This is a genomic window from Murinocardiopsis flavida (assembly GCF_003014485.1).
Lineage (GTDB): Bacteria > Actinomycetota > Actinomycetes > Streptosporangiales > Streptosporangiaceae > Murinocardiopsis > Murinocardiopsis flavida.
Window position 1 is genome coordinate 1 of the sequence record NZ_PYGA01000027.1, and the last position, 57,671, is coordinate 57,671.

Annotated in this window: 40 protein-coding genes (1 of these 40 running past the window's edge); 15 read left to right on the forward strand and 25 right to left on the reverse strand. The window is 72.7% G+C overall.

Features of this window, described 5'->3' with window-relative positions:
* Nucleotides 1-108 precede the first annotated feature (108 nt).
* From CLV63_RS27925 to secA2, 8 genes are all read right to left on the reverse strand, one after another.
* Nucleotides 109-423, reverse strand: coding sequence for a Dabb family protein (locus CLV63_RS27925; RefSeq protein WP_106586229.1), 315 nt, complete (start codon nucleotides 421-423; stop codon nucleotides 109-111).
* A gap of 70 nt (nucleotides 424-493) precedes the next feature.
* Nucleotides 494-763 (reverse strand): DUF6406 domain-containing protein, encoded by a 270-nt coding sequence (locus CLV63_RS27930; protein ID WP_106586230.1) that lies wholly within the window; start codon nucleotides 761-763, stop codon nucleotides 494-496.
* Nucleotides 764-997: 234 nt separating this feature from the next.
* Complete coding sequence (locus tag CLV63_RS27935; RefSeq protein ID WP_245929119.1) at nucleotides 998-2,110, reverse strand: barbiturase; 1,113 nt, start codon at nucleotides 2,108-2,110, stop codon at nucleotides 998-1,000.
* 48 nt (nucleotides 2,111-2,158) lie between these two features.
* Nucleotides 2,159-4,024 carry a hydantoinase B/oxoprolinase family protein gene (locus CLV63_RS27940; RefSeq protein WP_106586293.1) on the reverse strand — a complete coding sequence of 622 codons (1,866 nt, stop codon included), beginning with the start codon at nucleotides 4,022-4,024 and terminating at the stop codon, nucleotides 2,159-2,161.
* A 5-nt stretch (nucleotides 4,025-4,029) separates the two neighbouring features.
* Nucleotides 4,030-6,132 (reverse strand): hydantoinase/oxoprolinase family protein, encoded by a 2,103-nt coding sequence (locus tag CLV63_RS27945; RefSeq protein ID WP_106586231.1) that lies wholly within the window; start codon nucleotides 6,130-6,132, stop codon nucleotides 4,030-4,032.
* A gap of 319 nt (nucleotides 6,133-6,451) precedes the next feature.
* On the reverse strand, nucleotides 6,452-7,126 hold the full coding sequence (locus CLV63_RS27950) for a response regulator transcription factor (protein WP_106586232.1): 675 nt from the start codon (nucleotides 7,124-7,126) through the stop codon (nucleotides 6,452-6,454).
* Complete coding sequence (locus CLV63_RS27955) at nucleotides 7,096-8,454, reverse strand: sensor histidine kinase (RefSeq protein ID WP_106586233.1); 1,359 nt, start codon at nucleotides 8,452-8,454, stop codon at nucleotides 7,096-7,098. Before CLV63_RS27955 ends, CLV63_RS27950 begins: the two co-directional genes overlap by 31 nt.
* 81 nt (nucleotides 8,455-8,535) lie before the next feature.
* The gene (gene secA2 / locus CLV63_RS27960) at nucleotides 8,536-10,839 is read right to left on the reverse strand and encodes an accessory Sec system translocase SecA2 (protein WP_106586234.1); all 2,304 of its coding nucleotides are present in this window, start codon (nucleotides 10,837-10,839) and stop codon (nucleotides 8,536-8,538) included.
* A 192-nt stretch (nucleotides 10,840-11,031) separates the two neighbouring features.
* Here secA2 and CLV63_RS27965 point away from each other — a divergent pair, with 192 nt between their 5' ends.
* Nucleotides 11,032-11,853, forward strand: a complete 822-nt coding sequence (locus CLV63_RS27965) for an ABC transporter ATP-binding protein (protein ID WP_106586235.1) — start codon at nucleotides 11,032-11,034, stop codon at nucleotides 11,851-11,853.
* Nucleotides 11,850-14,384, forward strand: a complete 2,535-nt coding sequence (locus tag CLV63_RS27970; protein WP_106586236.1) for an ABC transporter permease — start codon at nucleotides 11,850-11,852, stop codon at nucleotides 14,382-14,384. Before CLV63_RS27965 ends, CLV63_RS27970 begins: the two co-directional genes overlap by 4 nt.
* A 16-nt stretch (nucleotides 14,385-14,400) precedes the next feature.
* Here the strand turns inward: CLV63_RS27970 and CLV63_RS27975 are convergent, their stop codons facing one another.
* The 7 genes from CLV63_RS27975 to CLV63_RS28005 form a co-directional block, all read right to left on the reverse strand.
* On the reverse strand, nucleotides 14,401-15,009 hold the full coding sequence (locus tag CLV63_RS27975; RefSeq protein WP_106586237.1) for a GTP-binding protein: 609 nt from the start codon (nucleotides 15,007-15,009) through the stop codon (nucleotides 14,401-14,403).
* A 217-nt stretch (nucleotides 15,010-15,226) separates the two neighbouring features.
* Complete coding sequence (locus CLV63_RS27980) at nucleotides 15,227-15,919, reverse strand: SRPBCC family protein (protein ID WP_106586238.1); 693 nt, start codon at nucleotides 15,917-15,919, stop codon at nucleotides 15,227-15,229.
* A complete protein-coding gene (gene cutA, locus CLV63_RS27985; RefSeq protein WP_106586239.1) occupies nucleotides 15,916-18,363 on the reverse strand; it encodes an aerobic carbon-monoxide dehydrogenase large subunit in 2,448 nt (815 codons plus the stop codon). Before cutA ends, CLV63_RS27980 begins: the two co-directional genes overlap by 4 nt.
* Nucleotides 18,360-18,890 (reverse strand): (2Fe-2S)-binding protein, encoded by a 531-nt coding sequence (locus tag CLV63_RS27990; RefSeq protein WP_106586240.1) that lies wholly within the window; start codon nucleotides 18,888-18,890, stop codon nucleotides 18,360-18,362. Before CLV63_RS27990 ends, cutA begins: the two co-directional genes overlap by 4 nt.
* 1 nt (nucleotide 18,891) lies before the next feature.
* A complete protein-coding gene (locus CLV63_RS27995; protein ID WP_106586241.1) occupies nucleotides 18,892-19,827 on the reverse strand; it encodes an FAD binding domain-containing protein in 936 nt (311 codons plus the stop codon).
* Complete coding sequence (locus CLV63_RS28000) at nucleotides 19,824-21,305, reverse strand: uracil-xanthine permease family protein (protein WP_106586242.1); 1,482 nt, start codon at nucleotides 21,303-21,305, stop codon at nucleotides 19,824-19,826. Before CLV63_RS28000 ends, CLV63_RS27995 begins: the two co-directional genes overlap by 4 nt.
* 184 nt (nucleotides 21,306-21,489) lie before the next feature.
* Nucleotides 21,490-23,274, reverse strand: a complete 1,785-nt coding sequence (locus CLV63_RS28005; protein ID WP_106586243.1) for a PucR family transcriptional regulator — start codon at nucleotides 23,272-23,274, stop codon at nucleotides 21,490-21,492.
* A 517-nt stretch (nucleotides 23,275-23,791) separates the two neighbouring features.
* On the opposite strand from CLV63_RS28005, the gene CLV63_RS33815 reads away from it, so the two are divergent.
* Together CLV63_RS33815 and CLV63_RS28015 are read left to right on the forward strand one after the other, a co-directional pair.
* Entirely contained in the window at nucleotides 23,792-24,361 is a 570-nt protein-coding gene (locus CLV63_RS33815) for a DUF2877 domain-containing protein (RefSeq protein WP_170134352.1), read from the forward strand.
* Complete coding sequence (locus CLV63_RS28015) at nucleotides 24,358-26,019, forward strand: FdrA family protein (protein WP_106586245.1); 1,662 nt, start codon at nucleotides 24,358-24,360, stop codon at nucleotides 26,017-26,019. The genes CLV63_RS33815 and CLV63_RS28015 overlap by 4 nt, the downstream gene beginning before the upstream one ends.
* Nucleotides 26,020-26,031: 12 nt before the next feature.
* Here the strand turns inward: CLV63_RS28015 and CLV63_RS28020 are convergent, their stop codons facing one another.
* Nucleotides 26,032-26,967 carry a class D beta-lactamase gene (locus CLV63_RS28020; RefSeq protein WP_170134353.1) on the reverse strand — a complete coding sequence of 312 codons (936 nt, stop codon included), beginning with the start codon at nucleotides 26,965-26,967 and terminating at the stop codon, nucleotides 26,032-26,034.
* Between the two features lie 165 nt (nucleotides 26,968-27,132).
* Between CLV63_RS28020 and CLV63_RS28025 the strand changes: the two genes are divergently transcribed.
* The 5 genes from CLV63_RS28025 to CLV63_RS28045 all read left to right on the forward strand — a co-directional run bounded on the left by CLV63_RS28025 (nucleotide 27,133) and on the right by CLV63_RS28045 (nucleotide 36,616).
* Nucleotides 27,133-28,539 (forward strand): YlbE family protein, encoded by a 1,407-nt coding sequence (locus CLV63_RS28025; RefSeq protein WP_106586247.1) that lies wholly within the window; start codon nucleotides 27,133-27,135, stop codon nucleotides 28,537-28,539.
* A gap of 180 nt (nucleotides 28,540-28,719) precedes the next feature.
* Entirely contained in the window at nucleotides 28,720-30,036 is a 1,317-nt protein-coding gene (hisS, locus tag CLV63_RS28030) for a histidine--tRNA ligase (RefSeq protein ID WP_106586248.1), read from the forward strand.
* A gap of 214 nt (nucleotides 30,037-30,250) precedes the next feature.
* Complete coding sequence (locus CLV63_RS28035; RefSeq protein ID WP_106586294.1) at nucleotides 30,251-32,692, forward strand: ATP-binding protein; 2,442 nt, start codon at nucleotides 30,251-30,253, stop codon at nucleotides 32,690-32,692.
* A 183-nt stretch (nucleotides 32,693-32,875) separates the two neighbouring features.
* A complete protein-coding gene (locus CLV63_RS28040; RefSeq protein WP_106586249.1) occupies nucleotides 32,876-35,281 on the forward strand; it encodes a helix-turn-helix transcriptional regulator in 2,406 nt (801 codons plus the stop codon).
* 555 nt (nucleotides 35,282-35,836) lie between these two features.
* Nucleotides 35,837-36,616 carry an AMP-binding protein gene (locus CLV63_RS28045; RefSeq protein ID WP_245929121.1) on the forward strand — a complete coding sequence of 260 codons (780 nt, stop codon included), beginning with the start codon at nucleotides 35,837-35,839 and terminating at the stop codon, nucleotides 36,614-36,616.
* 98 nt (nucleotides 36,617-36,714) lie between these two features.
* On the opposite strand, the gene CLV63_RS28050 is transcribed toward CLV63_RS28045, so the two are convergent.
* Nucleotides 36,715-37,218 carry an ATP-binding protein gene (locus tag CLV63_RS28050; RefSeq protein ID WP_106586251.1) on the reverse strand — a complete coding sequence of 168 codons (504 nt, stop codon included), beginning with the start codon at nucleotides 37,216-37,218 and terminating at the stop codon, nucleotides 36,715-36,717.
* Between the two features lie 402 nt (nucleotides 37,219-37,620).
* Here CLV63_RS28050 and CLV63_RS28055 point away from each other — a divergent pair, with 402 nt between their 5' ends.
* From CLV63_RS28055 to CLV63_RS28075, 5 genes are all read left to right on the forward strand, one after another.
* On the forward strand, nucleotides 37,621-38,595 hold the full coding sequence (locus CLV63_RS28055) for an ATP-binding protein (protein WP_106586252.1): 975 nt from the start codon (nucleotides 37,621-37,623) through the stop codon (nucleotides 38,593-38,595).
* Between the two features lie 490 nt (nucleotides 38,596-39,085).
* Nucleotides 39,086-40,702 carry an ABC transporter substrate-binding protein gene (locus CLV63_RS28060; RefSeq protein ID WP_245929123.1) on the forward strand — a complete coding sequence of 539 codons (1,617 nt, stop codon included), beginning with the start codon at nucleotides 39,086-39,088 and terminating at the stop codon, nucleotides 40,700-40,702.
* 43 nt (nucleotides 40,703-40,745) lie between these two features.
* Entirely contained in the window at nucleotides 40,746-41,696 is a 951-nt protein-coding gene (locus CLV63_RS28065) for an ABC transporter permease (RefSeq protein ID WP_106586253.1), read from the forward strand.
* Nucleotides 41,693-42,598: an ABC transporter permease gene (locus CLV63_RS28070; protein WP_106586254.1), complete on the forward strand. Its 906-nt coding sequence runs from the start codon at nucleotides 41,693-41,695 to the stop codon at nucleotides 42,596-42,598. Before CLV63_RS28065 ends, CLV63_RS28070 begins: the two co-directional genes overlap by 4 nt.
* On the forward strand, nucleotides 42,599-44,275 hold the full coding sequence (locus CLV63_RS28075) for an ABC transporter ATP-binding protein (protein WP_106586255.1): 1,677 nt from the start codon (nucleotides 42,599-42,601) through the stop codon (nucleotides 44,273-44,275). It begins immediately after the preceding gene.
* 13 nt (nucleotides 44,276-44,288) lie between these two features.
* Here CLV63_RS28075 and CLV63_RS28080 read toward each other — a convergent pair whose 3' ends face one another.
* Together CLV63_RS28080 and CLV63_RS28085 are read right to left on the reverse strand one after the other, a co-directional pair.
* Nucleotides 44,289-45,872 carry an extracellular solute-binding protein gene (locus CLV63_RS28080; protein WP_106586256.1) on the reverse strand — a complete coding sequence of 528 codons (1,584 nt, stop codon included), beginning with the start codon at nucleotides 45,870-45,872 and terminating at the stop codon, nucleotides 44,289-44,291.
* Nucleotides 45,869-47,989 (reverse strand): vWA domain-containing protein, encoded by a 2,121-nt coding sequence (locus CLV63_RS28085; RefSeq protein WP_106586257.1) that lies wholly within the window; start codon nucleotides 47,987-47,989, stop codon nucleotides 45,869-45,871. Before CLV63_RS28085 ends, CLV63_RS28080 begins: the two co-directional genes overlap by 4 nt.
* A gap of 735 nt (nucleotides 47,990-48,724) precedes the next feature.
* Here CLV63_RS28085 and CLV63_RS28090 point away from each other — a divergent pair.
* Nucleotides 48,725-50,461 carry a RelA/SpoT family protein gene (locus CLV63_RS28090; RefSeq protein ID WP_170134354.1) on the forward strand — a complete coding sequence of 579 codons (1,737 nt, stop codon included), beginning with the start codon at nucleotides 48,725-48,727 and terminating at the stop codon, nucleotides 50,459-50,461.
* Nucleotides 50,462-50,468: 7 nt separating this feature from the next.
* Here CLV63_RS28090 and CLV63_RS28095 read toward each other — a convergent pair whose 3' ends face one another.
* From CLV63_RS28095 to dxr, 6 genes are all read right to left on the reverse strand, one after another.
* Nucleotides 50,469-51,308: a GNAT family N-acetyltransferase gene (locus CLV63_RS28095; RefSeq protein ID WP_106586296.1), complete on the reverse strand. Its 840-nt coding sequence runs from the start codon at nucleotides 51,306-51,308 to the stop codon at nucleotides 50,469-50,471.
* Between the two features lie 170 nt (nucleotides 51,309-51,478).
* Entirely contained in the window at nucleotides 51,479-53,050 is a 1,572-nt protein-coding gene (locus tag CLV63_RS28100) for an alpha/beta hydrolase (protein WP_245929124.1), read from the reverse strand.
* A 172-nt stretch (nucleotides 53,051-53,222) separates the two neighbouring features.
* Nucleotides 53,223-53,777: a M23 family metallopeptidase gene (locus CLV63_RS28105; RefSeq protein WP_106586260.1), complete on the reverse strand. Its 555-nt coding sequence runs from the start codon at nucleotides 53,775-53,777 to the stop codon at nucleotides 53,223-53,225.
* 215 nt (nucleotides 53,778-53,992) lie between these two features.
* Entirely contained in the window at nucleotides 53,993-55,150 is a 1,158-nt protein-coding gene (gene ispG, locus CLV63_RS28110) for a flavodoxin-dependent (E)-4-hydroxy-3-methylbut-2-enyl-diphosphate synthase (RefSeq protein WP_106586261.1), read from the reverse strand.
* Between the two features lie 208 nt (nucleotides 55,151-55,358).
* Complete coding sequence (locus tag CLV63_RS28115) at nucleotides 55,359-56,717, reverse strand: M50 family metallopeptidase (RefSeq protein ID WP_106586262.1); 1,359 nt, start codon at nucleotides 56,715-56,717, stop codon at nucleotides 55,359-55,361.
* Nucleotides 56,718-56,738: 21 nt separating this feature from the next.
* Nucleotides 56,739-57,671, reverse strand: partial view of a 1-deoxy-D-xylulose-5-phosphate reductoisomerase gene (gene dxr, locus CLV63_RS28120; protein ID WP_106586263.1) — the 3' portion only. It continues 318 nt past the right edge of the window; only the last 933 of its 1,251 coding nucleotides appear in the window; its start codon lies beyond the right edge, outside the window — the gene reads right to left on this strand; its stop codon occupies nucleotides 56,739-56,741.

Genomic DNA, 57,671 nt, shown 5'->3' on the forward strand with positions numbered 1-57,671 from the left:
TCTGGCACAACTGGCACATCGGCGCACCGGTCAAGCGTTCTCTGATCGCTTACGACCACTGACCAGCCAACAATTACCCATCAACGATCTAGGGCGTGTTCCGCAGGGCTACGGCTCCCCGGGGGTGTCGGGGAGGCGGAACTGGATGGCGGCGCGGTCGGCCAGCAGCGGCAGGATGACGCCGAGCGCCTTCTGGTGCTCGGGGTGGTCGCGGTACCCGGCGAACCCCTCGGGGTCGGCGACGTCGGCGACCACCCCGAAGTCGTACGCGCCCTCGCTGATGCCGACATCGGGCCCGAACGCGTACGCCTGGAGCTGCGGAACCGCCGCGGGGAGGACCGACAGCGCCGCGGCGACCCCGGCGACCTGATCCTCGGTGACGCCGTCGGCCCACCGGAACAACGCGATATGCCTGATACCCATGGTGCGAACCTAGCCCAACCGCGATCCCGCGGCGGCGGCCGGGTGGGCCCGCCCGTGCCGTCCGCCCTCGTCAGGCGGTCCGTCTCGCGCGGAGGTACGCCGACGTGGACTCCGCGTCGACGATCTCCACGACCTCCCAGGTCTGCCCGCCGACCGTGAAGGAATCGCCGGCCCGGAATTCGCGGGGCGAATCGAACCGCCATTCCCGCGGCCCGCCGAGCTGCGCCGCCGGCCTGCCGTCGTCGTCGATCCAGAACCGGCCACCGCCCACCGGACCGCCCTCGAAGCGGTCGTTGCGACCGTACGTGATCTTCTCTTCCGCGCCCACTTCGTGCGACACCGTTGACTCTTCTCCGAATGGTCGAATGGACCCGGCTGGAATTCCCCCCGCGATAGGCGGCCGCACCCGGCCGGAAATCGCCGGCGGGTCGTGCGACCTTACTCCTGGACCGCGGATTTTCCCACCATGGAGACGACGAAGTACTCCCCCGCGGCGTCGCCTTATTCTCGCGCCGCCCCGCAGGGGAATGGCAGGGTCGAAAGTCCCTGGAAAACGGTGCTGCGGGCGCGCCGCTCAGCCGCCGAGGTCGACGACCGCCGCGACCGGCCCGCCGCCCGAGGGTCCCTGGTGGACGGCCGCGACCGACACGAACACGGCGGGGTCACCGGTCACCGCGGCAGTCACCCCGCCGACCGTGGCCTTGATCTGGCGGTGCCAGTGCACGTCGGAGTCGTCCAGCATGATGTTGCGGCGCCCCCTGACGCTGCCCGTCGGGTCGGCCTCGCACTTGAGGAACACGTTGACGAGCCGGCCGTCGAGGTCGGTGTGGTGCGGCCGCTCCGGCAGCCGCAGCCCGGCCGACCTGATCGCCGACCACACCCCGTCGGCGTCGAGCGCGTCGCGCATGACCCCGTGCCCGACCCGGAACCGGCCGCCGGCACCGCGCGCGTTGCCGACCACCACGATCTGCGCCCGGTCCAACTCGACACCGGAGGAGCACGACGCCACCGAGGAGTACAGCGACAGGTCGCGGTGGATCCGCTCGGCGGCCGGCTCCTCGATCTCGTCGAGCGCCACGGCGATGCCGAGCGCCGTGGTGGAGTTGGAGATGTCCATGGACTTCAGGGTGTCCTCGGTGCAGACGTCGTGCCCGCGCTCCTTGGCGTCGTTGATCGTCTCCAGCACCAGTAGCGGGGTCTTGGTCTGCACGTAGTGCACGTCGCCGGGGTCGTCGATGCCTGCGGCGGCCATGGCGTCGCGCACCCCCGCCGCGACGGTGCGGACCATCGCGGGGCGGCCGATGTCCTCGGGGGCGATGACCTCGCTCATCGCGACGCCGACGGCGACCCGCGGCTCGTCCGACGGCGCGTAGCGCCCCTCGGGCGCGTGCGCGAACACCGTGGCGTGCGGGGAGAGGACCCCGTCGGTGCCGCCCGACCACACCAGGGGGACCTGGGCGACCGCGGCCTCCGGGCGGGTGCCCTTGGCGCGGAGCACGTCGCGGAACGCCCGGTCGGCGAGGATCCGGGTGTAGTCGTTGACGCCCCCGTTGCCCTCCGTCTTGCCGATCACGGCCAGGACGTCGTCGGCGGCGAACACGCCGTCGTCGATCAGCCGCGCCATCCCCGACGCGTCCGTCACACTGCTGATCGCGGCCTTGTGCACTTCAACGGGCCTGGGCATCATGGCTCACCTTTCGAACGCTGACAGGATCCACGCGGGTGCCGCGGCCGGTCACCAGTGGTCGACCTCGGCCGACGCCGCACCCCCGGACAGTGATGCGTACCCCGGCCCCCGGTCGAAGAACGGGATGTCGGGGCCGCGTTGCGCGCGCAGCTCGGCGCGCAGCCCTTCGACGGCGGCCGGGTCGGCCGCCGGGTCGCCGTCGGGGCCGGTGACCGGCACCCCGTAGTCGGCGCGCGCGGCGGCGCGCGACACCTTCCCCCACCGGACGTCGCGCAGCACCTCGGCGGCGGGGCGCTCCAGCGGGTCGCCCCAGCCGCCCCCGCCCGTCGTGCGGATGCGGATGACCTCGCCCGCGCGCACGGGCTCCGCGTCGACCAGCCCGTCGAGCACACGCTCGTTCGGACCGCCGGGGTCGATCACCACCTGGAACGGGTGCCCGGCCCGGCCGCCTTTGACGCCCCAGCAGGACAGGATGGTGCGGTCGGCGATGGACATGAACGACGCGTCGCGCAGCATGCGGATGTGCTTCTCGTAGCCCAGCCCGCCCCGGTGGCGCCCCGCTCCCCCGGAGTCCACCGCCAGGCCCAGCCGCTCCACCCGGAACGGGAAGCGCGCCTCGGTGAACTCGGTCGGGAGGTTGCGGGAGTCGGGGACGACGTGCACGGTGTCCTCGCCGTCGGCGTAGTGCCGGCCGCCGGAGCCGCCGCCCAGCACCTCGCGCATCAGGTAGGGCGCGCCGTGCTCGTCGGTGCCGTGCACCCCGGTGTAGCGGATGGTCTCCTGGTCGGCCGGCATCCGGCCGTCCACCGCCTTGGCGAGCACCCCAGCCAGGACGCCGAGCAGCCGCAGAATGACGAAGGTGCGGGCGTTGGTCGGGGCGGGGAAGACGGGGGTGAGCAGGGTGCCCTTCGGCGGGAAGCGCATCTCGATGAGCGGCACGACGCCCTCGTTGACGTCCAGCTCCGCCATGCGCTCGGGGGTGTCGGCGAGGTTGCGCAGGATCGGCGCGAGCCACTTCTTCAGGAAGTTGCCGTCGGCGTAGTCGCCGCAGTGGTTGATGGGCCCCTTGGCCTGCGGTGAGGTACCGGTGAAGTCGATGATCAGCCGGTCGGGCAGCCGGGTCAGGGTGATGCGCTGGCGGTGCAGCCGCGGCGGGTCGACGCCGTCGTGCTCGGCGTAGTCCTCCCAGACGTGGGTGCCCTCGGGGATCTTGGCGAGGATCTCGCGGCGGTACGTCTCGGTGGTGGCGGTGAGGATCGCGTCGAAGCACCCTTCGACGGCGGCCCTGCCGTAGCGGCCGAACAGCTCGGCCAGGCGGCGGGCGCCCATGAGGCAGGCCGCGCATTCGGCGTCGAGGTCGGCGGCGAGCGAGTCGGGCATGCGGGAGTTGCGGGTCATGATGCGCAGCGCCGCCCGGTTGGGCACGCCCTGGTCCCACAGCTTGATCGGCGGCACCATGAGGCCCTCCTCGAACACCGAGCGGGCGCCGGAGGGCATGGACCCCGGGCAGCCGCCGCCGATGTCGTCGTGATGCCCGAACGCCTGCACGAACGCGACCACCTGCGGACCGGCGCCCTGCCCGTCATCGTGGAAGACGGGGACGGTCACGCAGAGGTCGGGCAGGTGCCCGATGCCGCCCTCCGACTCGTAGACGTCGTTGTGGAAGTAGACGTCGCCGGGGCGCATGGTGTCGAGGGGGAAGTCACGCGCCACCGGGTGGACCAGCGCCGAGTAGGAGCGCCCGGTGAGCTTGCGCAGCGCGCGGTCGTGGATGCCGGCGCGGAAGTCGTGGGCGTCGCGGATCATCGGCGACCGGGACGTGCGCGCGATCGCGGTCTCGACCTCCTTCTCCACCGAGGCGAGGGTGCCTTCGACGATCTCGACCAGGACCGGGTCCGGCGCGTTCGCCGCCATGGCGGTCACGCCCCTTTCCGCGCGCGCAGGAGCAGGTTGCCGTACCGGTCGACCGTCGCGGTGAACCCCGGGTGCACGGGGACGGTGGAGCCGAACTCCTCGATGACGGCCGGCCCTTCGACCACGTCGCGGGGCGCGAGCAGGCCGCGGTCGAAGATCGGGGTGTCGCCGTCGGGCGGCGCGTCGAAGCGGACCCGGCGGGCGCCGGTGCGGGCCCGCTCCACACCGCCGGGCCGGTCCGGCAGGTCGGGGACGCAGGGCCGGCGCAGCGGCCCGACACCCGCGACGCGCAGGTTCACCCACTCGATGCCCTGGCCGGGCGAGTCGCGCAGGTCGTAGCCGTAGAGGCCGCGGTGTGCGTCGTGGAAGGCCGCCGCTGCGGCGTCGAGGCGGGCCCCGTCGATGGGGCCGTCCGCGACGGGCACCCCGACCTCGTACGCCTGCCCGGCGTAGCGCAGGTCAGCGGTGCGGCCGTAGCGGTGCTCGGACCGGGCGAAGCCCTCGGTGTCGAGCGCCGCCGCCGCGCGGGCGGTGAGGGCGTCGTAGGCGGCGGCGACCTCGGCGGGGTCGAGGTCGGCGTGGCGGCGCACGGCGGTCTGCACGTAGTCGTTGCGGACGTCGACGGTGAGGAGGCCGAACGCCGACACGTTCGCGGGCTCCCGCGGCACGACCGCGCCCGCGAGGCCGAGGATGTCGATGAGGCGGCAGGCGAGCAGCGCGCCGGACCCGCCGAACGCCGCGACGTGGAAGTCGCGGACGTCCAGGCCCCGCTGCACGGTGATGCGGCGCAGCGCGTTCGCCTGATTCCACGCCGAGATCTCCAGCATGCCCGTCGCGGCGTCCTCGGTGCCGAGCCCCAGCCCGGCGGCGAGGGCGCTGATGCCCGCGCGCGCCGCCTCGGGGTCCAGCGGGATCTCGCCGCCCAGCAGATGGCGGGGGATGCGGCCGAGGACCAGGTGGGCGTCTGTGACGGTGGGTTCGGTGCCGCCCTTGCCGTAGCAGAGAGGGCCGGGGTCGGCACCGGCCGACCTCGGGCCGACCTTGAGGGTGCCCTCGGGCGAGACCCTGCCGATGGAGCCGCCGCCCGCGCCGACGGTCACGATGTCGATCATCGGGATCTTGGACGGGAAGGGGCCGACCCCGCCCTCCGTCGTCAGCCCCGGCTCGCCCCCGATGACGACGCAGACGTCGGTGGAGGTGCCGCCGCCGTCGAGCGTGAGGATCCGGTCGAACCCGGCCCGGCCCGCCAACAGCGCGGCGCCGAGGGCCCCCGCAGCGGGCCCGGACAGCACGGTGCTGATGGGCTGGTGCACGACCTCCTCGGCCGACAGCACCCCGCCGTTGGACTTCATGATCGAGAACGGCAGCCGCCGGGCAGGGTCCGGGTACTCGGTGTCGAGCCGCCGCCGGACGCCGGAGACATAGCGGGCCACCCGCGGCTTCACGGCGGCGTCGACCAGCGTGGTGGTCGAGCGCTCGTACTCCCGGTACTCGCGCAGCACGTCGGAGCTGATGGACACGACCGCGTCGGGGTGCTCGGCGCGCAGCACGTCGCGCACGCGGCGCTCGTGGTCCGGGTCGGCGTAGGCGTGCAGCAGGCACACCCCGATGGTGTCGACCCCGCGGCCGCGGAACCAGCGGGCGGCCGCGGCGGCGCCGGCCTCGTCCAGCGGGCGGACCTCGGCGCCGGTGTGGTCGAGCCGCCCGTCGACGGTGCGGACGAGGTCGGCCGGCACGATGCGGTCGGGCTTCACCCAGAAGTAGGAGTTGCCGTAGCCGTCGGGCACGGCCTGGCGGGCGATCTCCAGGATGAACTCGTAGCCCTCGGTGGTGATGAACCCGAGCCGCCCGACGTCGCCTTCGAGCAGCTGGTTGGTCGCGATGGTGGTGCCGTGCACGACGGCGGAGAGGCGGGCCGCCGGACCGGTGCGGCCGAGTTCGGCCAGGACCTTGCGCAGCCCGGCCATGAAGCCGTCGGCGGGGTCGGCGGGCGTGGTCGGGGTCTTGGTGCCGACCAGCCGCCCGGTCTCCTCGTCGAGCGCCACGACGTCGGTGAACGTCCCCCCGGTGTCGATGCCCACCCGGACCCGTCGGACCCCGTCCGTCACACCCGCCCCCTCGCCGTTCGCCGCATCCCCCGATTCAACTGCCCCCGCCACCGCAGCGTGTTGGGCAACACCTGCCAAGAACGCCCGCCAAGATTGGGAGACCCACCCCAAGGGGTCTCCCACCCGAGAAACCCACACCCAAGGGGGTTGGCTGCCGTCGCGGCTGCGAAGCACCCGGCGGTGCGAAACACCACGGTCCAGTTCGGAAACCAGACCCCAGGCCCAGGTCCGCCACCGTGCCGGTCCGGTCGGCCGCCTGCGGCCCCGCGATCGCGCCGTGCGGGGACCGCCGGGTGCGCACCCCTGTGCTCAGGCGGGGCTACTGCTCCCGGCCGGTGCGCAGGTAGGCGAGTACGGCCAGGACCCTGCGGTTGGTGTCGTCGGCGGGCGGCAGGTCGAGCTTCGCGAGGATGCTGCCGACGTGCTTGCCCACCGCCGCCTCGGAGACGTACAGCAGCTTGGCGATGGCGGCGTTGGAATGGCCCTCGGCGATGCGCGCCAGGACCTCGCGCTCGCGCTCGGACAGCCGCAGCAGCGGGTCGCGGCGCCGCCGCAGGAGCTGGCGGACGACCTGCGGGTCGACCACCGTCCCCCCGTCGAGCACATGGCGGACGTTGGCGACGAACTCCTCGACGTCGACCACCCGGTCCTTGAGGAGGTAGCCGACCCGCTTGCCGTCGCTGGAGTCGAGCAGGTCCGAGGCGTAGCTCTGCTCCACGTACTGGCTGAGCGCGATGACGGCGAGACCGGGGTGGGCGCGCCGCAGCTCCACAGCGGCGCGCAGCCCCTCGTCGGTGAATCCGGGCGGCATCCGGATGTCGGTCACCACGAGGTCGGGCGCGAGCTCGGCGACCGCGCCCTTCAGCGCCTCGGCGTCGCCGACCGCGCCCACCACCTCGAAGCCGAACCGGCCCAGCAGCCCCGCCAGCCCTTCGCGCAGCAGCACGCCGTCCTCGGCGAGGACTACGCGGACGGGGGCGGGTTCTGGGGGCACGGAAGCTCCACTCGCAGCAGCGTGGGCCCGCCGGGCGGGCTGGACATGACCATTGTGCCGTCCATGACCGAGACCCGGTCCGAGAGCCCGGTCAGCCCGGTCCCGCCGTCGGGGTCGGCGCCGCCGGACCCGTCATCGCGGACCTCGACCACCAGCACGTCGGCGACGAGGTGCGCGGCGACCTCGGCCGCCGCGGCACCGCTGTGCTTGGCGACGTTGGTGAGCGCCTCCGACACCACGAAGTACGCGGTGCCCTCGATGTGCCCGGGCAGCCGGCGGGGGATGTGCGTGCGGACCTCCACCGGGATCGCGGCCCGGTCGGCGAGCTGCCCCAGCGCGGCGGGCAGCCCGCGGTCGGTGAGGATCTGCGGGTGGATGCCGCGGATCAGCTCGCGCAACTCGGCCATGAGCTGCTTGGCCTGGTCGTGCGCGTCGGCGACGCTGTCCGCCGCCGGCGACCCCGCCGGGATGTCCAACCGGGCCAGCCCCAGTTGCAGGGTGAGGGTGACGAGCCGCTGCTGGGCGCCGTCGTGCAGGTCGCGTTCGATCCGGCGGCGCTCCGCCTCGAAGGCGTCGACCAGCCGGGCCCGGGAGCGGGACACCGCACCGAGTTCGGCGCTCAGCTCCCCGCGCCCGCGCCCTTGCAGCAGTGCCCGCGCGAGCGCGCCGTGCGCCCCGGCGAGCAGCGCCACGGGGTAGGGCAGCAGGACGAGCAGCGCCGCGCCGAGCACACCGATCGTCACCGCCTGCCCCATGGTGTCGATGGTGCTCCAGATGAAGTCCACCTGGCCGGGGCCCTCCTGCCACACGATGACGGGGATCAGCATCAGTGTCACCGCGGCGAAGCCGAGCACCAGCAGGCCGACGAACAGCACGGGGGCCACGGTCGCCAGCAGGACCGCGTACGCCAGCTCGCGCCACGTCGCGGACTCGGTGTAGCGGGTGCGCACCCACGCCCACAGGCCGGGCCCCGGGGTGCGGTGGCCGGACGCCATCGGCCGGAAGTCCACCAGCCGCAGCCGGAGGCGTTCCAGTGCGGCCAGCGGCAGCGCCACGAGGGGGCCGAGCGCGCCCACCAGGACCGTTCCCAGCACGATGAGGAACATCAGCAGGCCCAGTTGGGGCGGATTGGGCTCGGCGCCGGCGTCGATGACGTAGGTCAGCGCGATCAGCCACGGCATGGAGATCAGCGCCAGCACGCCCGCGGTGACCGCGCTCACCGGCGGGCTCGTCAGCACGAACCCCAGTGAGCGCCACGGCCACCGGGACAGCAGGAAGCGGCGCCGGGTGAGGGCGCCGAACGGGGTTTGCGGCTGCGGTGTGGACACGTGCCCAACGTTAAGCGGCCGGGGCCGTCGGCCCCAGCCGCTTGGACGTACACCGGGGGTAGGCCCAGCCCTACCCCGCCCTCAGGGCTGGCGGGGCGACCCCAGGTTCTTGACCTTGCCGACGATGCTCTCGAAGTCGGTGCTGAACGGGTGGTCGTGCACCATGTAGGTCCAGGTGATGGACGGGCGCTTGACCCCCGCCGCCGCGATGTCGATCGTGCCGTCGACCACCTTCGCCTCGGCGAAGCTCTCGGCCGCGCGGGCGCGGGCGCCGTCGAGGAAGCCCTTGAACTCGGGCACCGCGTCGCGGTGGAACTCGTCGAGCGGGTCGCGGCGGCCGAGGAAGCGCAGGTGGATGCCCTCGCGGAGGTCGGACAGGAACGCGTTGTGGTCGGTCCAACCGCGGTCGAGGTGGTACAGGGTGATGAGGCGCGCCGCCCGTTTGACCTCCTCCTCGCCGACCTCCTCGACGAGTTCGGCGTGGCGTTCGGCGCGGTCGACCGCGATCTGGCGGTCGCCGAGGTCGTCGCTGAGCACGGCCTTGCGGTGCTCCAGCACCACGCCCCGCTGCACGTCGATGAGCTGGTTGTAGCGCCAGGTGTTGCGGTGCACCTCCAGCAGCTGGCCCTCGGCGACGCGCTGGGCATGGTCGACGGTCCGCAGCCAGGACGGGTCGGTGATCTCGCCTTCGGCGGTGACGTCGAACCCGCGGGTCTCGGGGGCGTTGTTGACGACGAGGTCGTCCTCGACGCTGACGATGAAGACGGAGCTGCCGGGGTCGCCCTGGCGCCCCGCCCGGCCGCGCAGCTGGCCGTCGAGGCGGCTGCTGGGGTAGCGCCCGAAGCCCATGACGTAGAGCCCGCCGGCCTCGACCACGCGCTCGCGGTCGGCCATGTCGCTGCCGCCGAGGCGGATGTCGGTGCCGCGCCCCGCCATCTGGGTGGACACCGTGATGGCGCCGTACTGGCCGGCCTCGGCGACGATGGCGGCCTCGTCGGCGTCGTTCTTGGCGTTCAGGACGACGCACTCGAGGCCGGCGGCCGAGAGCCGCTCGGCGACCTTCTCGGACTCGGCGACGTCCTGGGTGCCGATGAGGACGGGCCGGCCCTCCTTGTGGACCTCGGCGACCTCCTCGACCAGGGCGTCCTCCTTCTCCTCGCGGGTGGCGTAGAGGCGGTTGGGTTCGTCGGCCCGGATGTTGGGCTTGTTCGGCTCGATGACCGCCACTTCGAGTTCGTAGAACTCGCGGAGCTGGTCGGCGACCGCCATGGCGGTGCCGGTCATGCCGCAGCGGGTGGGGTAGCGCAGCACGAGCGCCTGCACGGTGATGGAGTCGAGGATCTCGCCGGTCTCGGAGACCGCGACCTTCTCCTTCGCCTCGACCGCGGCCTGGAGGCCGTCGGGCCAGCGCTGGAGGAGCTCGATGCGGCCGCGCGACTCGTTGATGAGCTTGACCTTGCCGTCGCGCACGACGTAGTGGACGTCGCGGCGCAGCAGGGCGTGCGCGTGCAGGGCCAGGTTGACCCTGGGCAGCATCGACAGGTCGTCCTCGGAGTACAGGTCGACGCCGTCGAGCGCCTTCTCCACGACGTCGATGCCGGTGTCGGTGAGCTGGACGTTGCGGCCGTCGTCGTCGATCTCGAAGTCGGTCCTGGGCCGCAGGGTGCGCACTAGCTCCGCCATCTCCAGGTCGGCGTCGCCGCTTTCGGCGGCACCGGCGAGCACCAGCGGCACGCGGGCCTCGTCGACCAGGACGGAGTCGGCTTCGTCGATGAGGGCGATCTTGGGGGTCGGCACCACGAGGTCGGCGTCGTCGGTCGCCAGCCGGTCGCGCAGGACGTCGAAGCCGAGCTCGCTGACCGAGGCGTAGGTGATGTCGGCGGTGTAGGCGACGCGGCGCCGCTCCGAGGTGTCCTCCTGGCCGATCCAGGACACGGCGACGCCCAGCAGGTCGTACAGCGGCCGCATCCACTCGGCGTCGCGCCGGGCGAGGTAGTCGTTGACGCTCAGCACGTGCACCTGCTGGCCGCGCAGCGCGAACCCGGCGGCGGCGAGCGCCCCGGCGAGGGTCTTGCCCTCGCCGGTGTTCATCTCGGCGACGTGCCCGTCGAGCAGGGCCATGAGCCCGACGAGCTGGACGTCGAACGGCCGCTCGCCGAGAGCGCGCCGGGCCGCCTCGCGCCCGACGGCGCACAGCGTGACCAGATCGCCGCGGTCGTAGGGCAGGTCGGCGTTGCCGAGGTCGGAGGCGCGGGCGGTGAGCTCGGCGTCGCCCAGCTCGCGCAACTCATCCTCCTGCGCCTCGATGGAGTCGAGCAGCCGCTGGTAGGGGCGCACATCGACCGAGCCGGGCTTGCCGAGAACCCGGCGGACACTTTCAGCCATTCGTCCGAACACCATTGCAGGGTAACTCCGCTGACCCACCGAAGGTTCCGCCGCGTGCCGACGCCGCGCCGGCCGCCCCCGGGACCCTCCCCCTGGACTCCCTTCCCACCTGGGCGGGTATGGCCAGCCCCACCGCACGTCTCGGTCCAGTGTCAATGTGCCGGCCGGGTGCGGACTGGTCGGATCGGAGGTATGCACAACGAACCGTTCTCCGCCGCCGACGAGGCGGTCCTCCTCTGGCGGCTGACCCGCTCCTACGGATCCGGGGACAGCAGGGTCACCGCGCTGGACGAGGTCACCGCCGGCTTCCCCGTCGGCTCCTTCACCGCCGTGATGGGCCCCTCCGGGTCCGGGAAGTCGACCCTGCTGCAATGCGCTGCCGGCCTGGACCGCCCCACGTCGGGCCGGGTCGTCGTCGCCGGCACCGAGTTGGGCGGGATGTCGGAGAAGCGGCTGACACTTCTGCGCAGGGACCGCATCGGGTTCGTGTTCCAGGCGTTCAACCTGGTCTCGGCGCTGAGCGCGGAGCAGAACGTCGGCCTGCCCCTGCGCCTGGCCGGGGCGCGGCCCAAACGAGCCGAGATCCGGTCGGTCCTCGCCGAGGTCGGGCTCGCCGGGCGCGAGCGGCACCGCCCCGGGGCGCTGTCAGGCGGCCAGCAGCAGCGGGTCGCGATCGCACGGGCGCTCGCCACCCGGCCCGAGGTGCTCTTCGCCGACGAACCCACCGGAGCGCTGGACAGCGAGTCCTCACGCCTGGTCCTGGGCCTGCTGCGCGGCTTCGCCGGGGCCGCGGACACCCCGCGGGGCGGCCCGGACCCGCGCCCGCGCACGGTCATCATGGTCACCCACGACCCGTTCGCGGCGTCCTATGCCGACCGCGTGCTGTTCCTTGCGGACGGCCGGGTCGTCGACACCCTGGAACGGCCCAGTACCGAAGCCGTCGCGGCCCGCCTGGCGGCGCTGGAGAGCACCCCCGCGAGCGAGCGCCACGACAGCGCGGGTACCCCCCGATGATCTGGGCGACGCTGAGCTCCGCCCGTGAGCGCTGGGCGTCCTTCGCCGGCACGTTCGTCGTCCTGTGCCTGAGTGTGTCGCTGATCTCCGCGGTGGCGCTGACCATAGCCGCCGGGTCGCGCGCCGACGTCGGCGAACCGCGCCGCTACGCCGACGCCCCCGTCGTGGTCGCCCCCGACCGCACCGCTGCGTTCGACGAGGAGCCGGTGAGCGGCCTGACCACCGGCACCATCCCCGAGGACCTCGTCGACCGGCTGCGCGAAGGAGGCACCGAGGCCGTCGCCGACCGCGAGGGCTATGCCCAGCTGGTCGTCGACGGAGATCCCGACGACGGCCCGGCACCCCTCGCCCGTCCGTGGTCGGCGGCCCGGTTGAGCCCTTACGAACTGGTCGACGGGGACGCCCCCGGCAGGGACGCCGACAGCCGCCGCGACATCGTGGTCGCGGCCGGCACCGGGCTGTCCCCCGGTGCCGATGTGCGCGTACTGACGGCGAGGGGAAGCGAGCCGTTCACGGTCACAGGCACCTATCGTGCGGCGCGCACGGCGTCCGCGCCGAGGGAGACGCCGGTGTTCGTCTCCGACTCCGCGGCCGAACGCCTCGCGCCCGGCGTGCACGCGATCGGCGTGTACCCCGGGCCGGGCGTCGACGCCGGTGCTGTCGCCGAGGTCGTGCGCGGCGCCGAGGGCGGCGCCGCATTGGAGGTCCTGACAGGCGACGAGCGCAAGCGCGCTGAACCCAATCCCGACGCCGACCTGCTCGGCGGCATGATGTCCATGCTCGGCATGATGGCCCTCATCACGACGTTCGTTGCGGTGTTCGTCATCGCCTCGACCTTCGCCTTCTCCGCCGCGCAGCGCCGCCGCGAGTTCGCGCTGCTGCGCGCACTCGGCGCGACCCCCCGCCAGGTCAGCGCGGTGCTGTTCACTGAGGCGCTGGCCGTCGCGGTCACGGCGAGCGGTGCAGGGGCGGTACTCGGAAAACCGGTGGCGGACCAGGTCGTGCGGCTGATGCGGTCGGTCGGCATCGCGCCGGACGGGTTCTCGGTCGACTACCACCCGGTCGCGCTCGCCGTCGCGTTCTGCGCGGGATTCGCCGTGGCGCTGCTCGGGGTGTGGGCCGCCGCCCGACGCACACGCCGTATCCGCCCATTGGAGGCGCTGCGCGAGGCCGCGGTGGACCCGAAGGCCATGACGCTGGGCCGGTGGTTCTTCGGTCTGGCGTTCGCCGCGGGCAGCGTCGGGATCGCCTACATCGCGGTCACCATCCCCGGCGACGGCGCCATACCCATGACGATGCTGCTCAGCATGTCGGTGATCGTCGCCGTGGCGCTGCTCGGCCCGGTGGTGGTCCCACCCGTGGGACGGCTGCTCACTGCTCCTATGGGGCGGCTCCCCGGTGCGGAGGCCATGCTGATCCGGGAGAACATGGTCGCCGGCGTGCGGCGTACCGCGTCCCTGGCGGCGCCCGTCGTGGTGACCGTGGGCTTGTGCGGATCGATGCTGGGCCTGGTCGGTTCGGCCACGGCCGCCGAGGCCAAGGCAGAGGGCGAGCAGACGCCGGCCGACCTCACGGTCGTCTCGGCGGCGGCACCCGGCCTGCCGGCCGCCGCCGCCGGGCGGCTGCGCGAGGTCGACGGTGTACGGGCGACCCCGATGTACTCGGTCGACGTCCTGGCGGGTACCGGCGGCCAAGGCAAGCTCGTCGACGCGACCGTAGTAGGCGACGACGCGCTGCCCCATGCGGTGGATCCGCCGATGCTCGCGGGGTCGCTGGCGGACCTCGGCTCCGACATGGTCGCGGTTGGTGAACTGGACCGGACGGGGTCCGGCCGGGACGTCGGCGACCCCTATCCTGTGCGGTTGCCCGACGGCACGACCATCACCCCCGAGATCGGCGCGGTCGTCGCCGAGGGGATCACCCCCGGCCGGACCTACCTGCCGCGTTCTCTTGTCAGCGGCCACACGGACAACGCCCTGGTCAGCCAGATCAACGTCGAGATCACCGACGGCTCCGCACCGGCCGAGGCCGAACGACGCATCGCCGCGGCACTGGACGGTTTCGGGGCGAGCGTCCGGCAGACGAGCAAACCGGCCCAGACCGCCCAGCAGCAGGAGAACGACCGGATGACGCTGATGTTCGGCTCGATGCTGCTCGGCCTGGCCGTGCTGTGCTCCTGCCTCGCTATCGCCAACACGCTGCTCATGTCGACTTCGGAGCGCCGGCGCGACTTCGCGACCCTGCAACTGGCGGGTGCGCACCGCGGCCAGGTCCTGCGCATGGTCGCGCTGGAGGCCGTGTGCGTGGTGGCGCTGGGCGCCCTACTCGGGCTGGCCGCGACCGGCGGCGTGCTGCTGGCACTGCGCAGCGCACTGAGCCGGTTCACCGCGGATCCGCCGATCGTGCTGCCGTGGGAGCCGATGGCGGGGATCATCGCGGTGTGCCTGCTCCTCGCGCTGGTGGCATCCCTCGTCCCGGCCCGGCTGGTGATGCGCACGCGCCCGGTGGAATTGGCGGGTGTCCGGGAGTAGCGGGCAGGGGCCGCGGTCAGGCCGACGTGACCTCCGCCGGCCGGTGCCGGGAGCCACGCTCCTTCCGGCCCCCTTCGAACGACATGGCGTGGCGCACCAGGGCCATGAGGGTGAGCAGGACCGACTCGCGGTCGCGCGCGTCGCAGTAGACGATGGGGACGTCGGCCGCCAGGTCGAGGGCTTCGCGCAGGTCGTCGATGCTGTACCGGTACCCGTCCTCGAAGGCGTTGACCGCGATCAGGAACGGCATCCGGTACTGGTTCTCGAAGTAATCGATTGCCTGGAAGCAGTCCTCAAGACGGCGGGGGTCGACCAGGACCACCGCCCCGAGCCCGCCGCTGACCAGGTCGTCCCACATGAACCAGAAGCGCTGCTGCCCGGGCGTGCCGAACAGGTACAGGGTCAGCTCGTCGTCGAGTTGGATGCGGCCGAAGTCCATGGCGACCGTGGTGCTCGTCTTGTCGGGCGTCATGGAGAGGTCGTCGACCTCGGCGCCCTGCCGGGTGACCGCCGCCTCGGTGCGCACAGGCGGGATCTCGGAGATGGCACCCACGAACGTCGTCTTGCCGACGCCGAAGCCCCCGGCGACAATGATCTTGGTCGTGAGTTTCGGGGAGTCGTTCACAGTTGTCCTCGCGGCACGCGCTCCGGACTCACCGTCTCATCCGGCCGGCGCAGTGCGCGCCGAATGGCGGGTCCGGCGCGACATCACTATTCGGGGTCCGGCCGGTACGCCGGGTTCAACCGGCTCCGGTGCGAAGGTAACACCGTTACGGCCGAATCCGGAGCAAGTTGTGCGATTTCGCCGAATAGTGTGGCGCTGCACACATGATTCGACCGGTTCAGCGCCGATCGGCGCCGCGAACTTCCGCTTGGTGGGCGCCGCGACGCCCCGCCAGTACGCCGATCAGCACCCCGGCGAACGCCACCGCGGCGCCGAACACCGCGCCGCGGACGAAGTCCTGCCGCGACTCCGGGGTCGCCGCGGTCCGCCGCCCCCGGTACAATGCCGCCTCCTGCGGTGCCTCGGCAGCGGGCGCCTCGGCCGGGGCCCCGGCAGTGGGGGCCCCGGCGCCGGGCGCCTCGACGGCGCCGCCGCCGGACAGTTCGGCGCCCAACCGGGCGAAGAACTCCCCCGCCATCTTCTTCGCCACCCCGGCGAGGACCCGCTGCCCGACACCGCCCACCATGCCGCCGACCACCGCGTCGGCGTCGTAGCTCAGCTCGGTGCGTCCGTCGTCGGCCTCGGCCAGCACCACCGCCACCTCGGCCCGCACGGTCCCCGGCGCGCCGGCGCCCGACGCGCGCAGCACCAGCGACCGCGGCCGGTCGAGGTCGGTCAGCCGCACCTCGCCCTGGAACGTGCCCTTCACCGATGCGACCCCGGCGGTGACCGTGCCCTGGTAGTGGTCGGGCCCGGTGGCGCGCAGGCTCTCGCAGCCGGGGATGCTGCGCGCCAGCACGGCGGGGTCGAGCATGACCGCCCAGACCTGTTCGGGCGGCGCGTCCAGCGCGGCGGTCCCTGCGACCTTCATCGGCGCTCCTGTCCTGGTTGCTGCTGCGCAGGGACGCGCGGGGCGCGCCTGCGCAGCGGGGCGATCTCGCCGGCCGCGAATCGGCGGCGCAGGTCGAACAGATCGGATGGGGAGATCGGCATGGCGGTGATGGGAAACCCCTCGGCGTCCTCGACGGCCGCCGCGAGCACCGCCGACCCCGGGATCACCCCGGCCTCGCCCGCCCCTTTGACACCGAGGGGGTTCAGCGGGCTGGGGGTCTCCAGGTGGTCGATGGCGACCGCGGGGACCTCGCTGGAGTAGGGGATGAGGAAGTCCATGAACGAGGCGTTGAGCAGCTGCCCGGAGCCGTCGTAGGCCATCCGCTCGTACAGCGCCCCCGCCACGCCCTGGGCGACGCCGCCGTGGACCTGCCCCTCGACGATCATCGGGTTCACCAGGCGGCCGCAGTCGTGCACCACGCAGTAGCGCAGGATGCGGATCTCGGCGGTCTCAGGGTCGGTCTCGACCACCGCCGCGTGCATGCCCGCGGCGAAGGTGCAGCGCAGCGGCGAGTGGTACTCCGCGGATTCGAGCCCGGGGCTGTCGTCGGGGTCGACGGGGGCGCGGTCGTAGTCGGCCGGGCCGGCGAACTGGGTGGCGGCGCGCGAGGCGTCGTCGAACGCGTAGCGCAGCGGGTTGGAGAGGACGGCGACCGTCCCGATGTCCATACCGGTCGCCGGTGCGCCCTTGACGCGCACCCGGCCGTGCACGATCTCCAGGTCGGCGGGGTCGGCTTCGAGCGCCTCGCCCGCGATGCGCAGCGCCTTCTCCCGCACGCTCCGCGCGGCGAGCGCGACGGCGCTGCCGCTCGTGACCGCGCCCCGCGAGGCGAAGGTCCCCACCGAGTAGCCCATGCGCCGGGTGTCGCCGGTGGTCACGACGATGTCGGACATCGCGATGCCCAGTTCGTCGGCGACGATCTGGGCGAGCACGGTCTCGTGGCCCTGCCCCTGGGAGGTCAGCCCGGTGGCGACCCGCACGGTGCCGTCGGTCTCGACCTGCACGTGCCCGCCCTCGTAGGGGCCGGGGCCGGTGCCCTCGACGTAGCAGGCGAGGCCGATGCCGACCCGGCGCCCCTCGGCGAGCGCCCGCTCGCGGTAGGCGGCGAAGCCGTCCCAGTCGACCAGTTTCTTGATGGCGGCGAGCGCGGCGGGGTAGTCGCCGGAGTCGTAGATCAGCGGGCGGCCGTCCTGGAACAGCAGGCCCTGGTCGTAGGGCATCTCATCGGGTCGGATGAAGTTCGCGGCGCGCACGTCGGCGCGGTCGAGTCCGAGGTGGTCGGCGATGGCGTCCATGGTGCGCTCCATCGCGAACACGCCCTGCGGCCGCCCCGCGCCCCGGTAGGGGGTGACGATGACGGTCGAGGTGTAGAGGCTGGTGAACACCACCCGGTAGGCGCCCGGCTTGTAGGGGCCCAGCAGCTGGGTGGAGGTGACGATGGGCACGATGACGCCGTAGGGCAGGTAGGCGCCGTTGTCGTGCAGGATCGCGACGTCCAGGCCCAGCAGCCGCCCGCTGTCGTCGAAGCCGACCCTGATCCGCTGCCGCTGCGCCCGCTCGTGCGCCGCGGACACGAAGTGCTCGCGTCGGTCCTCGGTCCAGGTGATCTCGCGCCCGAGCAGCCGGGCCGCCCACGGCACCATCAGCTCCTCGGGCCACGGGTGCACGATCTTCACGCCGAACCCGCCGCCGACGTCGGGCACCACCACCTCGACCTGGCCGAGCCCCAGGCCCAGTTTCGCGGCGACGGCGGCGCGCACCCCCGTGGCGGTCTGGGTCGAGCTGTACACCCGCAGCCGGGCGTCGGCGGGGTCCCACCGGGCGCGGACACCGCGGCCCTCGATGGGGGTGCAGGCGGAGCGCTCGATGTCGAGTTCGAGGTCGAGGACGTTGGGTGCCGCGTCGATCGCGGCGGGGGCGTCGCCGACCTCCTGCACGTGGTGCGCCGCGACGTTGTCCGCCATGCCGGGGTGCAGGACGACGTCGGCGCGGGCCGCCGCCTCGATGCCGACGACGGGGTCGAGGACCTCGTAGTCGACGCGGATCCGCTCGGCGACGTCCTCGGCGGTGTAGCGGTCGGTCGCCACCACCATGGCGACCGCGGCGCCCACGTGGTGGACGTACTCCTTCGCCAGCGCGTAGGGGGTGCGCCCGTCGATGATGCCGGGGTGCGGGATGAGCATCGGCAGCGGCTCGGCCATGGGCCCGCTGAGGTCGTCGTGGGTGTAGACGGCGACGAGCCCGTCGACGTCGAGGGCGTCCTCGGCGTCGATGCCGACGACGCGGGCGTGCGCGTGCGGGCTGCGCACGAACGCGGCGGCGAGGGCGCCGGGGCCGAGGTCGTCGAGGAACGCGCCGCGGCCCCGGAGGAGCCGCTCGTCCTCCGTACGGGCGACCGGCGCGCCGAACATCCGGGTGCTCATGGCCGCTCCTCGGCGGGGACGGCCGGCTCCGGTACTGCCGCGGGCCCGGCGCGGCGGAGTTCGGCGGCGCGCAGCACGGCCGCCACGATGTTGGTGTAGCCGGTGCACCGGCACAGGTTGCCCGCGACGGCCTCGCGCGCCTCGGCCTCGGTGGGGTCGGGGTGCTCCTCCAGGTAGGCGGCGATGAGGGTGAGGAAGCCGGGTGTGCAGAACCCGCACTGGAGGCCGTGGCACTCGCGGAACGCCTGCTGCACGGGGTGCAGCGGGCCGCCGGGGTCGGCCAGCCCTTCGACGGTGGTGAGTTCGTGGCCTTCGGCGCCGACGGCGAGCATCAGGCAGGAGCGGGCCGGCCGGCCGTCGACCAGCACCGTGCACGCCCCGCACACCCCGTGCTCGCAGCCGACGTGGGTGCCGGTGAGGCCGAGGTCGTGGCGGAGGCAGTCGGACAGCAGCCGCCGGGCGGGCACGGTGGCGGCGTGCGGGACGCCGTTGACGCTGAGGCGGATGTCGTGCATGCGTTCGCCCATGTCATGCCCTTCCCGCGCCGGCGGCCGCCCGTTCGGTGGCGCGGGACACGGCGTGCGCGCCGGCCTCGCGCAGCGCGCGGACGGTGAGGACGCGTGCGAGGTGGGTCCGGTATTCGGCGGTGGCGTGGATGTCGGCGGCGGCGTCCGGTCCCGTGCGGGCCGCCGCCAGGTCCCCCGCTGCGGCGTACCGGTCGGAGTCGCCGGGCGCGACGGGGCCGTGCGCCGGGACGAGCCCCGCCACCGCCTCGGTGAGGTCGAGGACCGCGGGCGTGGGCCCCATGGACAGGTAGGCCGCCTTCGCGCCGGTGATGCGCAGGTCGGGGTCGAGGGCGACGAGCGCGGCCACCCCGCAGACCGCGTAGTCGCCGTGGCGGCGGGCGACCTCGGCGAACGCCGAACCGGTGGCGGGCCCCTGGGCGGGGAAGAACGCGGCGGTGATGAGCTCGCCCCGTTCGAGGCTGGTCTCCAGGTACCCGGTGAACAGGTCGGCCGCCGCTATCGTGCGGGTGCCCGCCGCGTTGGCGACGCGCACCTCGCCGCCGAGGAGCGCCAGCGCGGCCGCCATCTCGGCCGAGGGGTCGGCGTGTGCGATGCTGCCGACGGTCGTCCCCCGGTTGCGGATGACGGGGTGCGCGACCAGCCGCAGCCCCTGCCGCAGCAGCGGCACGGCCTCGGCCGCGGCGGGGTCGGCCGCGAGGTCGGTGTGCCGGACGAGGGCGCCGACGGTGACGCCGCCGGTGCCGGTGCCGACCCGGTCGAGACCGGGCACCCTGGTGATGTCGACGACGTGCCGCGGCGCCGCAAGGCGCATGTTGAGCAGGGGGATCAGGCTCTGCCCTCCGGCGAGGACGCTGCCGTGCGGTGCGGTCTCGGCGAGGACGCGCACGGCCTCGGCCAGGGTCTCCGGCGCGTGGTAGTCGAACGCCGGTGGTTTCATGCGGTCCCCTCCCGCCGCTCCCCGTCGTCGGGGTCGGCCCCCTGTTCGTCGGCCTCGCCGCCCGGGTAGCCGGCGGCGGTGTCGTCGCCGGTGCCGACCAGGAGTCCCGCGCCTTCGTCGCCGCCCGGCCGAGGGCCCAGCGGGCGGGGGCGCATGTCGGCCGGTGCCAGCCAGTGCAGGGTGTGGTAGCCGACCAGGGTGATGATGGTGCCCAGCGCGATGCCCTCGATCACGAAGGTCTCGGTGAAGGCCAGTTTCACCCCGCCGATTCCCGCGACCAGCCCCGCTGCGAGCGGGACCAGGACCACGGGGTTGGCGAAGTCGACCCGGTTCTCGACCCAGATCTTCGCCCCCAGCAGGCCGATCATGCCGTAGAGGACCACGGTGAGGCCGCCCAACACGCCCTCGGGCGTGGCGGCCACCAGCGCGCCGAACTTCGGGCACAGGCCGAACAGGATCGCCACGAGCGCCGCGATGTAGTACGCGGCCGTGGAGTACACCCGTGTCGCCGCCATCACCCCGATGTTCTCGGCGTAGGTGGTGGTGGGCGACCCGCCGACGGACCCCGACGCGGCGGTCGCCAGGCCGTCGGCGATGATGGCGCGGCCCATGTAGGGGTCGAGGCGTTCGCCCGTCATCTCCTCCACCGCCTTGACGTGCCCCGCGTTCTCCGCGATCAGCGCGATGACGGCGGGCAGCGCCACGAGGATGGCGGACGTGTGGAACTCGGGCGCGTGGAAGGCGGGCAGCCCGATCCACGGCGCGTCGGCCACCGCGCTCAGGTCGACCCGCATCGCGCTGACGAACTGCCCCTCGTTCGCCTGGTCGGGCACCATGGTCGCGCCGAAGGCGAGGTCGAGCAGCCAGGACACGGCGAACCCGAACACCAGCCCCAGGAGGACCGTGATGCGGCCGAGGAACCCGCGCAGCAGCACCGTCGCGAGGACCACGAACGCCATGGTGAGGAGCCCGGTCCACTGGTCGAACGGCCAGTAGGCGGTGGCGACGACCGGCGCGAGGTTGAACCCGATCAGCATCACCACGGCGCCGGTGACGGCCGGCGGGAGGGTGGCGACGATGATCCGCGCGCCGACGAGGTGGATGAGCACGCCCGACGCCGCCAGGACCAGCCCGGCCACCAGGATCGCCCCGGTGACGGTGGCGCTGTCGCCCCCGGCCTCCCTGATGGCGAACACCGAGCCGACGAACGCGGCGCTCGTTCCGAGGTAGCTGGGGATCCGGCCCTGCACCACCAGCAGGAACAGGATGGTGGCCAGCCCCGACATCATGATGGCGAGGTTCGGGTCCAAGCCCATGACCACGGGGAACACAAAGGTCGCGCCGAACATGGCGACGACGTGCTGCGCCCCGAGCCCGGCGGTGCGGCCCCATGAGAGCCGCTCCTCGGGTTTGACCACCTGCCCCGGCGGCGGCGCGGTGCCGTCGCCGTAGAGTTTCCAGCCCAAGCCGAGTCTCATCCCGCTCCCTTCCGGCCCTACCTGGCGCAAGAGTCACCGGTGTCACCCGGCCCGGCCGCACTCGCACCGAGCCAACCACGTCGGAGTGACGCACGCCACTCCTTCGGTGCGGCCACCCTAGGGACGCCGGGGCCCCCGCCGCACGGGCGACACCTGCCAAACAGCGCGCCCGCGGACTAGCGGGCTAGGACAGGCCGCGCATGCGGATGACGCGCAGGGCCATCATCAGGTTGAGGCGCAGGTCGGGGTCTGCGGTGAACGGGCCGAGCATGCGCTCCAGCTTGCCGATGCGGTAGCGCAGGGTGTTGTAGTGGAAGTGCAGCAGCCGGGCGGTCTCGGCGACGTTGAGGTTGTTGTCGAGCAGGACTTCCAGGGTGTGGCGCAGGTCGGCGGTCTCGGTGTCGTCGCCCAGCGCCAGCGGGCCCAGGGTCTCGGCCATGAAGGAGCGCAGTTCGGCGCCGTCGGGGACCAGGCTGATGAGCCGGAACACCCCGAGGTCGTCGAACCCGGCGACCGCGCCCGTGCCGTGCATCTGGCGGCCGACCCGCGCCGCCTGGCGGGCCTGCTCGTACGCCGCGGGGATCGCCTCGGGGCTCGTGACGACCCGGCTGAACCCGGTCGCGAAGGAGCGGCGCCCGCCGCCGCCGTCGCCGGAGACCTGCGCCACCATGGCGCGCACCAGTCGCCCGGGCGCGCAGTCGCCGTCGCGCCCCGCTCCGGTCCCGCCGCGCCGGCGGCCCGGGTCGGCCGGCCCCTGCGGGCGCGCGGGCGCCCGGTCGAGTCCCATGATCACCACGACCTCCTGGCTGTACCCGGCGATGGCCGCCTTGGGGTCGCGCTCGCGCACCACCATCGTCCACGCGCCCATGAAGCGCTCGTGGGCGGGGCGCAGGTCGCCGGCCGCGTGCACCGGGCCGGGCGGTTCGGGGCCGAGCTCGGCGACGACCACGACGAGCGGGCGGTCGACGTCCCAGCCGAGCGAGGCGCAATGGGCGACGATGTGCCCGGTGTCGCCCGCGCGGCCGTCGAGCACGTCGCGCAGGAAGTCGCCCTGGTACTTGCCCTCGACCGCGGCGACGGCGAGGTCGCGGGTGATGACGAGCGCCGCGGTGGCGGCGGCGCGCTCCAGCAGGTGGAGGTCAGCGGGGTCCAAGCGGCGGGACCGGGTGATGAGCACGATCCGCCCGTGGTCCAGGCTGCCCGCCATGACGGGCACCTGCGCCACCCGCGGCTGGTCGTCGTCCAGCGCGTGCAGGCCGTGTTTGAAGCCCTCGACCAGGAACCGCCCGCTCACCGGGTCGAAGTACGCGGGGTCGGCCAGATCGGACTCGGGCACACCGGAACTCGCCAGGACCCTGCCGTCGGGCGTGGTGACCATGACCCCGCCGTCGAGCAGCGCCGGGAGCCGCTCGGTGATGGCGGCGAGCCCGCCGCCCGCGAGGATGGCGTCGACCAGGACGCGGTGGACCTCCTCGGCGCGGCCGAGGATGGCGGCCTGGCGGTTGAGGATGTCGGTGAGGAGGTGGTTGAGCACGTCGTCGAACGCGACGTGGTCGCCCAGCAGCAGGATGGGCAGCCCCCGCTCGTCGGCCGCGCGCAGCATCGCGTCGGGCAGCTCGGCGACGTAGCGGCCCAGCTTGATGGCGACGGCGGCGAGGTCGCGCTCGGCGAGGTCGCACACCAGCCGGGTGAGGTCCTGCGGGGTGCTGCGCAATGGGTAGCCGGTGGTGAGCAGCAGCTCGTGGGGTTTGACCCACGGGAGGATGTCGGGGACCTCCATGACGTTGAGCCGCTGGATGACCCGGTCGAGGCCCTGCTCACCCGCCAGGACCTTCGTGCCGTGGAGGACGGGGAGCCCGAGCGCGTCGGCGACGGAGAGGCCGCGAGCGAGGCTGCTGGCCGCGCGCCCCCGATCAGTGCTCGGCAGATTCTGTGCAGCGCCGAGACGATCGTTGGCAACGTCTTCCATGGGGTGACACTAGCGCCTCGTCTACCGTCGCCTCAGGCACGGATTCGACCGCCGCGCGCCGGGGTATCCGGCCTTGGCCGGTCCCGGCCAGCAGGGGGGAAGGGGAGGGGGCGGCATGCCCGGGACCCCGCCGGGGACGGATCCCGTCCCCGCACCACGCGCACCAGGCGTCTTAGCACCTGAGGCACTGGACCACCGCGGCCGACGCGCCGCGGCGCCCCGCTATGCGCACATCGCGGCCGCTCCTGCCGCACTTTATAAAATCGTAAGCGGCCCAATGCGGCCGTCCAGAATGCTGGGAGTTACCCGCGCAGCGGTCTACCTTGAAGTAGAGGGCACGTACCCGGCGGTCGTGATCGCGATCCTGGCACGAGACTCCGCGCGGTTGCCGAACGGTATGGTCCTCACCGATCCACTGAGCGTCGGGCCGTTCGCCGACGTGGCCGGTACCACGTCGGTATGCGTCGGTCGATGCTCCGTGGAGTTGGATGCCCCCGCCGGCCCGCTTACCGTCCGAGTGGGCCGGTGGTGGCGTCCGACCCGCCCCCGCCCCACCGCTCCGCCGCACGACCCCGCCGCATCGGTGCGGGAGCTCGGCGCCCTGCTCCGCGGTGTCGCCGGCGGCCTCGGCCCCGGATCGCTCGGCCTGCTCGGCGCGGCGGTCCTCGGCCCCCCGCCCACCGCGGCCGCCGCCGCGCACCGCGCCGCCGCCGGGCTCGTCGGTGCCGGACCCGGCCTCACCCCCAGTGGCGACGACCTCCTGAGTGGATTCCTGCTCGCCGCCCGGCATTTCGGCCCGCCCGAACGCCTCACGGCGCTCACTGCGGCCGCTACTCTGCGTGCCGAGACCTCGACGACCACCCTGTCCGCGGCGCTGCTCCGCCACGCGGCCCGCGGCGATGGCACACCCCAGACCACCGGCGTGCTCGACGCCCTGTCCGGCCACGGCCCGCTGCGCCCGGCGCTGTCCGCGCTGCGGGCGCTGGGCCACACATCAGGCGATGACCTCGCTCTCGGCATCCTCGCCGGGGCGACCGCCGCCCTCAGTCCGCCACCAGCAACCGCACCGCCGAGGAGCACCGCATGACGACCCACCCCGACACGGCGGGCCCGCAGGACGGGCCGGGCGACGAAGCCGCGGACGGCCCCGGAGGTGCACGGGGCGTGAGCGGCACCGCCGTCCGCGTCGAGGTGCGCAGCGGCGCCTACCGCGATTCGGTCGCCCTGATGCGCATCAGCAGCGCGGTTTCGGAGCTCGACGGGGTCGACACCGCGCTGGTCGCGATGGCGACCGAACTGAACCTCGGCCTGCTCACCGGAATGGGCGCCGCCGCCCCGTCCGGCACCGGCCCCGACGACCTCCTCATCGCGGTGCGCGCCGCCGACGAGGAGGCGGCCGACACCGCGGTCCGCGCCGCCGACGCCGCCCTGACGGCGTCCGGTGCGGCGGCGGGGGGCGGGGCCGGCGGTTCGGCGGGCGGCCACCCGCCGCCGCGCACGGTGCGCACGGCCGCGGCCCGCGCGACCGCCGACGGCACGCCCGCCACAGTGGCGCTCGTGTCGGTACCCGGACGGCACGCCGCCGCGGAGGCGTTCGACGCGCTCGACGCGGGCCTCGACGTCATGGTGTTCAGCGACAACGTGCCCGTCGAGCACGAGGTCGCGCTGAAGGAGGCCGCCGACCGGCTCGGCCGCCTGGTCATGGGGCCCGATTGCGGCACGGCCGCCATCGGGGGCGCCGGTCTCGGTTTCACCAACGCCGTGCGCCCCGGGCCGGTGGGCGTCGTCGCGGCCTCCGGCACCGGGGCCCAGCAGCTCATGTGCCTGCTCGACGCGGCGGGCGTGGGCATCAGCCACTGCCTCGGCGTCGGCGGCCGCGACCTGTCCGCGCGCGTCGGCGGACGCTCCACCCGCACGGCGCTGCGCATGCTCGACGCCGACCCCGCGACCGAACGCATCGTGCTGGTCTCCAAACCGGCCGACCCCGCCGTCGCCGCGTCGGTCCGGCGCGACTGCGCAGCGCTGGCCACCCCCGTGCACACCGTGCTCCTCGGCGCCGAGGGCACCGACCTCACCAGCGCTGCGGTCGAGTTGGTCGAAGCCCTCGGCCACCCGCCCCCCGAGTGGCGGCGGTGGGCCCCCGCGACCGCACCCACCCGTCACACGCCGGGCGGCGCGGCCGCGAGCGAAGCGACCGAAAGCGGCGCGGCGACCGGAACCGGTGCGCTACGCGGCCTGTTCTGCGGCGGGACCCTCGCCGACGAGGCCATGGCGATCGCGGCGCGGCGGCTCGGCCCGATCCGGTCCAACATCCCCCTGGTTCCGGACGATCCCGCGTGGGTGCTGCCGCCGGGCGGCCGCAGCACCGGCCATACCGTCATCGACTTCGGCGACGACTCCTACACTGCGGGGCGGCCGCACCCCATGATCGACCCCACCGTCCGCGACGCCCACCTCGCCGAAGCGCTCGCCGACCCCGGCACCGGCGCCGTGCTGCTCGACATCGTCCTCGGCCACGGCGCCCACCCCGACCCCGCGGCCGGTGTCGCCGCGGTGCTCGCGGACGCCCGCCGGGCCGTCCCGGTCGTCGTCACCCTGTGCGGCACGGTCGCCGACCCGCAGGACATCGAGGCCCAGGCCGCCCGGCTCACCGCCGCGGGAGCCGAGGTCCACCTCTCCAACGCAACGGCGACACGGCACGCCCTCGCCCTGCTCACGCCATCGAGCCAGGAGATCAGCACCTGAGGCGCGCGGGCATCAGGCCGACTCCGGGAGGATCTTCATCCGGTCGAGCAGGTCGCGGGCCATGGTCTTGCGCAGTTCGGCCTGTTCGTCGGTCTCCATCTCCAGGCGCAGGGCGAAGGCGGTGGTCCGGTCGCCGTCCTCGACCCACCCGACCATCCAGCCGACCATCGGGTCCGGCCCTTCGGCCCATCCCGACTTCCAGTAGAGGTCACGGCCCTCGGGGTCGTCGACCTTCTGGTCCATGATCTCGCGGAGCGTCTCGATGTGCTCATCGTCGACGGGCAGGTCGCCGTGGACGGCCTTGTCGAGGAAGCGCACCTGCTCTTCGGCGGAGATCTTCAGCGGCCCTCTGAGCCAGAACTCGTCGATGTCGTCCTCGCCACCGATGTCCTTGGTCCCGTAGTCGAACCGCTCCACCCATGTGCCCATGTCCTCGTGGCCGACGCGGCGCGCGAGCTCCTGGTAGATGGGGAATGCGGAGATGGGGAGGGCGTCGCGGATGCTCATGTCGTGCTCCCACTCGGGCAGGCGCTGGGGCTCGCCGCCGTACGGCACGACCTCGTCGGCGTCCGCGACGGCGCCGGCCTGGAGGCTGATGAGGGAATTGGGGATCTTGAACGTGGACGCGGGGAACTCCTGCTGCTCGACCTCGTCGGGGTGGACGACGGTCAGCTTGCCGGTGCCGCTGTCGAGAGCGGCGAAGGTGCCCTTGATGCCGGCGTCGGCGAACACCTTCTCCAAGTCCTCGCGCACCTGCGGTCCTGCGGCGGCCTCGTCCGGTTTCTCGCCCTTCGAGGATCCGCCGGGCGCGCCGGTGCTCGCGGAGGAGCAGGCGGCGAGACCGAGGGAGAGCACCACGGCCGCGGCCGCGAGCCTCGTGACGGTCCTCGGGACGGGGGCGCCATGGGCCCGGGACGATGCGGCGGGGCGGGTGTCGGTACTGGGCACTCGGGTCCTCTTCATGGGGTCGATGACGATCAGGAGACGATGGAACCGGGCCCGACGTTTCTCCGGCGTTAACGCCCAGTCTGCCGCGACGCCGATGGGCCGCCCCGCTCGGCGGCCGGTTCCCGCGGGTGGATTTCGGCGGGGCGGGCGGGGATGATGCCGTGCATGGATCTTCTCAGCGGCGAGCCGTCCGTTGTCACCGTCGGCGCGGGGATGTTCGCGGAGTCCCTCGCCGGCCAGGCGGTGCCGGTGGCACCGGTGGACTTCCGACCGCCCTTGGGCGGCGCCGCCGCCGAAGACGACCTCGTGCGCGTCCTCGCCGATCCGCGCCGGGCCGCCGCCGACGCCACCGCCGTCGGCCGGATCCTCGCCGTCCGCCCGAAGCTCGTGGACGTGCGCCCCGCCGGCGCCGCCCTCGGCCTCGAACCCGGCGGGTTCCTGCACGCCGGTCCCCCGCTGACGTGGGACCGCGCCTCCGGCCCGATGCGCGGCGCGCTCATGGGCGCCATGGTCCTCGAAGGGCTGGCCGACACCCCCGAGGCGGCCGAGCGGATCCTCGCCCGCGGCGGGGCGCGGTTCGAGCCGTGCCACCACCGCTCCGCCGTCGGCCCCATGGCCGGGGTCGTCAGCCCGTCGATGTGGATGTTCGAGATCGCGGACGAGGCGAGCGGGCGGCGCACCTGGTGCTCGTTGAACGAGGGCCTCGGCGCCGTGCTGCGCTACGGCGCCTACGGCCCCGAGGTCATCGACCGGCTGCGGTGGATGTCCGCCGTACTCGGCCCGCTGCTGCAAGCCGCGCTGCGCGCCCACGGGCCCGTGGACCTCGGCGCGGTCATCGCCCAGATGCTGCACATGGGCGACGAGTGCCACAACCGCAACCGCTCGGGCACGCTGATGCTGCTGCGCGAGCTGATCCCCGACCTCATCGGCTCCGGCGCGCCGGCCACCGACGCCGCCGAGGTCGCCCGGTTCATCGGCGGCAACGACCACTTCTTCCTCAACCTCGCCATGCCGGCGGCGAAGCTGATGCTGGACGCGGGGCGCGACGTCCCCGGGTCCGGCCTGGTCGTCGCCATGGCGCGCAACGGCACCGACTTCGGCATCCAGACGGCCGGGACCGGCGACCAATGGTTCACCGCACCGGCGAACACCCCCGAGGGCCTGTTCCTCGGCTCCTACGGCCCGCAGGACGCCAACCCCGACATCGGCGACTCCGCCATCACCGAGACCTGCGGCCTGGGCGGTTTCGCCATGGCGACGGCCCCCGCCATCGTCCGGTTCGTCGGCGGCGACGTGGCGTTCGCGCTGGAGACCTCGCGGCGGATGTACGAGATCACCCTCGCGGAGAACCCCGCGTTCCAGCTGCCCATCCTGGACTTCCGCGGCACCGCCACCGGCATCGACGTCACCCGGGTCGTCCGCACCGGGATCCTGCCGCAGATCAACACCGGGATGGCGGGGCGCGAGGCGGGTGTCGGCCAGGTCGGCGCCGGGCTGGTGACCCCGCCCGAGGGCTGCTTCACCGCCGCGCTGCGCGCCCTCGCCGCCGCGGCCCCGCCCCTCGTCGGCTGACGGGGCGGCGCCGCGGGCCCGCTGCGTGGCACCCCGGGGCGCCCAGGTCACCAGGGCGCCGGCGGCCGTGGCCTCGGCCGTGCGGGCGTGCGGGCTGAGCAGGCTCTACGATTGGAGCGCGGCCGGCCCTCGGGGCCGGGGCGACCCACCGTGTCGAGGCCTAAGGAGCCGACCAGCACCATGTCCGAGCAGCGCATCGTCCGCCCGACCCCCATCAGCGGCTTCCCCGAGTGGACGCCCCAGATCCGGTCAACGGAGCAGCGCTGGCTCGACCATATCCGCGCCGGTTTCGAACGCTACGGGTTCGCGTCGGTCGAGACCCCGTCGGTGGAGTCGCTGGAGGCGCTGACCTCCAAGGGCGAGACCTCGCAGGAGGTGTACACCCTGCACCGCCTCCAGGCCGATCCCGCTGACGACACCGACGCCCGGCTGGGCCTGCACTTCGACCTGACCGTGCCGTTGGCCCGCTATGTCGCCCAGCACTTCAACGACCTGGTGTTCCCGTTCAAGCGGTACCAGATGCAGAGGGTGTGGCGCGGGGAGCGCCCGCAGGAGGGCCGCTTCCGCGAGTTCACCCAGTGCGACATCGACGTCATCAACATCGACCAGGTGCCGCTGCACTTCGACGCCGAGCTGCCGCGCATCGTGCACGAGGTCCTCACCGGGCTCGGCATCCCCGCGTGGACGATCAGCCTGAACAACCGCAAGGTGCTACAGGGCTTCTACGAGGGGCTCGGCATCGGCGACCCCGTCGCCGTCATCCGGGCCGTCGACAAGCTGCACAAGATCGGCGAGGACGGTGTCGCCGCGATCCTCACCGAGCGGGCGGGGCTCGCCGCCGAGCAGGTGAAGGGGTGCCTGGAGCTGGCGCGGATCAAGGGCGCCGACTCCTCGGTCGCCGACGAGATCGCCGGGCTCGGCGTCGGGTCGGCGCTGCTCGACGAAGGGCTCGCCGAGCTGCGCTACGTCCTCGACGAGCTCGCCGACCTGCCGGCCGGCAGTGTCGTCGCCGACATGTCGATCGCGCGCGGGCTCGACTACTACACCGGGACCGTCTACGAGGCGGCGTTCGACGACGACCCCGGGTTCGGCAGCATCTGCGCCGGGGGCCGCTACGAGGACCTCGCCGGGCAGTTCATTCGGCGGCGGCTGCCGGGGGTCGGCATCTCCATCGGGCTGACCCGCATCTTCGCCAAACTCGTCGCCGAGGGACGCGTCGCCGAGGGGCGCATGTGCCCCACCGACGTGCTGGTGGCGGTGCCGTCGGCGGAGCGCCGCGGCGAAGCCCTGGACACCGCCGCGCGGCTGCGCGAGCGCGGCTTCAACACGGAGGTGTACCACCAGGCCGCGAAGATCGGCAAGCAGGTGCAGTACGCGTCCCGCAAGGGCATCCCGTTCGTGTGGTTCCCCCCGTTCGAGGACGGCGGCCCGCACGAGGTCAAGGACCTCGCGAGCGGCGAGCAGGCCGAGGCCGACCCCGCCGTTTGGACCCGCTGACCCGTCGCGCCGGGCCGCCTGTCCGGCGGTCCGGCGCGGGCGGCCGACCGCGCCCTTTCGCATACCGACACCACCGCTGTCCAGCCATGCCCGGAACCGGCCAAACGGCGGACAACCGGCACGGATGAGTGAAATAATCCGGCTCAAGGCTCACGTCCGAATCCGGGAATCGGCGCGACCGCATGGTCGCCGCGGCCGCCCAGTGAACGAGATCATGACCCTCCCTCGCCATAACCTTCCCAAGCGCGCGAGCCACTTCATCGGCCGCGAGCGCGACGTCACCGACCTCCGCCAGCTGTTCGACAGCACGCGCATGATCACCCTCACCGGGGCCGGCGGCATCGGCAAGACCCGCCTTGCCGTCCGGGTCGCCGAGACCATGCTGGCGGGCTTCGACCGGGTGCGGTTCGCCGACCTCAGCGAGGCCGTGGGGCCCGACGCCGCGGTGCGCGCGGTCGCCGACACCCTGCGGGTCGTCGACGACCGCGGTGTGCACGAGGCGATCATCGCGATGCTGCGCCCGCAGCGCTTCCTCCTCATCCTCGACACCTGCGAGCCCTCGGTCGGCCCGCTCGCGGACCTGTGCACACGGCTGCTGGAGAACTGTCCCGACCTGCGAATCCTCGCCACCAGCCGCGAGCCGCTGCGCATCCCCGGCGAGACCATCTGGCGGGTGCCGCCACTCTCGGTCCCGGCCCGCACCTCCGGCCCGCAGTTGTCGCTGCTGCGCCCGCCCGAGCCTGATGTCGCCGTGGTGCCCGGCACGTCGCTGCGCCCCCAGGAGGCGCTGCGCTACGAGGCCGTGCGGCTCTTCGTCGTCCGCGCCGGCAGCGCGCGCCCGGGCTTCGAGGTCACCCGCGACAACCTCGGCCAGGTGATCGAGCTGTGCCGGATGCTCGACGGTGTGCCGCTCGCGATCGAGCTCGCGGCGGCCCGCGTGCGGGTGCTGTCGGTCCGCCAGATCCTGGCCCGGCTCGACGACCAGTTCCGCCTGCTCGTCGGTACCGCCCGCGACCTCCCGGCCCGCCAGCGCACCATCCGGGCGACCGTCGAGTGGAGCCACGACCTCCTCAGCGACGACGAGCAGACCCTGCTCCGGCGGCTGTCGGTGTTCGCCACCTGGTCCATGCGCATCGCCGAGGAGGTCTGCGCCTTCGACACCATCAGCCGCGAGCAGATCCTCGACCTGCACGCGTCGCTGCTCGACAAGTCGCTGGTCACCGCCGGGCCCGAGGTCGGCGGGCGGGCCCACTACCACCTGCTCGACACCGTGCGCGGCTACGCCGCCGAGCGGCTCACCGCCGCCGGCGAGGAGGCGCTCGTCCGCGACCGCCACCTCGACTTCGCGGTGGCGGCCCTGGAGGACTCCGCGCGCCTCGCCGTCAGCGATCTCTCGTGGCCCGAGCGGCTCGCCGCGCTGCGCCGAACCGACCACCACCGCGAGAACACCCGCAGGCTCCTCGCCTGGGCGCGCGGCCACCGGCCGGTCGACGGGCTGCGCTTCTGCGTGGCGCTGCGGTCCTACTGGGCGGTCCGCGACGCGACCGGCGAAGTGGTGGCGCACATCGGCGGCCTCCTCGAGGAAACGGCGAACGAGGCGCCGTCAGCCATCAGGGCCCGCGCGCTCGCCCTGTACGCGGAGCTCACCCTCGACGGCGAGAGCGTCGGCACCGCCGCCTCGGCCGCCGATGCCGCGCTGAAGGAGGCGCGCAACTGCGCCGACCCCGGCGCCCTGACCACCGCGTACTGCGCCATGGCGCAGGTGGGCCTGTACACCGGCGACCCCGACACCGCGCACCGCTGGGCGACCGAGACCCTCGACCTCGCCCGCGACAACGACGACCTCGTGGCGGAGATCGTCGCCCTGAACGTCCTCGGGTCGCTGCTGCTCGGCCGCGACCGCGCCGCGGCGCGCGCGCTGTTCGAGCAGAGCCTCGCCGTCTCCGAGAGCATCAACGAGGGCTGGAGCATCGCGCGCGGCCTCACCGTCCTCGGCGTCATCGACCTGCCCGACGGCGACCCCGAGGTTGCGGCACGCGCCCTCACCACGGCGCTGCGGCTGTTCGACGACATCGGCTCGGCCCGCGACTCCGCCCGCTGCTGCGCCGCGCTCGGCAGGCTCGCCATCCGCACGGGCGACCACGCCGAGGCGCGGTCCCGGCTCGTCGAGGCCATGCGCCTCAGCATCGCCTCGGGGCGCCGTCTCTCCATCGCCCGCGCGGTGGCCGCGCTCGCCGAGCTCGCGGTCGCCGAGGACCAGCCCGTGCGCGCGGCCGCCCTCGCGGGGGCCGCCGATTCGCTGCGGACCGAGGCGCATCCCCCGGGGCGCGCCTCCGGGCGCATCCGCGCCTTCGCCGAGGAGCGGTTGGGGGCCGACACCGCGCAGTCCGCGTGGCACTCCTGGCGTTCGCTGTCGGTCGAGCGCATCGTCAACGAGGCCGTCGAGTTCCCCACCGTGCTCCCTTCGGTGCCGCTGACCCCGCGCGAGACCGAGATCGCGCAGCTCGTCGGGGCGGGGCTCAGCAACCGCGACATCGCCGAGCGGCTCACCATCACCTCGGCCACCGCGGCGCGGCACATCGCCAACATCTTCGGCAAGCTCGGCGTCACCTCCCGCGACCGGTTGGCGGAGTGGGCGCGGGCGAACCGCCGGTGAACGGTGTCGGCCGCGGCGTCCGGTCACGGCCGATTCCGGCGTTCCACTTGCGCGGCCCCCGTATGCGATTAAGACTGCTTAGGCAGGCTCCCCCGTGTGTCCAGCAGATCGGCGCATCCGCCGGCGGTAGCCCGGCTACCGGGGCGGATGCGGCGCACCTCCGGTCGTTTTCCGTGAAAGGCCATGGCAGTAGCTCACATCTCCGCCGCGCGGCATTCGCTGCCGCTGGAACCCAATGGTTTCGTCGGGCGCTCCGCCGCGCTGGCGACCGTCGGCCGGCTCCTGACGGAGAACCGCGTCGTGACCCTCTGCGGCTCGGGCGGCATCGGCAAGACCCGGCTGGCGCTGCGCGTCGCGGCGCTCACGGCCGCCGACCGCCCCGATGAGGTGCGCCTGGTCGAACTCGCCGCCGCATCGGGCCGCGACCACATCGTCTCCCGGATCGCCATCGCCGCCGGTGTCACCGAGGAGACCGTCCGCCCCCTCCAGGAGACCCTGTTCAACGCGTTGAGCGGGCGCCGCCTGCTCCTGGTGCTCGACACCTGCGAACACGTCGCCGACGACGTCGCGGAGCTCGGCCGCGCGCTGGTCGAGTCCTGCCCGCAGCTCACGCTGCTGCTCACGAGCCGCGAGCCGGTGCGCATCCCCGGTGAGGCCCTGTACTGGGTGGCCCCGCTCTCGCTGCCGCCCGCCTCCGGTGCGAACGCGACCGACTCCGAGGCGGTGCGGCTGTTCCTGAACCGCGCCCGCGCCTCGTCCCCCGGGTTCACCGCGGCGCCCGACGCACTGGCGTGCATCGCGGAGATCTGCCGCCGCCTCGACGGCCTGCCCCTGGGGATCGAGCTGGCCGCGGCACGGGTGCGCCTGCTGTCCCTCCCGGAGATCGCCGAGCGGCTCGACGACCGGTTCCGGTTCCTCACCGTCGGCGATCGCAGCGCGCCGGCCCGCCAGCGCAACCTGCGGGCGGTGATCGACTGGAGCCACGCCCTGCTCACCCCGAGCGAGCGCGTGCTGCTGCGGCGGCTCTCGGTGTTCGCCAACTGGGAGGTGGAGCAGGCCGAACGGGTCTGCGCCGATGCCCTGCTGCCGGAGGACGGCATCCTCGACCTGCTGTCCTCGCTGGTCGAGCGGTCCCTGGTCGTGGTCGCCGGCGAGTTCAGGGGCCGGGTCCGCTACCGCATGCTCGACACCATCCGCGACTACGCCGCCGACCGCCTGGCCGAGTCCGGCGAGGCCGACCCCGTCCGCGACCGCCTCGGCGCGCAGATGGTGCGCTGCGCGGAGTCCCTCGGCCGCAACGCGATCCTGAGCCGGCCCATCCCCTGGGCCGAGCGCTTCGACTCCTGGCACCGGGTCGAGGCCGAGTACGACAACTTCCGCGCGGCGCTGCACCGCGCCGCCGCCCGGGGCGACACCGAGACCGGGCTGCGGCTCTGCGTGGGCCTGCGCGCCTTCTGGATCGTGCGCGGGTACTTCGCCGAAGGCGCCGAGTGGACCGACCGCTTCCTGGCCATGGGCGGCGCCGCTCCGGCCCTGCGCGGGCGCGCCATGGTCCGCCGGGCCGAGCTCACCTGGGAGCAGAAGGACCACCGGCACACCTCGCGCATCGGCGACGAAGGGCTGGTGCTGTGCCGGGACGCAGGCGACCACGATTCGGTGTGCCTGGCGCTGAACATCCTGGCGACGATCGACATGCGGCAGGGACGCCTGCTGCGGGCCACGGCGCGCCTCTCCGAGATGCTGCGGCTGGCACGGCGCAACGGCGACATCTGGAACGAGGGCATCGCGCGCGGCACACTGGGCACGCTCGCCGCCCGCCAGGGCGGCTTCCAGCAGGCCACCTTCCACTGCGAGGAGGCGCTGCGCCTGCTGCGCGGCATCGACCACCGCTGGGGTGTCGCACGGACCCTGATCGGCCACGGCGTGGTCGCCGAGAACCTGGGCGACCTCGACCGCGCCGACCGCTGCTTCCGCGAGGCGATGGAGATCCAGCGCGAGGTCGGCGGCCTCCCCGAGCTGGCGCGCTGCCTGGCCGGGCTGGGCCGGGTCGCCGCGCGCCGCGGAGAGGCCGCCGACGCCTACGCCTACTTCCGCGAGAGCCTGGTGCTCTGCCACGGCATCGGGCAGCGTCTCGGCGTGGCCCGCGGCCTGGAGGGCATAGCGCGCATCGCCGCCGGGGACGGGCTCGCCGCCGACGCGGGGGTGCTCGCGGGCGCGGCCGCCACGCTGCGCGAGCGGCTCGGGATCACCGCGGCCCCCCGCAGGCCCGAAGGAGTGGGGGTGCGCGCGTGGAACGAGGGGCGGGCGCTCGCCGCCGACAGCGCTGTCGCCCGCGCCGTGGAGGTCTGCTCGGGTCCGCGGTCGCAGCGGCGCGACCAGGCCGTCGCCGACGCCCCCGCCCTGACCCGGCGCGAGGCCGAGATCGCGCACCTGATCGGCACCGGCATGAGCAACCGGGCCATCGCCGCCGAGCTGTTCATCTCGCCGGTCACCGTGGCGCGGCACGTCGCCAACATCCACACGAAGCTGGGCTTCAACTCGCGCGAGCAGATCGCCGAGTGGGTCGTCGGCGACGCGGTCCCCACCTGACCGCCGCCGGGGCACGGCGGCCCTGCCGCCGCCCGCCGCAGAGGGCGCGGTGAGCTGGGCGGACGGCCGCCCAGAGCGGCCCCTACATACTGGCCGACGGCGAACCTACATATGCAAGTGCATTCGAGGATGCATGTGCATATACACACGGCGCGCTAGTGTCGGCAGTGATGGGACCCGCCGGGGCCGCACGCATCCCGCACCGCACCCCGGTTCCGGCCCATTGGTCCGGGATCCCGCTGTCCCGGGGCACCGTGGAGCCGATGGCGCGTTACGCGACACCGTCGGCGCCCTCGCGGCCGACCGCGAGGCGCCGAGGCGTCCGGCACGCCGTCCTCCGCGAACTCGCTGGGCGATCGCGGTCGCCGGTGTCCTCCACGAGGGCACCGCAACCGCCGCGGCGCACCGGGCTCGCCACGTGGAGGGGGCGTGACGAGCCCGGGCCAGCGGTCAGCCGACCGGACTATCGAACCTGGGGGACGCATGACGGCCCGGCCCGCCACCCGCTTCTCTCCCACCGAGCAGCCTTCGCCGTCGCAACGGGGCGCGGCACCCGTGGGATCCATCGTCGGCGGCCTGCCCGACCGCCTCCGCCGCCTCGGATTCCGGTCCGGTGTCACCGATGCCGACGGCACCGCCACCGACTCCCAGGAGTTCGCGGCGACCGCCCGCCGCGCCGCGAAGGGCCTCGCCCGCCGCGGCATGCGGCCCGATGACGTGGTGGGGGTCCTCGCCCCCGTCGGCACCGAGCGGCTCACCGCCTGCTACGCGACGATGGGCGCCGGCGGCCGGGCGCTGCCGCTGGAACTGGCGTCCGACCTGGAGACCCTGATCGACGTCCTGGCGGCGACCGACGCCAGGATCATCCTCGCCACCGCGCCGCTCGCGCTGATCGCACTGGAGCTCGCCGAGCGTTCGCGGGTCCGCCAGGTCATCAGCTTCGGCACCGTGCCCGAGACCACCCCGTTCGACGAGCTGCTGCAACGCGCCGACGACGGCTACGACCCCTCGCACGGCCTCTTCAGCAACGGGATCGTGAGCTACCGGAGCGCCGCCGACGGTGTGCACACCACCCTGCACGGGCACATCGAGCTGCTCGACCGGTTCCGCCGGTTCGACGCCGATCTCGCGCTGACGCCGAGCGACACCGTCCTCCTCGAACCCGGCGCGCCCGAGTCGGTGCGCGCAGTTCTCGCCGCTGTGGCGCTGTGGAACGGGTCCTCGCTGGTCAGCACCGACGGTGTCGAGGAGGCCGCCGTGCGCGAGGTCGCCGCCGAGGTCGGGGCGACCGTCCGCTGCGACGCCACGCCGATGCGGGTGTCGCCCGACCCCTGACTCCCCGGGTCGGCCCCGGAGCGCCGTCGATCGCCGCCCAGAGCGGCCCGACCCCGTCCGACGCTTCGGGGTCCTGGTGGTCAGGGCTCCCCTGCCGGCTAGGGCTCCGGGGCGGGGGGTGTGGCGATCTCGAACCAGCAGACGTGGGTGGCGTCGGTCCAGTACTCGCCGCTGCGTGTCGAGCAGCTCTCGATGATGAGCTTGCCCCGGCCGTATTCGTCGCTGTCGTCGCGCAGCCGTTCGCCGGCGATGCTGTCGCCCTTGTCGCCCTGGTCGGCGACCGCGACCCGCACGCATTCGGAGTCGACGCGGATGAACAGGGTCATGACCCCGCCGTCCTGGCCCGAGCGCGAGTGCAGGAGGGCGTTGGTGGCGAGTTCGCTGGCGGCGAGTTCGGCGTCGTCGAGCAGGTCGTCGCGGAACTTCCAGCGCTCCAGGAACTCGCGGACGCGGGCCCGGATGGAGCGGACCGCGGTGAGGTTGCCGACGCAGCTCCACACCGTGTGGTCGGTCGCGGCCCCGGCGAACTCGCTGCGGTCGAGGGCCGGCGCGTCGACGGGGCCGACAGCGGCGTACTCGCGTAGGCGCTGCGAATCGGTCATCCCCGTATCACTCCCATCGGCGCCGTGCGGGTGCCCGCCGGACTTCGGTACCCGCCGGGGCTCACCCTAGACAACGCTGCCTCAAGAACAGCACAACACACCAGCGACGGTCAGATCACGGTTACCCGCCAAAAGCCGGCCATGTGTCCCTTCGGGATAGCACAAAGAGACGTCAAAACCGGAACCGCCCGCTTGCAGGGCCCGCGTGACCTGCACCGCTGCGATTTCCGCCCCGAGATCGCCGCGACACGCGGTCATCCCCTCTTCCGCAACACCACCACGGGCGACACGGATTCCCGGTGAAATACCTGACACCCACCGATCGATGGAATGATAATCGTTACCAATCATTCGGTGACGGCGCGCACCCGGGCCGTCACGCTCCATCGGAAAGGCTGTGCAATGAAGATCGCCTTCGTAGGCAAGGGCGGCAGCGGCAAGACCACCCTCTCGGCCCTGTTCACCCGGCACCTCGCAGCGGCAGGGCTGCCCGTCGTCGCGATCGACGCCGACATCAACCAGAACCTCGGCCAGGCACTGGGCGTGCCCGCCGAGCGCCTCGCCGCGATCCCGCCGCTCGGATCGCACCTCGACACCATCAAGGAGCTGCTGCGGGGCGACAACCCGCGGATCGGCTCCGCGGCCGAGATGGTCAAGACGACGCCGCCCGGGCGGGGCTCCCACCTGCTCGACGCCTCCCGCGACAACGACTGGCACCGGCGCTTCGGCCGGCCCGCAGCCGGGGCCACCCTGATGCTGACCGGGCCCTTCTCAGAGGACGACCTGGGGGTGGCCTGCTACCACTCCAAGGTCGGCGCGGTGGAGCTCTACCTCAACCACCTGGTCGACGGCCCCGGCGAGTACGTGGTGGTCGACATGACGGCGGGCGCCGACTCCTTCGCGTCCGGCATGTTCACCCGCTTCGACGTGACCTTCCTCGTCGCGGAGCCGACGACGCGCGGGGTCGGCGTCTACCGGCAGTACGCCGAGTACGCGCGGGAGTACGGCGTCACGATCAAGGTCATCGGCAACAAGGTGGAGGACGCGGCCGACGAGGAGTTCCTGCGCGAGCACGTCGGCGACGCGCTCGCCGTCTGCCTGCGGCGGTCGCCGTTCGTGCGGGCCATGGAGAAGGGCCGCCACCCCGACCTGGCCGAATTGGAAGAGCACAACGTCAAGGCGCTGGCGTGGATGCGCGACGCCGTGGACGCCGCACCCAAGGACTGGGCCCGCTTCACCCGCCAGACAGTGGACTTCCACCGGCGCAATGCCGCCGCCTGGGCGGCCAAGGCAACAGGGGCCGACCTGGAGGCCCAGATCGATCCGGGCTTCGAGATGGGCCCGGCCGCTCTCGCGGAGTCACGCCGCGCGCGCTGAGCGCACCACCGAGGCCGATTCCGTCATAAGAACACTTACTTCCACATAACGGACGAAACGGGCGTCAAACAACAAGTTTTCACCAAGCAATCGCATCGATCTGGTTACAACAATGGCCGCCAGGACACCGTTCTGGCGGCCTTGACGTGCACCGACACCCGTCGCGACGCAATGCGTCCAGACCGTTGCGAACCGTCCGCGTTTGCGCAGGTTAACCGGGATTATTTCACCCCATGTAATCGGTCCGACGGTTCCAAGAACACCCCCCGGCCTGCACGCTACGTGATCGTGCCAGCTCAGCTTGACTCTCTCCGGTCAGCTGACAAACATCGAAAGATATCGAACGATCCGGTGCGCGCTGCTCGGCAGCGCCGCCGGTGAAGAGTCTGCTCCTGCCGTCTCCTGATTGGCTTCCGTGCGTGCGCGGTTCCCGGGTACCCCCGTGCCCGCGCAACGCAGTCCGAACGCCTGAGTCTGAACGAGGTATGTCGTGTCGTCGCGAGGAATCCCGGGCCCGGTCCCGCACAGTCCGGGCCGCACTCCCCCCACAAGACGCGAGCTGCTCCGCTACGGCGCGGTCGGGGCCGTTGTCGCCCCGGCCCTCGCGGCCTGCGGATCCACCGCCGACCCCGATGCATTCGCCGGCAAGAAGGACTACGCCGACCCCCGGCGCGGCGGCCGGCTGCGCGTCGGCATCGCCGGCGGCTCGGCGAAGGACAGCATCGACGCCCACCTCGCCACCGACAACACCGACATCGCCAGGGTCTACAACCTCTACGACCGGCTCACCGACTTCAGCCTCGACTACAAGGTCGTGAACAGCCTCGCCGAGTCGCTGGAGCCCAACGCCAAGGCCGATGTGTGGACGGTCACCCTGCGCAAGGGCCTCACCTTCCACGGCGGCGCACCGGTGACCGCCGAGGACGTCGTCTTCTCGCTGGCGCGCATCACCGACCCCGACGACCCCAAGACCGGTGCGGCCGCGATGCCGCTGCTGGACCGGGACAAGCTCAAGGCGGTGGACGACCGGACGGCGGAGATCAGGTTCTCCGAGCCGATGGTGCACCTGCCCGAGGTCCTGGCCGAGTACTACAACGGCATCGTCCCCAAGGGCTACGACCCCAAGAAGCCCATCGGCACCGGCCCGTTCCGCTTCAAGGAGTTCGAGCCGGGTGTGCGCAGCCTGTTCGTGCGCAACGGCGATCACTGGCGCGACGGCGAGCCCTTCGTGGACGAACTGGAGATCATCAACTTCCCCGACGACACCGCGCGCGTCAACGCGCTGCTGGGCGGCCAGGTCGACGCCATCAGCCAGCTCCCGCACAGCCAGGTCAAGGTGGTCCACGCCTACGACCACCTCGACGTCCTGGAGTCGGAGAGCGGCATGTGGCTGCCGTTCACCATGCGGGTCGACAGGGCCCCGTTCGACGACGAGCGCGTGCGGCAGGCGTTCCGGCTCATCGTGGACCGCCAGCAGATGGTCGACCAGGCGCTCTCCGGGTACGGCACCGTCGCCAACGACATCTACGGCCGCTACGACCCCGCCTACGCCGACGACCTCCCGCAACGCGAGCAGGACATCGCGAAGGCGAAGGAGCTGCTCGCCGACGCGGGCCACGGCGACGGGCTGGAGGTCGAGCTCGTCACCGCCGAGATCAACGCCGGTGTGGTCGAGGCGGCCGAGGTCTTCGCCGAACAGGCCAAGGAGGCCGGGGTCACGGTCAAGCTGAACCGCGTCAACGACTTCTTCGCCGAGGGCCAGTACCTGGAGTACACGTTCTCCCAGGACTTCTGGGCCGCGCGGAACTACCTCTCCCAGGCGGCGCAGTGCGCGTTCGAGAACTCCCCGTTCAACGAGACCCACTGGGCCGACGAGGAGTGGACGGAGATCGTGACCAAGGCCAGCGCCACGGTCGACGACAAGGAGCGCAACAAGCTCCTGCGCCAGGCCCAGGAGATCGAGTACGAGCGCGGCGGGTACATCATCTGGGGCAACCCGACGGTGGTCGACGCCTTCAGCAAGAAGGTCAAGGGGTTCAAGCCCTTCGTGGGCGGGCACCCGCTCACGGCCTACGGATTCCGGCAGGTGTGGTTCGAGGACGAATGACCGCGCGCCCCGCACCGTCCCTCACCCGGAAGACAGGTTCCTCATGATCCGGCTCATCATCAACCGGCTGTTCTTCGGTCTGGTGACACTGTTCGCGGTGTCGCTGATCGTCTTCCTCGCCACCCAGGCGCTGCCCGGCGACGCAGCGAGCGCCATCCTCGGCCGCGACGCCACCCCCGAGCGGCTGACGGCGCTGCGCGAGCAGCTCAACCTCGGCGACCCGGTCGCCGTGCAGTACGGCAAGTGGCTGCTCGCCGCCCTCACCCTCGACTTCGGCACGTCGTTCGCCTCGGGCTACCCCGTCGCCGAGTACCTCGCGCCCCGGCTGTCCAACTCGCTGTGGCTCATGGCCTTCGCCGCGATCATCGGCACCCCGCTGGCGCTCGCGCTGGGGTCGTTCAGCGCCATGCGCCGCGACCGCGGCGTCGACCACGCCACCTCGATGGTCACCCTGGTCCTCGCGTCCCTGCCGGAGTTCGTCGTCGGGATCGTGCTGATCCTGATCTTCTCCACCGGCTGGCTGAGCCTGTTCCCGCCGATCTTCGCCGGCGGCTCCGGCGCGGTGTGGCAGTACCCCGGCCAGCTCGTCCTGCCGGTGCTGACCCTGGTGATCGCCGTGTCGCCGCCGATCATCCGGATGATGCGCGCCTCGATGATCGAGGTGCTGGAAAGCGAGTACGTCCAGCAGGCCCGGTTGAAGGGGCTGCCGGAGAAGACCGTCATCCGGCGGCACGCCGCGCCCAACGCCATCGGCCCGGTCGCCCAGGTGATCGCGCTGCAACTCGCCTGGCTGGCGGGCGGCGTGGTCGCCATCGAATACCTGTTCCGCTTCCCCGGCATCGGCCTGGCGCTGATGGACGCGATCGACGCGCGCGACATCCCGCTGATCCAAGCGGTCGTGCTGCTCATCGCCGGTGTCTACATCGTCGTCAACCTGCTGGCCGACATCGTGGGCCTGGCCGCGAACCCGAAGGTGAGGGTGTCCGCCAAATGAGCGCCGCTCCCGTGAAGTCCGAGTCCGCCGCGACCGGCCCCGCCGAGCCCGCCGCGAAGCCGCGGCGCGCCGGCCTGTTCCGCACCGCCTGGGGCTTCGGCCGCACCAAGGTCGGCGTGGTCCTCACCGCCGCCATCGTGCTGATCGCCCTGTTCGGCCCCTACATCAGCCCGCACACCGACACCGCCCTGGTCGCCGAGCCCTACGTCACCAGCGCCGACGGCTCCCCGTTCGGCACCGACTACCTGGGCCGCGACGTCTTCAGCCGGTTCCTCTACGGCGGCCAGATCCTGCTGCTCCTCGCCGCCTCCGCCGCGTTGTTCGGCACGCTCGCGGGCACCGTGCTCGGGATCGTCGCCGGGTACCGGCGCGGCTGGCTCGACGAGCTCATCATGCGGACCAACGACATCCTCCTGGCGTTCCCGCAGCTCATCGCCGCACTGCTGATCATGTCGATCATCGGCCCGCAGGCGTGGCTGATCGTCGTCATCATCGGCGTCACGCACATGCCGCGGGTGGCGCGGGTCATCCGCGAGGCGACGCTGCGCATCGTCGAACAGGACTTCGTGAAGTCGGCCGAGGCCATCGGCGTGCCCCGGTGGAAGATCATGGTCCGCGAGATCCTGCCAAACGTCACCAGCCCGCTGCTGGTCGAGCTGGGGCTCCGGCTCACCTACTCCATCGGGATCGTCGCCGTCCTCGGCTTCCTGGGGATGGGCCTGCAACCGCCGGACGCCGACTGGGGCCTGATGATCAACGAGAACCGGCTCGCCATCACGGTCCAGCCGTGGGCCGTCGCGCTGCCCGTTGCCGCCGTCGCGGTGCTGACCATCGGCGCGAACCTCATCACCGACGGCTTGTCCCGTGCCTCGATCGGCATTGACAGAGGGGTGGAGAAGTAGATGAGTACGAGCACAACGGACGACCATCGCAGCGACGAGGCCGCTGCCCTCGACATCGACGGCGTGACCGTCATCGGGCGCCCGTCCGACGTCGAGATCATCTCCGGCATCTCGCTGAGCGTCCCGCGCGGCCGCATCCTCGGCCTGGTCGGCGAATCGGGGTCGGGCAAGACCACGCTCGGGTTGGCCCTGCTGGCGCACTGCAAGCGGGCCACCGAGATCACCGCCGGCTCCATCCGCATCGGAACGACCGACCTGCTCGCCGGCACGGCCGCGGAGGTCCGCGCGCTGCGCGGCCGCGGGGTCGCCTACATCCCGCAGTCGCCGGCGTCGGCGCTGAACCCCGCGCTGCGGCTGCGCACACAGCTGCGCGAGGCGCTGTTCGAGTCCGACGACGCCGCGGCCCGCGTCCGCGAGGTGCTGCGCGAGGTCGCGCTGCCCGACGACGACGCGTTCCTCGACCGCTACCCGCACCAGCTCTCCGGCGGGCAGCAGCAGCGGGTCGCCATCGCCATGGCGTTCATCGGCCGCCCCGACCTGATCGTGCTCGACGAGCCCACCACCGGGCTCGACGTCACCACCCAGGCCCACGTGCTGGCGACCATCCGGTCGATGACCCGCACCTACGGCACCGCCGGCGTCTACATCAGCCACGACATGGCCGTGGTCGCCGACCTCGCCGACGAGATCGCGGTGATGTACCAGGGCGAGGTGGTGGAGCGTGGCCCCGGGTCGCGGCTCCTCAGCGCACCGGAGCACCCCTACACCATGCAGCTCCTGCGTGCGGTGCCGCTGCTGAAGACCGACGGCGGGGACCACCCCGCCGACGAGGCGAAGACCCCCGTCCTCACCGTGCGGGGCCTCGAAGCGGGGTACGGCCGCACGAACGTGCTGAAGGACATCGACATCGAGGTGGCGCCCGGCGACTGCGTCGCGCTCCTCGGCGAGTCGGGGTCCGGCAAGACGACCCTGTCGCGCTCGATCGTGGGGCTGCACCACCAGTTCGGCGGCGAGGTGGTCTTCGACGGGGCGCAGCTGGCGCCCAGCAGCTACCGGCGCACGGCCGAGCAGCGGCGGCGGGTGCAGTACATCTTCCAGAACCCCTACGAGGCGCTGAACCCCCGCAAACGGGTCCGCGACCTCATCTTGCAGCCCTACGCGCACCTGACCGGCGGGAAGGTCGCCGACCCCGACTCCGTCGTCGCCACGGCGCTGGAGCGGGCGGCGCTGCCCGCCGCCTACGGGGAGCGGTTCCCCGAGCAGCTCTCCGGCGGCGAGCGCCAGCGCGTGTGCATCGCCCGCGCCATCGCCACAAAACCCGACCTGCTGATCTGCGACGAGATCACCTCGGCACTGGACGTGTCGGTGCAGGCCGAGATCGTGGAGCTGCTGCGCAACCTCCAGAACGACGGCATGGCGCTGCTGTTCGTCACGCACAACATCGCCCTGGTCTCCAACATCGCCCAGTACGTCGCGATCCTGAACAGCGGGCGGATCGTGGAGTACGGGCCCGTGGGCACGGTGCTGTCGGACCCGCAGCACGAGTACACCCGCGCGTTGATCGCCGACACCCCCGACTTCGAGCTGACCTTCGCCGACTCCCCCATGCACAAGAGCATCCGCGCGGCGGAGAAGGAGCACACCGCGGTGGAGGGCGGCACCAAGCGTCCAGAATGACGGCGGGCGGGGGTCAGGGCGGCCCCTGACCGTCGAGCGCGCTGCGCAGCGGCGGGCGGAGTTCGTCGAGCTGCGCGTCGAACAGCTCCGCGTCGAACTCCGCCGCCGAGGCGTGCTCGGCGAGCACCGGGTGGAACCCGCCGGTGAACGCGTCGGTGAACATCGCGTAGTTCGGGGTCACCGGCCGGGGCCGGGCGGCCTCGATCGCGTCGCGCAGCCGCGGGACGTACCGGGTGTCGCCGCGGTCGCCGTCGTACTTGTCCTCGATGTCGCTCCGGCCGCCCGCTGAGCCGGGCACCCCGGGGCAGGCGCCCTCGACCGAGCCGCTGTAGCCGCCGGCGCGGGTGGGGGCGTACCCGCCGCAGTGGAACAGCCTGCGCTGGTGTTCGGGCCGGGTGAGGAACTCGATGAGGTCCCGCGCCTTCCGCTGCCGCGGGGAGCCCTCCGCGATGGCGAGGCTCTGCCCGCCCAGCACCGACATCCCGTCGGGCAGCGCCATGACACCGAACTCGATGTCGGCGCCGGGGCGCCCGGACCCGGCGTGCGCCGCGACCCCCTCGGGGTCGCGGGTGCGGTCCTCCTCGGCGGTCGCCGACAGCAGCTGGTCGTACTGCACCGGCCAGTTGCGCATGGCGAGCACGTCGCCGTCGACGAAGGACTGCCGCGCCGCCGTCTCCTGCGCGGTCAGGGAGTTCGCGGGCAGGGTGCCGTCGTTCAGGCCCTCGGCGATGCGGCGCAGGCCGCGGCGCACGGGTTCGGCACCCAGGCCGACCCCGCCGTCGCCGTCCACCAGCCCGCCGGACCGGGCGCCCGCCGCGGCGGACTCGCCCCAGGCGAACTCCATGGCGTTGACGGTCAGGCCCTCGTACCGGGCGAACTGGCCGGCGTAGGCGTGGTCGACCTCGTCGCCGTGCTCCCGTGCGGTGTCGCGCAGCGTCTCGTAGACCTCGGGCCAGTCCTTGCCCTCGAGGTCGGCGCGGTCGACGAGGTCGCTGCGGAAGTACAGCAGCCCGACGTCCGCGACGAACGGCACCGCCCACTGCTCACCGTTGTACTCGACGGCTTCGATGGTGGAGTCGAGGAACCCTTCTCCCGCGCTGCCGCCGCCCGCCTTGCTCAGCGGGGTGATCCGCTCGGCGCGCGCGAACTCGGCGATCCACTGGTTGTCCAGGTTGATGACGTCGTAGGCCGCCGCGCCGCCCTGCGTGGACCGCACCATCTCCGCGTGCTGCATGTCGGCGCCCGCGGAGACCTCGACCAGCTCGGCGGGGTACTCCTCGTTCTCGGCGTTCCACGCCTCGATCAGCTCCTGGTACAGCACGGGCGCCTTGCTGGCATCGTTGCCGGTGAGCACCCGCAGGGTGCCGGGCGGGTCGTCAACGGGCGTGGTCAGCGCCCACCCGGTCAGGACGACGAGCGCGATGGTGCTGAGGACCGCCAGGGTGCCCGCGAGGTAGAAGTTGCGGACCGGGCTGTGGTCGTCCGCGTGCGCGCGGGAGGGCTCCGGGCGCGGCGCGCCGGCGGCCGCCCCCGGCTCGGCGGTGCCGCCCGCGGCATCGGCGCCGTCCGTGTTCGGGCCGGGATCGTCGTCACTCATCGCCGCCGCCTTTCCCGCGCGTCATCGAGCAGTGCGCGCGCGGCGGAACCGGGCGCCCCCGCGTCCACCGGAACGCACTCGACGCCGCCCGCGCCGCGTACGATCGCCTCGATCTGCGGCACCTCGCATGGCGCCCCCGAGTTCCACAGGTCCCTGCCGCCGACGGCGAGGATCCGCACGGCGACGCCGTCGGCGGCGGCGAGGTCGCGCTCCAGCGCCGACTGGCGCATCGCCCCACGGGACAGGGACCCGACCCCGTCGGTGATGACGACCAGAACGGGCTCGGGGCCGTCCCCGCCGCCGGCGCCCGGCCCCGCCTCGGCGAGGGATCGGACACCGCTGCTGATGACCTCCCGCAGCGGAGTGGCCTCGTAGCGGGGCTTCAGCGCGCTCGTGCCGAACGCCGCCCGGATCCGCGCCGCGCCCTCGGCGGAGAGCGGCGCGACGGGGTCGACGCCGGTGTCGTCGCGTTCGGGCCCGGCGGGGAACGTCCACAGCCCGATGCGGTCGCGGCGGTTGACCTCCGCGGCCGAGGTGAACGCGCCGACCTCGGCCAGGGCCGCCTCGTACTTGTCGCGCTCCATCCCCATCGACGTCGACCGGTCCAGCGCGAGCAGCACCTCGGACTCCCCCGACGACGCCCCGTAGGCGAGCCGGGTCTGCATGAGCTGCTCGGCGAAGTCGCCGACGCGTTCGACGGAACCCCCGCCCCCGCCGTCGCCGGTGAGGAACGAGCGGAACGCGGCCAGCTCACCGGCCTCCGCTCCGGCGGCGCCGCGGTCGATCTCGACGAACGGGTAGGTCAGGACCGACGCGCCCTCGACGCCGAACTCCTGGAGCTCACGGAGGCGGCCGCGGTTCCGCGCGCATTCGGGCGGCACGTCGGAGGCCGTCGGCAGGCTGCGCAGCGCCCGGCGCGTGGTGAGCACCGCGATCTCGCCGTCCTTCGCGCGGCCGGTCGCCGCAGCCCGGCACAGCAGGTCGCGCTCCGAACCGGCCTGGACGAAGTCGCCGCCCAACTCGGCCTCGATATCGGCGGCGACGGCCCGCGGCGGCTCCGCCTGCCCGCCCTGCCGGATCAGGCCGTCGTCGAGGTAGAGCTCCAGCATGTGCAGCAGCGCCGCGCCGGAGAGTTCGGGGTTCGCGCGCACCACCGGGACCTCGGCGGGGCTCGCGACGTCGCGGAGCAGGTCGAACGGGTGGCGGTCGTCCGCGTGGTCGCTCTTGCGCATCGCGCGCGCCTGACCGGGCGGCACCGCGAGCACGAGTTCGTCCTCGTCGGTGGACCCGCCCAGGCGCAGCGCCGTGGGCTCGGCACCGTCGGCGCGCGTGTCCCGTTCGGCGGCGTTCTGCGCGATCCACCAGTCGGCGCCGGTGTCGGGCACCCAGATGTGCGGGAGGGCGCCGTGCCTGATGGCCCAGTCGCGCACGGCGCGGGCGCCGCCCGCCCCGATGCCGCGGCGGAGGTCCTGCTGCGGCGTGTCGACGGAGAACACGGTGACGTGGACCTGGCGGCAGCCGTCGGCGCCCGTGCGCGCCTGCGCGAAGCCGCGGGCCCTGCGCTCCAGGGTCGGCTCGTTGTCGGGCGTGGTGAGGGCGATGAGATCGGCCGGCGGGGCGCAGTCGCCGAAGGGCCGGTTCAGCGCCACCACGCTGCCGCTGAGGAGCAGGGACAGGGTGACGAAGACGACGGCGCCGCTCACGAAGACCCGCCCCCGACGGCTTCCCTTCAGGCGTTCGGCCTCGCGGGCGACACCGCGCTTCGAGGGGTCCGCGTCGATCTTGAACAGTGCGCGGACGGCCTGCGGCGCGTTGCCGTGCCGGACGGTCACGTACACCGCGCCGAGGGAGACGACCCAGATCCCGCCGACGGCCGCGATGAGCAGCACCGGGAAGTAGTCGCGGAGGAGGTGCCTGATCTGTGGGCCCGGCCAGACCGACTGCGCGATGACGCCGGTCTCGGTGAACGCCCAGACCGCCACCAGCACCAGCAGGTTCACGAGCATGGTGTGCAGCAGGGTGGTGAAGGAGAGCCAGCGCAGGAAGGAGGACCATCGCGACCCCCGGGCACCTTCGCCTGGGTCGGGGGGTCCCTCGGTGCCTGCGTCCGGGGTCATCGTCTGGTTGTCGCCACCTGTCCTCGGTGACCGGTGAAAACCCCACCGGCCCTGCCGGGCGACCAGTCACCAGAGTCCTGCCAGGCAGCACAAGAAGAGATCTACTCGCCCCAAAAGTACCCGAATCGACGCCTCAAAAGCCGTCCGAGCCCCACCCGCCCCGTGGCCGGATCCGGCTGAGTCACCGGCACCTCCCCCTCAACCCAAGGGGGTTTTGAAACCCCCACCCCAGGGCTTGTACCTCATCCCCAGTGGGTGTCTCCGGGAGTCGCGGTGGAGGGGCGCGCCGGTGTCTGGACTGAGGAGCGAGGTGCGACCGAGGAACGAGGGAGCGCCACGCGACGAGGGAAGACACCGGCCTGAAGCGCCCCGCAACCGCGACGACCAAGCAAGCACAGGAGTCGCGATGGGGGCGCGCCGGTGTCTGGACTGAGGAGCGGGGTGCGACCGAGGAACGAGGGAGCGCCACGCGACGAGGGAAGACACCGGCCCGAAGCGCCCCGGAACCGCGACGACCCAGCAAGCACAGGAGTCGCGATGGGGGCGCGCCGGTGTCTGGACTGAGGAGCGGGGTGCGACCGAGGTACGAGGGAGCGCCACGCGACGAGGGAAGGCATCGGCCTGAAGCGCCCCGGAACCGCGACGACCCGGCAAACAGGTAAGCACGGTTATCCTGGAAGGTAAATCTTCCGCCGCATGGCAGCTATCAGACGAGTTCTTGGGGAGGACGGTCCTGTGGCCAAGCCGGAAACAGCGGATCCCGCCGACGGCTCGGCTCCCCGTGTCTGGTGGCAGCGGCTGAACGCCGCGAATTCGGGGAAGGTCGCGCTGCCTGAGGCGGAGCCGCTGGTGCGTGAGCATCTTCGCTGGCACCGCAGTGCCGATGCCGCGTTGCTGCGCCGCGCTTATGCGGTGGCGCATCATCTGCACGACGGTCAGATGCGCAAGTCGGGCGAGCCGTACATCACGCATCCGCTCGCGGTCGCCATGATCCTCGCCGAGGTCGGTATGGACACCGCCACGCTGGTGGCGGCCCTGCTGCACGACACCGTCGAGGACACGCCGTTCGGTATCGGGCATCTCGCCGCCGATTTCGGCGAGGAGGTCGCCGTGATGGTCGACGGCGTCACGAAGCTCGACAAGTCCATGTACGGCGACGCCGCCGCGGGTGAGACGTTCCGCAAGATGGTGCTCGCCGCCGCGGCGGACCTCCGGGTGCTGCTGATCAAGCTCGCCGACCGCATCCACAACATGCGCACGCTGCGCTTCCAGCCGCCGCACAAGCGGCGCAAGATCGCGCAGAGCACCCGCGATCAGCTCATCCCGTTCGCCGAGCGCCTCGGCGTCTACCATTTCATGCGCGAGCTCGAAGACCTGTGTTTCGAGTATCTGGAGACCGAGGCGTACGAGCGGACGCTCGCCGCGCGCGACGCCGCCCGCCGCCTCGATTACGCGGAGCTGAACGAGACGGTCGAGGAGCTGCGTTCGGTCCTCGCGGGATTCCGGGTCAAGGCCGATGTGGTGGTCCGCGAACGGCACCTGTACTCCATCCACACCTCGCGGCACGGCGACATGGCGGGACTCGACCCGTTCACCATTTCGCGTATCTCGGTGGTGGTGCGGCGGGCCGAGCGCGACTGCTACATCGCGCTGGGCGCCATCCATGGCAGGTGGCGGCCCATCCCGGCGCGTTTCAAGGACTTCATCGCGGTCCCCAAGTACAACCTGTACCGCGCGCTGCACACGGTCGTCATCAAGCCGGGCGGCCGGATGTTCGACATCCTCATCCGCAGCGCCGAGCAGTTCCGCGTCTCGGAGTACGGGCTCATCGCCCACGTCGCCGACGCCACGTCCAAGGACGGCCGCCGCGCCGTCACGCACCGCCCCGATCTCGAATGGTTGCAGCGGCTGCTGGCCTGGCAGGGGCAGGCCGACGCCGAGGACCTCCTCGCCGGTGTGCGCAGTGATCTCGCCCCCGACGGCATGGTCACGTTCACCCGCGAGGGTGTGCTGGTGTCACTCCCGAAGGGGTCGACACCGCTCGACTTCGCCTACAACCTCGATCCCGACTGCGGCGACAACTACATGGGCGCCATGGTCGACGGCAAGCTGGTCTCGGCGACCAGCCCGCTGCGCGACGGCTCCATCGTGGAGATCCTGACCGGCTCCAGCAGCGGCCCCGACGAGGAGTGGCTGAACGTCGTCAAGACCGGGCCCGCGCGGGTGGGGATCTCCCGGCAGTTGTCGCGGCGGCGGTTCGAGAAGTCGGCGGCGCGCGGCCGCCATCTGCTCGCCGACGACCTGCGGCGGCTCGGCGTCGACCTCACCGAGATCGAGGCGAGCGGCACCGCGACCTCGGTGGCGCGCAAGCTGGGCTACGCCGAACTCGACTCGCTGTACGCCGCCGCCGATTCGGAGGATGTCGGCGTCGCCGAGATCGTCGAGGCCATGACCCGCCGCGCCGCGCGCTGAGCACGCGTCAGAACAGCACCGACATGTAGGTGTCGACCTCACTGAACCCGCACCGGGCGTAGGTGGTCCGTGCCGCGGTGTTGTAGTCGTTGACGTACAGGGTGACCCTGGGCGCCACCTCGTCCTGGGCCCGGCGCACCACGGCGGCCATGCCGGGCACCGACAGCCCGCGCCCGCGCAGGTCGGGGGGCACCCACACGCCTTGGATCTGGCAGGCGTCGGAGGTCACGGCGCCGATCTCCGCCTTGAACACCACCCGGCCGTCCTCGATCCGGGCGAACGCGCGGCCGGTGCGGATGAGTTCGGCGACCCTGGCCCGGTACAGCGCCCCGCCGTCGCCGGCGTCGGGCGGCACCCCGACCTCCTCGGTGAACATGGCGACGCAGGCGGGCAGCAGGATGCCGAGTTCGCTGAGGCGCACGCGGCGCACCAGGGGGTCGGAGGCCGGTACCGGCCCGGTCGCCTCCAGTACGGGCTGGCGCGCCCTGACCGCGCGGGCGGGCCCCCAGTACGGTTCGAGCCGCTCCCACAGGTCGCGCACCGCCGGGACGGGGCCCACGATGGACGAGCACCGCCGCCCCTGCCACCGCGCGTGGTCGGCGAAGTGCTTGATGGCGGCCGGCCCGGCGCCGACGGGGACCAGGTTCGCCCCCGCGTAGCACAGGGCGGTGAGCCTGCCGTTCTCGATGAAGCCCCAGAGTTCCGCGCCGAGGCGGCCCGGCTCGATGCCCGCTGCGCGCAGCCGCGAACTCACGAAGACGTTGCCGACGGGGTCGGAGTCGAGCAGGGTGTGGGCGGCAGCGAGGTCGCGGCCGCCCAATACGCGCACCGAAGCGGTTCGCAGCACCCGCATCACCTCGCCCCTCGGCCACCGCGGTGGTCGGCGTGCTCGCCCCGCTGACCGTACCCGTCATGGTATCCAGCTCTCGGCGCATCCGACCGTGTACCTCGCATAGGGCGCCTAACGGTCGATCAGCCCCCTTTGCGGCCCCAACCGGGCGCGGCGCACGGCCGTGGTCACCGGGTCGCGTGCGGGCCGTGCCGGTGCCGCAGCGGTTCCCGCTGCGGTTCCGCCGGTTCGGGGTCGGGCTGCGGCGCCGCGGCGCAGGTGCGGTCGGCGCCGTCGGCGCCGCCACCCGGCGCGGGCAGCGTCCCGTCGCGGAGGTAGGCCGCCACCGCGCCGTCCACGCAGGCGTTCCCGTTCAGGGCGACGCCGTGGTCCACCCCGCCGTCCTCGACGATCAGCCGGGACCCGGTGAACCGGTCGCGCATCGCGTAGGCGCCGCCGACGGGTGTCGGGCCGTCATCGGTGGCCTGGACGAGCAGCGCGCCGCCGGCGGGCTGCCCGCCGACCTCGAACCAGGGCCGGGAGTCGCCCGCCCAGGCCATGCACGGCGCGTTGTACCAGGTGTTGCTCCAGGACTGGAAGGGCGCTTCGGCGTGCGACTGCTCCGCGTCGCGCCGCCAGGTGGGCCAGTCGTGCGGCCATTGCGCGTCGGTGCACTGCGTGGCGAGGTAGGCGCCGTGCCCGGGGTCGCTGTCGGCGTTCTCCCCGAAGCGCTTGTGGGCGGCCTTCAGCGCAGCGGGGTCGTCGCGGACGGCGTAGTCGGCCAGCGCCCGGGCGAGGACCGGCCACGTGTCGCTCGCGTAGGCGGCGAGGATGTAGGTGCTCTCGTACTCCACCGGCCCCAGTGCGTCGTCGACGGGCGCCTCGGCGAGGCGTTCGCGCACGCTGTAGTAGTGCTTCTCGACCTCGCCCGCCGAGCCGCCCAGCGCGTAGGTGGCGTCGTTCCGGGCGGCCCAGCCGAAGAAGTTCTGGGCGGCGGCCTCCAGCGAGCGGTTCTGCGCCAGGTTGCTCTCGTACCACGGGCGGCGCGGGTCGACGATGCTGTCGAGGACGAGGCGGCGGATCCGGTCGGGGTACTGCGTGGCGTACGCGGCGCCCAGGTAGGTGCCGTAGGAGTAGCCGAGGTAGTCGATGCGCTCGGCGCCGAGCGCGGTGCGGATCGACTCCATGTCGCTGACGCTGTCGAGGGTGCCCATGTGGTCGAGCAGCGGCCCGTTGCGCTCGGCGCAGGTGTCGGCGTAGGACGTCGCCCGCGACACCAGCACCGCCGCTTCTGCGGTGCTGTGCGGGATGCCGTCGGGGCGGACCGGGGTGTAGTAGCCGGGGTCGCAGTGGATGGCGGGGGTGCTCGCCCCGGTTCCGCGGGGGTCGAAGCCGACGACGTCGAACCGGTCGCGCAGGTCGGCGGGCAGGCCGTCGGCCGTCGCCGCGGCCCAGTCGCGTCCAGGGCTGCCGGGCCCGCCCGGGTTGACGAGGAGCGTTCCCTCGCGTTTCACGCGCGCGGGGACGCGGGACAGTGCGAGTGTCACCGCGGGCGTGTCGGCGCGTTCGCGCCCGCCGGCGCCGGTGTCCATCGGCACGGTCAGTTCGGCGCACTCCGGTTTCGCGTCACCGCGGGGCTTGAGGTCCGCGCACGCGCCCCAGTCGATCCCGCCCGCTGCGGCGGCGGCCGGCACGGGTGTGCCGCCCGCCAGCACCGCACCCATCGTGACCGCCGCGATCCCCGCGCATAGCCGCTTCACCCGTGCCCGCCTTCACGTTGATGGCCCCTCACGTTCTAACGATAACCAAGAGTGATCATCCCGTGGCACTACGGGACACGAAGAGGGCCGTCCGCGCGCGCCCGGAAGGAGGCGCGCGCAGACGGCCCGGGGAGGGGGGAACCCTGGGAGGGAAGGGCTCCCCCGTGGCCGATCAGCAGTTGGTGCTGCTGGTGATGGACGTGTTCCCGTAGTACTTGACGGCGACGTTGTTGATGACGACCTTCACCGGTGTGCCGTTCTTCTTCTGCTCGTAGTGCAGGTGCGGGCCGGTGGAACCGCCGGTGCTGCCGACCTTGCCGATCCTGGTGCCCGTGTTCACCTTGGCACCCTTGTTGACGTTGAAGGAGCTCAGGTGGGCGTAGAGGGTCTGCCACCCGCCCCCGTGGTCGACGACCAGGTACTTGCCGTAGCTGTCACCGCCGAGGTCGCGCTTGACGGTCACCGTGCCGGCGCCGCTCGACAGCACGTTCTTGCCGTTGGCGCCGGAGCGCTGGAAGTCGACGGAGTTCTGCGGGTTGTGGTTGCTGCGGGTGTTGGCGTTCCACACCTGGCCGCAGTCGAAGGGGGTGCGCAGGTTGAGCGCCGCTGCGGCGCGCTCCTCTGCGGCTGCGGGGGCCTGGAGTGCGGTGGCGAGCAGGGCGGCCGAAGCCGCCGCGACCGCACCGCCCCTTGCGAGCCTGCGGGTCGCACCGGGGTGCTGGCGCATGGGGTCACACCTTTCCGTCGGGGGATTCGACCGGAAGTCCTCACCGCCGCACGCTAGGGATCCGACCCCGTTCGGGTGAAGACCCAAATACGTTCCGTCACTGGGACGGCGACCCTATTGCGGCACCCCGAAACCGGGACTCTGCCCGCCCCAGCAGCAGGGCGGCGCGGTGCCGAAGCACCGCGCCGCCCTGAAAATAAATTTCGGTGATTACGCTAACCGGCGATGGAAACCGACGGTTCGCCGGATTCGACGCCGTCGTCCTTCATCCCTTCGGCGATCCGCATGGCCTCCTCGATGAGGGTCTCCACGATCTGCGACTCGGGGACGGTCTTGATGACCTCGCCCTTGACGAAGATCTGCCCCTTGCCGTTGCCGGAGGCCACCCCGAGGTCGGCCTCGCGCGCCTCACCGGGCCCGTTCACCACGCAGCCCATGACCGCGACGCGCAGCGGGACGTCCATGCCCTCAAGACCGGCGGTGACCTCCTCGGCGAGGGTGTAGACGTCGACCTGGGCGCGGCCGCAGCTCGGGCAGGAGACGATCTCCAGGCCGCGTTCGCGCAGCCCGAGCGACTCCAGGATCTGGTTGCCGACCTTGATCTCCTCGGCGGGCGGCGCCGAGAGCGACACGCGGATGGTGTCGCCGATGCCTTCGGCGAGCAGCGCGCCGAACGCCACCGACGACTTGATGGTGCCCTGGAACGCCGGCCCGGCCTCGGTCACGCCGAGGTGCAGCGGGTAGTCGCACTGCTGGGCGAGCTGCCGGTAGGAGTTGATCATGACCACGGGGTCGTTGTGCTTCACGGAGATCTTGATGTCGCGGAAGCCGTGCTCCTCGAACAGCGAGCACTCCCACAGCGCCGACTCCACCAGCGCCTCGGGCGTGGCCCTGCCGTACTTCTCCAGCAGCCGCTTGTCGAGCGACCCGGCGTTCACCCCGATGCGGATGGGGACCCCCGCCGCCGACGCGGCCTTGGCGATCTCGCCGACCTTGTCGTCGAACTTGCGGATGTTGCCGGGGTTCACCCGCACCGCGGCGCACCCCGCGTCGATGGCGGCGAAGACGTACTTGGGCTGGAAGTGGATGTCGGCGATGACCGGGATCTGCGACTTCTTCGCGATGATCGGCAGCGCCTCGGCGTCGTCGGCGCTGGGCACGGCCACCCGCACGATCTGGCAGCCCGATGCGGTCAGCTCGGCGATCTGCTGGAGCGTGGAGTTGATGTCGGAGGTCAGGGTGGTCGTCATCGACTGCACCGACACCGGGGCGTCGCCGCCGACGGGCACATTGCCGACCATGATCTGCCGCGACTTGCGGCGCTCCGCAAGCGGGCGCGGCCGCGCGTTGGGCATTCCAAGATCGACCGACACTCGGGACTCACCTCACCGGCCGCCGGAGGGGACCGGCGGCGTCATCGTCGTGTACGTGGACAGGCCACCACTGCCGGTGGCGCCCCAATAACGGGCCGGCGGCACGTGCCGCGCCGTTACCGCCCAGGCTACCGGCCGACCTGCTTGCTTGGTCCCCGTTTCGGAGAGGTACTTCACGCCGCCGCCCGGGTGCGGCAGCGGAGAAGGGCTAGGTGAGACGTACCGGGTTGAACAGGTCGGCGACCAGGAGCATGACGCTGAAGCACGCGAAAGCGATGAACACCACATAGGCCACCGGCATGAGCTGTGCGACGTCGAACGGCCCCGGGTCGGGCCGCTTGAACAGCTTGGCGAAGCCGCGCCGCACCGATTCCCACAGCGCGCCGAGGATGTGGCCGCCGTCGAGCGGCAGCAGCGGGACCATGTTGAACGCGAACAGGAACATGTTGACGCCCGCCAGCAGGTTGAGCAGGATCACCGCGCGGTCCTGCCACGGCACCGGCTGGGCCAGCACCTCGCCGCCGATGCGCGAGGCCCCGACGATGCCCACCGGCGAGTCGATCTGGCGCTCGTGGCCGAGGAACGCCGCGCCGAACACCTCGGGCACCTTCGACGGCAGCGCGACGAGGGCCTTGCCGACCCCCACCGCCATGGTGCCGATCTCCCCCGCGGTCTCGCCGGCGCTCAGCGGCTGGCGGGTGTTGGTGAAGTACACCCCGAGGAAGCCGGCGGTCTCGATCTCGGCGACGCGCTGGCCCTGGTCGTTGGTGACGAACTCGCCGTCGGCGTCGGTCTTGTACACGACCTCGCCGGAGGCGTCGCGCTTGGGCATCTCGTTCTCGACGAGGTTCGCCTTGAGGTCCATCCGCTCACCGTCACGCTCGACCGTGATGGTCGCCGGGCCGGTGGTGTCGCGGATGAGGCTGGACGCCGCGTTGTTGTCGGGGGCCTCCGTGCCGTTCACGGCGACGATGCGGTCGCCGGCCTTCATCCCGGCCTCCGCCGCGGGGGTGGGGTCGGCGTCGGCGGCGCAGTCGCGGCTGGTCGCCGAGCTCGGCACCACGCACTCGCTGACCTCGGCGACGGTCGAGGTGGGCGTGAGCACCCCGATGCCCATCATCGCCACGGCGAACAGCACGACGGCGAGGATGAGGTTCATGCCCGGACCGGCGAACATGACGATGAGCCGCTTCCACGGCGCGCGCTGGTAGAACTGGCGGTCCTCGTCGCCGGGTTCGAGCTCGGTCTGGTTCGCCGCGCGGGCGTCCTCGATCATCGCCCGCCACCGGGACATGGGCTTGCCCGAGGAGGTCTCGCCGCGGTTGCGCGCCGGCGGGATCATGCCGACCATGCGGACGAACCCGCCCAGCGGGATGAGCTTGATCCCGTACTCGGTGTCGCCCTTGCGGACCGACCACAGGGTCTTGCCGAACCCGACGAAGTACTGCGTGCACCGGATCCCGAACATCTTCGCCGTGGCGAGGTGCCCGAGCTCGTGCCATGCCAAGGACAGGAGCAGCCCCAGGAAGAACAGCACGATCCCGAGTGTGGTCAGTAGCGCGACCATGTACGTCGTCTCCTCATACCGTCATACCGTCGCGGAGATGAGCTCCCTGGCGCGGCGGCGCGCCCAGCCGTCGGCAGCGTAGACCTCGTCAAGGGTCAGGGAGTGCCCCGCTGCGGGTTGATGCTCCGAGACTACCCGCGCCACGGTGTCCACGATCGCCGGAAATGCGAGGGTGCCCGCGAGGAACGCGGCGACCGCCTCCTCGTTCGCCGCATTGTAGACCGCGGGGGCCGTGCCGCCGGCGGCGCCGACCTCGCACGCCAGGCCGACCGCGGGGAACGCCGCGCCGTCAAGCGGCTCGAAGGTCCAGGTCTGCGCCGCCGTCCAGTCGACGGCGGCGGCCGCGCCGCTGACCCGTTCCGGCCACGACAGGCCGTAGGCGATCGGGATGCGCATGTCGGGCGGGCTGGCCTGGGCGAGAGTGGAGCCGTCGGCGTACTCGACCATGGAGTGGATGATCGACTGGGGGTGGACCACGACCTCGATCCGGTCGAACCCGACGTCGAACAGCAGGTGCGCCTCGATGACCTCGAGGCCCTTGTTGACGAGTGTCGCGCTGTTCACCGTGATCACGGGGCCCATGGCCCAGGTGGGGTGCGCGAGCGCCTCGGCCGGCGTCACCCGGTCGAGCTCGGCGCGCGACCGGCCGCGGAACGGGCCCCCGCTGGCGGTGACGACCAGCCGGGCGACCTCCTGGGGGCGCGCGTCGACGTGGCCTTGGGCGAGGCTCGTCAGCTCTGCGGCGGGCACCCGCGGGAAGCACTGGGCGAGCGCGAAGTGCTCGGAGTCGACGGGGACGATCTGCCCCGGTTCGGCGAGGTCGCGCACCAGCGGGCCGCCGATGATCAGGGACTCCTTGTTGGCGAGCGCCAGGAGGCGTCCGGCGCGCAGCGCCGCGAGCGTCGACTCCAGGCCGAGCGCGCCGTTCACGCCGTTGAGGACGACGTCGCAGGG

Coding starts and splice junctions, on each gene's coding strand:
- CLV63_RS27925 (WP_106586229.1), bottom strand. CDS start 423: ATGGGTATCAGGCATATCGCGTTGTTCCGGTGGGCCGACGGCGTCACC.
- CLV63_RS28075 (WP_106586255.1), top strand. CDS start 42,599: ATGAGTACGAGCACAACGGACGACCATCGCAGCGACGAGGCCGCTGCC.
- CLV63_RS28040 (WP_106586249.1), top strand. CDS start 32,876: ATGGCAGTAGCTCACATCTCCGCCGCGCGGCATTCGCTGCCGCTGGAA.
- CLV63_RS27990 (WP_106586240.1), bottom strand. CDS start 18,890: ATGGGCGAACGCATGCACGACATCCGCCTCAGCGTCAACGGCGTCCCG.
- CLV63_RS28065 (WP_106586253.1), top strand. CDS start 40,746: ATGATCCGGCTCATCATCAACCGGCTGTTCTTCGGTCTGGTGACACTG.
- cutA (WP_106586239.1), bottom strand. CDS start 18,363: ATGAGCACCCGGATGTTCGGCGCGCCGGTCGCCCGTACGGAGGACGAG.
- CLV63_RS28000 (WP_106586242.1), bottom strand. CDS start 21,305: ATGAGACTCGGCTTGGGCTGGAAACTCTACGGCGACGGCACCGCGCCG.
- CLV63_RS27965 (WP_106586235.1), top strand. CDS start 11,032: ATGCACAACGAACCGTTCTCCGCCGCCGACGAGGCGGTCCTCCTCTGG.
- CLV63_RS28080 (WP_106586256.1), bottom strand. CDS start 45,872: ATGAGTGACGACGATCCCGGCCCGAACACGGACGGCGCCGATGCCGCG.
- CLV63_RS28055 (WP_106586252.1), top strand. CDS start 37,621: ATGAAGATCGCCTTCGTAGGCAAGGGCGGCAGCGGCAAGACCACCCTC.
- CLV63_RS28035 (WP_106586294.1), top strand. CDS start 30,251: ATGACCCTCCCTCGCCATAACCTTCCCAAGCGCGCGAGCCACTTCATC.
- CLV63_RS28105 (WP_106586260.1), bottom strand. CDS start 53,777: ATGCGCCAGCACCCCGGTGCGACCCGCAGGCTCGCAAGGGGCGGTGCG.
- secA2 (WP_106586234.1), bottom strand. CDS start 10,839: ATGGCTGAAAGTGTCCGCCGGGTTCTCGGCAAGCCCGGCTCGGTCGAT.
- CLV63_RS27935 (WP_245929119.1), bottom strand. CDS start 2,110: ATGATGCCCAGGCCCGTTGAAGTGCACAAGGCCGCGATCAGCAGTGTG.
- CLV63_RS28005 (WP_106586243.1), bottom strand. CDS start 23,274: ATGGAAGACGTTGCCAACGATCGTCTCGGCGCTGCACAGAATCTGCCG.
- CLV63_RS27970 (WP_106586236.1), top strand. CDS start 11,850: ATGATCTGGGCGACGCTGAGCTCCGCCCGTGAGCGCTGGGCGTCCTTC.
- CLV63_RS28085 (WP_106586257.1), bottom strand. CDS start 47,989: ATGACCCCGGACGCAGGCACCGAGGGACCCCCCGACCCAGGCGAAGGT.
- CLV63_RS27980 (WP_106586238.1), bottom strand. CDS start 15,919: ATGAAGGTCGCAGGGACCGCCGCGCTGGACGCGCCGCCCGAACAGGTC.
- CLV63_RS28015 (WP_106586245.1), top strand. CDS start 24,358: ATGACGACCCACCCCGACACGGCGGGCCCGCAGGACGGGCCGGGCGAC.
- hisS (WP_106586248.1), top strand. CDS start 28,720: ATGTCCGAGCAGCGCATCGTCCGCCCGACCCCCATCAGCGGCTTCCCC.
- CLV63_RS28050 (WP_106586251.1), bottom strand. CDS start 37,218: ATGACCGATTCGCAGCGCCTACGCGAGTACGCCGCTGTCGGCCCCGTC.
- CLV63_RS27940 (WP_106586293.1), bottom strand. CDS start 4,024: ATGGCGGCGAACGCGCCGGACCCGGTCCTGGTCGAGATCGTCGAAGGC.
- CLV63_RS27995 (WP_106586241.1), bottom strand. CDS start 19,827: ATGAAACCACCGGCGTTCGACTACCACGCGCCGGAGACCCTGGCCGAG.
- CLV63_RS28025 (WP_106586247.1), top strand. CDS start 27,133: ATGGATCTTCTCAGCGGCGAGCCGTCCGTTGTCACCGTCGGCGCGGGG.
- CLV63_RS28115 (WP_106586262.1), bottom strand. CDS start 56,717: ATGGTCGCGCTACTGACCACACTCGGGATCGTGCTGTTCTTCCTGGGG.
- CLV63_RS28070 (WP_106586254.1), top strand. CDS start 41,693: ATGAGCGCCGCTCCCGTGAAGTCCGAGTCCGCCGCGACCGGCCCCGCC.